The organism is Curtanaerobium respiraculi, from assembly GCF_024609215.1.
Taxonomy (GTDB): domain Bacteria; phylum Actinomycetota; class Coriobacteriia; order Coriobacteriales; family Eggerthellaceae; genus Curtanaerobium; species Curtanaerobium respiraculi.
In genome coordinates this window covers 1-57,671 of record NZ_JANIPD030000043.1, presented here as the reverse complement: position 1 = coordinate 57,671, position 57,671 = coordinate 1, and the positions used below count along the sequence as shown (strand labels likewise).

Genomic DNA, 57,671 nt, shown 5'->3' with positions numbered 1-57,671 from the left:
TCCTCCCGAAAGGCTTCCGTCAAGCTGCTTCTCGAGCGCGACCTCCGCGCCGAGCTGCTGGATGGCGGTGATGCTCCTGCGCACGTCGTCCGAGTCGAGGACGCCGGAGATGCGCGAGGTCCCTTGCGCCATCGCGCTGAAGAGCACGGCGCGATGGGAGATGGATTTGTCGCCCGGGACGCGAATGGACCCGTTCAACGCATGGGGCAGAGGGTTGATCTGTGTACAGGACGAAGTTTCCACGACGTGCTCCTTCGGACGCAGGGGACGGCAGCAAGGCAACGGGGTGATAGGCTGGCCGTCATTGCAACCAGGCTCATTTTATCATGCGGAATGGGGGATGGACGAAGGACGCGCACCGCGGGCCCGCGCTCGGGGATGCGCAGGCTCCCCCGGCGGCGGAACGCGGCAACGCGGCCCGCCCCCGCCACCGTCATCGGGCGATGCCAGCGGCGTCGTGGAGGGCGGATACCTCGCGCTCCGTGAGCATCCGCCATCCCCCCGGCTCCAAATCGCCCAATTCGACCGGGCCGAACCGTATCCTCTGCAGCGCGGTGACCGGATGCCCGATGGTTTTGCACATGTCGCGCACCTGATGGTAATGGCCCTCGTGTATCGTTATCTCGAGCACGGAGGAACGCCGCCCGTGCGAGCGGACCTCCACCTCGGCCGGCGAGGCGATGTAGTCGTGCCGCTCCGTCTCGATGTGGACGCCCCGCCTGAGTATCGAGAGGGCACGCCCGTCGAGTACCCCCTGCACGTGCGCGACGTAGGTCTTGGCAACCTCCTTGCTCGGATGGAGCAGGCCGTTGCACAGGTCGCCATCGGTCGTGAACAGCAGCAGGCCGCTCGTGTTGAGATCCAGACGGCCCACGTGCACCAAGCTGGGGGAGTCGGCGACGGGCACGAGCTCGCTCGCGCAGTGCTTCCGCTCGTCGGACATGGCGGAGAGGAAGCCCGTCGGCTTATGCAGGGCGAGCGTGACGAGCGGGGCGTCCAGCGCGAGGACGATCCCGTCGAGGGCGACCTCATCGACGTCGGGGTCCACCTTGACGCCCATCGCATCGACGATTGCGCCGTTGACCGCCACCCTTCCGGCGGCGATGAGCCGCTCGGCATCGCGCCGGCTGTGGCCCGAACCGGCGCGGGACAGGAAACGCTGCAAGCGCATCGGTTCGGCCATCACTCCTCGAACTCCAAATCGTCGAAGTCGATCTTATCCACCACGCCGGAGGCCGTCGAGAGCGCGTCGGAAAGCGCTCGCTGCATCGGGAGAGCCTCCGCGTCTTCGCCCGCCTCGGCATGCTCGTCCCGAACGGGCGGGATAAACCCCTTTGCCGCGCTGAGCCGCGTCCGGATGATATCGCGCGTCTGATCGTCGGGGGCGAATTCCTCCAGGGGCGGCAGGTCGGCAGTCGAGCGCAGCCCGAATCTCTCCAGGAACGCCTTCGAGGTGGCGTAGAGGATGGGGTTTCCCGGGGAATCGGCTTGCCCCGCCTCCCTGATCAGGCCCTTTTCAAGCAATGAGTTCACCGAGCTATCGGAATTGACGCCGCGGACGTTCGCGATGCCCCCGCGCGTGACAGGCTGGGCATACGCGACGATGGCGAGCACCTCGAGCGCTGCTTGCGAGAGCTTGCGCGTGTCCCACGAAAGCACGTAGCTTTCAAGGAGCCCGTGGTACCGGGGACTCGTCGCCAGCCTCCAGCCGCCGGCGACTTCGGTGAGGATGATGCCGCCATCCTGCTCGAGCAACCGTTCGCGAAGATCGGAGCACGCCTGCAGCACGTCAGCGGGATCGGCATGGAGCATGTCCGCCATGGTAATCGCGCTCACCGGCGCGTCGGTGACGAAGAGCATCGCCTCGATTGCGCCTGCGAGATCCGCTTCGGACAAACCTTCGAACATCCCTACTCCTCCGCGCTCGATATCGCATTGCCGCCCTCGAATGAAAGAGGCCCCGAACCTTCGATATAGTCCAGCTGGATATCCCCGAAGGGTTCCGGCTGGGAAAGCCTTATCATCCCCCGCTTGTATAGCTCAAGTACCGCCAGGAAGGAGACGACCACGAGCGGTGCGGGAGTGCGCGCGCCGACCAGCGAGCTGAAGGCGAGGTGCTTGGCGCTCTGCACCCGGGCGTGGATGCCCCGCACATGCACCTCCACCGGGATGGGCTTCGCCGCGATATGGTCGCTGTCGAGGAGGAACGGGTCCACATGCCCCAGGACCCGGGCGGCGAGGAATCCCATCGAATGCGCAGTCTGGCCTTCGAGGTAGTCGGGAACGAGGGAGAGGAGGCTCGCATCCGGCCCCACCGTGCGGCGATGGAGCCGCGCCTCCGCCTCGCCGCGCACACGGAGGTCGGCCGCCGCGTTCTTGAATTGTTTATAGCGGATCAGGCGTTGGACCAGCTGGTCGCGCGCCTCCGACGGCGAGAGCTCCTCGAGTTCTTCATCCTCCTCGGCATGCTCCCTGCTCGGCAGAAGGCTCGCTGCCTTGATCTCCAGCAATGTGGAGGCCACCAACAGGAAATCGCTCGCAACGTCCAGGTCGAACAGGCGCATCGCCGACATCTCCGCAAGGTACTGGTCGGCGATCTCCGCAATGCTCACCGAGCCGATATCGACCCGTTGCCGCCCGACCAGATAGAGAAGCAGGTCGAAGGGGCCTTCGAAATTCTCTGTGCGAACCCGGAACGACACGCTACTTTCCTGCTGCGAAGCGCTCGGATTGCTCGGCGATCAGCGCCGCGTCGTTGAAGTAGTCGATCCGCATGGCGTGCTTCATCTCGGAGAGCGTCTGCGCGGCGACGCCGCGGGCGGCCTCGCACCCCGCGCCGAGCATGTCGTACAGTGCCGGGATGTCCCGCTCAAGCTCGTGCCGGCGGGCGCGGATGGGCGACAGCGTCTCCTCGAGCACGTTGTTCAGGAACTTCTTGCACTTCACATCCCCCAAGCCGCCGTGGCGGTACCGGTCCTTCAGCTCGGCGAGATTCGCATACTCCGGCCAGTACTCGGCGAAATGCTCCGGCGTGCTGAAGGCGTCCAGGTAGGTGAACACGGCGTTGCCCTCGACCTTGCCCGGATCGCTCACCTTCAGGTGCCCGGGATCGGTGTACATGCTCTTGATTTTGGCGGCGACGTCCTCTGCCGGGTCGGAAAGGTAGATGCCGTTCCCCAGGCTCTTGCTCATCTTGGCCTTGCCGTCGATGCCGGGAAGGCGCTTGGCGGCCTCCCCCTGGGGAATCAGCGCCTCGGGCTCGACCAGCACCTCCCCGTAGATGCGGTTGAAGCTTCGCACGATCTCGCGCGTCTGCTCGAGCATGGGCAGCTGGTCTTCGCCCACCGGCACCGTCGTCGCCTTGAAGGCGGTGATATCGCTCGCCTGGCTGATGGGGTACGTGAAGAACCCGACGGGGATGTCGGCGTTGAACCCGCGCATCTTGATCTCGCTTTTCACCGTGGGGTTGCGCTGCACGCGGGCAACGGTGACGAGGTTCATGAAATACGCGGTCATCTCGTACAGTTCGGGCACCTGGGATTGGATGAAGACCGTGGTCTTCGCAGGGTCGATGCCGCACGAGAGGTAGTCGAGCACGACCTCGATGATGTTCTGCCGCACCTTCTCGGGGTTGTCGGCGTTGTCCGTGAGCGCCTGCGCGTCCGCCACCATGATGAAGATCCGGTCGAAGTCGCCGGAGTCCTGCAGCCTCACGCGCTCGCGCAGACTGCCCACGTAGTGCCCCAGATGAAGGCGGCCCGTGGGGCGGTCGCCGGTGAGGATGATCTTTTCTTGCTGTGCCATGACGCTGCCCTCTTACGAGATCTTGAATGGGAACAGGAGATTCGCGAGATTGCCCGCGAAGAAATTCATGTAAAGGGATATCGGATCGACCGGGAAGATATACGGCACGACGAAAAGCAGGACCAGCAGCATCGGCATCGCGTAGCGCTGGATGCGGTAGTAGCCGGGCAGATGCCTTTCGGGGAGCAGGAACGCGAATATGCTGCTGCCGTCCAGGGGCGGGATGGGAAGCAGGTTGAAAAACATCAAATACAGGTTGATGAGCGTGAAATAAGGAAGGAACAGCAGGTAGAAATACGCGAACGCATCGTTTGAGAACCCCTGCGCCGCCAGAGGGTAGAGCGCATGGGCGAGCCCGGCCCCCACGAGGGCCATCACGAGGTTCGCCGCCGGCCCCGCCAGCCCCACGATCAGATCGCCTTTGCGCTTATCCTTGAAGTAGCGCGGGTTGTAGGGCACCGGTTTCGCGTACCCGAACACGGGGGCATGCGCCATCATCAGAAGCAAAGGCAGCACGATGGTGCCGAACGGATCGACATGCGCCAGCGGGTTGACGGTGAGCCGTCCGGCATCCTTGGCGGTCGGGTCCCCCAGCTTGTACGCGGCGAAGCCGTGGCTCACCTCGTGGAGCACGATGGCGGGAACGAACGCGAAGATGATGCAGAGATAATATGCGATGGTTTGCGTGGTCATAGCTAGCAAGTATACCCGAAGCCCTCAGGCTTCCTCCTGTTGGCGCGCCAACTCCGCCTCAAGCTCCTCATTCAGCCGAAGCCACTCCCCTTCGCCGGCCTCCATGCGGGCCTTCAGCTTCGCATGCTCGGCGATGATGTCGGAGCTTTCCGATTCGTTGGTGTAGAAGGAGGGGTCGGCCAGCAGGGAGAGGATCTCGTCCATGCGATTTTCGTCCGTCTTCATCTGCGCCTCCAACTGGGCGATCCGCCTCCGATGGTCCTTCAGCGTGCTATACGCGCGGTTGCGGGCCTCCGCCTCCCGACGCTTCTGCTCCTTCGATTTCGGGGCGCTGCCTTTCGGCGCGGTCAGGCTCTCGGAGGATTTCCCATGCCTGCGCACCGTGACCTTCGACCCCGACCCCTTGCCCCTTCCCTCCGACTTCGCCTGGGAGGAGGCATGGCTTTCGGACAATTTCGCACCGGTGACGGACGGATCGTCCTCTTGGCCCGTCTTGTAGAGGTAGTAGTCGTAGTCGCCGTCGAATACGGTGAGCTTGCCGGGAAGGACCTCCACGATGCGGTTTGCCACGCCGCGGATCAGGTGCCGGTCGTGCGTGATGAGCAATATCGTCCCCTCGAATGCGGAAAGCGCCTGCTCGAGCACGTCGGCGCTCTGGATGTCCAGATGGTTGGTGGGCTCGTCCAGGCACAGCAACGGCCTGGGTGCGACGAGCATCTTCGCAAGGGCGAGGCGGCTCTTCTCGCCGCCCGAGAGCACTCCCACCTTTTTGTCCACGTCGTCGTTGCGGAAAAGGAAAGCGCCCAGCAGGGTGCGCACCTGGCTGATGGACCATCCGGGGGCCGCATGGTCGAGCTCCTCGAACACCGTGTTGCCCGTATGGAGCTCTTCCAGCTGGTGCTGCGCATAGTAGGTCACGTCGACGTTCGAACCGTAGGAAACCGACCCGTCGTCGGGCGCGAGGACGCCCGCCACCATCTTCAGGAGCGTCGATTTGCCCGAGCCGTTCGGCCCGACCAGGGCGATCTTCTGCCCCCGGTACAACGTCAGGTTCAAATCGTCGTAGACCGTATGCTCGCCGAAGGATTTCCGGACATCGCGCAGATCGACCACCATATCGCCCGTGCGGGGCGGCTGGCGGAAGTTGAAATGGACGGTCTTGCGCTCCTCGGGAACCTGGATACGCTCGATCTTCTCCAGCTTCCGCACCCGGTCCTGGACCTGCTTCGCCTTGGTCGCCTTGTAGCGGAAGCGCTCGATGAATGCCTCCATATGGGCGATCTCGTCCGCCTGCTTTTCGGCCCGAGCGCGCAAAAGCGAGAGCCTCTCCTCCCGCTGCAGCAGATAGGAACTGTAATTGCCCTTGTAGAGGCGCACCGTGCCCAGGTCGATCTCCGCGACCCGATCGACCATGTTGTCCATGAAGGCTCGGTCGTGCGACACGACGATGACGGTACCTGCGTAGCCCCGCAAAAATCCCTCGAGCCATTTGACGCTCTCCAAGTCGAGATGGTTCGTCGGCTCGTCGAGCATGAGCACGTCGGGGTTGCGCACGAGGAGCTTGGCCAGCGCGATGCGCATCTGCCAACCGCCCGAGTAATCCGCGGTGCGCTTCTGCATATCGTCCTCGCCGAACCCGAGGCCGAACAGCACGCTGCGGACCTTTGATTGGAGGGAATATCCGCCCAGCGCCTCGTAGGCGTCGCGTGCGCGGCCCGCCGCGGCGAGCTGCGCATCGGTTGGGGTTTCCCCCAAGCCAGCCTCGAGGCGCGCAAGGCGCCTCTCCGCCTCCAGCACCTCGTGCTGGCTGCTGAGAACCTCCTCGAAGAGCGGGTTATCGCCCATTTCGATGGCCTCCTGCTCGAGGTAGCCCACCGTGGTGCCCTTCGCGAGCAGGACGCGGCCCTCGTCGGGTTCGTCTTCGCCGCTGATGATGTTGAGGAGCGTTGTCTTGCCCGCCCCGTTCGGGCCGACCAGGGCAAGCCGGTCATACGACTCGAGCTTGAACGTCACATCCGAGAACAGCGTGCGCGCGCCGTAGGATTTGGCGATATGCTCGAGCTGGATGATCATCGAAGCCTCCCCGGAATGAGCCCGTACATGAAAACAGCCCGACCGCGCGGTCGGGCTGATCGTTCTGGTGGGCGTTACAGGGTTTGAACCTGTGACCTCTTCCGTGTGAAGGAAGCGCGCTCCCGCTGCGCCAAACGCCCAAAAATGGCTCCCCGGGTAGGATTCGAACCTACAACCCTCCGGTTAACAGCCGGATGCTCTGCCGTTGAGCTACCGAGGAATCTACGCTTTTCAACGCAAGTGGTTAGTATAGCTGAACGGCCCTGTTTGGCAAGGGGACCAAGGTGGATTTTTGATGTTACCTAAATGTGGCGTTACGGTTGGTTGAGGTTGCTTGAATATCCGCCGTTTACTCCACTATCGGCACGGTAAGGTTCTCGATGGCGTGCATGAGCCTCGGATGGCGGATGACAAAGCGCATCACAGGGTCGTTGGTCTTCGTGATGATGAGGCATTTGCCCTCGATGGACTCCAGCTTCATGTTCCTGAACGCGCCCTCTCCCAGCTCCAGGGTCCTTACCGCTGAGTCGTCATCGAGCATCTCCTTGAGGCAAAGCTCGTAGTCTGCCTCTTCGCTTGCCGAGTAGGCCTCCATGAGCGGGGCCGCCTTCCCAAGGATCTCCTGGGCATACTTCTTGAAGAAGGCGAGCTCATCGTTGTTATTGGTCAAATGATAGCGGCCGCTCGGATGCGCGCCCTCGATCGATTCGCCAGACAACGCCGCCGCCCCTGAAATGCGTAGCGAGCGGTTGAAGATGGTGGGTTTGTAACTCTTGAGGTAGTCGGGCGAGACCAGACCCGTCATATAGAGGGGAATCCAGGCTTCCAGCCCGAGCATCATCTCCTGAAGAGGACGGTTGAGGTCGTGGATGATGTTGATGCGCAGGCCCTTCTTCAGGATCACCGCCACACCCATCATCCATTGCTTGGCGAAGTCCTCGTCCTGGGCCTCCTCTTCAATGGGCATGTCGCTGTACATGAAGATGTCATCGGTGCTTTTTGAGGCGACGGTGGCGCGCCCCCAGGAGAGCTCCGCCTCGCGAAAGCCCTCGATGCTGTAGAAGTCCCTGCTCTTGGGCAGTTGGAAAGGAACGCTGGGCACCTTTATGGCGTCGAAATCAATAGCGGAAAGATACTCGTTCAGGTCGAACTCGTCGAGCTGGTAGAGGAAGTGCTCCACTGCATTTTCGCGCGGAACGGCCTCGGAGGCGAGCCACTTCAGAAGGGCGGCTTTCGAGGCGGCTGGGGAAAGGACCTCTTCGGCGCTGCAGCCGATGATATGCGCGAGCGCCTCGGCATTCCTCTCGGTGATCTGGTTCGAGACGTAAGTTGCGACGCCCTCGCAGAACTCATCGCCGCTGCCGGGACGCCTGGCTCCCGACCTGATCTTGGAAAGATGCGATGGGTCGCAGCCGATAGAGCGCGCGAGGCTGGCTGCGTTTAACTCCAAGGCGTCGATCAGGATGTTGAGATTGCCGACCACTTGGTCGCGATCAACGGTATTGCCTTTGAGATCTGCCGACAGCGACCGAAGAGCCTCCTCCTTGCCGACAACCCCGTCGGTGAGCTTTTCCATGGCCGCTGCGATCCGCTCGACCGTGCCGCCATCGGCAGAAGGAACCCTCTTGCCGTTCTTGAACCGGCTGATGCTCGCGCCGGAAAGCCCACTCGCCTCGGCGAGCGCGGACGCCTTGATGTCATAGGCCTCCATGTAGTTATTCAAAGCTTCAGCAAAGAGCATAGATCGCTCCTGACGCAAATGACCGAAATAAACGACGAGTCCATTATCCAGCACTCGTCAATGCGGTCAAAGTCGAGAGCTTGGCAGTTGTTATTCCACCTTGGTCCCGCAATTTGCGCAGAATTTTGATCCATCGGGCAATTGAGTGCCGCAACTGGCGCAATACATGAGAGATCAACTCCTTGCTTGCAGTCGTCCTGGATAATTCCATCGATCCGCTAGTGCGATGCCGCAATACTCCCCGCTTGGAATCCGTCAACGAGAGCCTCTGCGGCATCGAGCTGCTCGGAGTTATCGCTTGCGATCGGGTAGGTTATCTCCATCTGGTCGATGGACCCCGCTCCTACATGCGCGTAATAGAGATGCATGGTGTTGCCTTCCGCCTGAGCGAACAAAATGTAGTTGGAGCCGATTTCCCTGGTTGTCTCGGGAGCGCCCTTCCACCATGTCTCCATCAGCTGCTCGGGTGCCAGGCTGTTGGTGTTGTTTTCGCCGAATACCTCAACCTTCATGTTCAAGGAAGAGTTTTCGAAACTCGCGCCGTCGCCGTTCGCGCTCTCCGATACCTTGGCAAAACCGCTCGGCAGCTTGAGCGAGTAGCCGAAGCGCTTGTTTTCGTATGTGCCCGCACTTGCCGTAGCGCTTGAGCTGTTGCTGCCAGAGCTTGACTTTGAAGAGCTGGAATCTTTACTGGAGCCAGAGGAAGAGCTGCCATCCGAGCGAGGGGCCCGGTCTGTTTGCGTATACCGGAGCCCGCCTTGATCGCCCTGCGTGAGGTTGGAGGCCGCGGAACCTGTTACAACGCATCCTATGAGCATCGCGACGGAAAGGGCTGTTCCTATGATGCCGCATATCTTGCCGGCTTTCGCCTTGCCGTCATCTGCTTGCTTCGCGGCGGAGACGCCCAGCACGATTGCGATAACCCCCGCTATTACGCCTAGTACTACCGTTCCGGAAAGCACGATTGCGGCAATGCCGCACACGAGCGCCGCGATTGCCTTACCGTTGCTTTTCGGAGCACCGGGCTGCGGTGTTGTGCCAGCAGGCGGAACGGGTGCGCCGGCCTGCGGCAGTATGGGCTGGGTTGCCCGATAAACCGTAGGCCCTTGCGGGGGTTCAGGCTGCGCTGCCCGATCGGAAACCGGCGTTTCCTGGATTGCCGGGGTTTGCTTGCCAGCAGACGGAATCCCCTCCGAGGCCTGGGTGGAAGAGCCCAGCGGAGCTCCGCAATTCATGCAGAATCTTGCATTCTCGTCCGTTAAAGCACCGCAGTTTGGACAATTCATCTTTTCCTCCTATGTTTTAGATTAAGGCACTCGAACAAGGGGGACGGTTCAAATTTGTCTAAGGCTTCTGCCTATGCGAAGAGAAGAGGGCGCACTTTGCGCGATCTTGCATCCTGTCGATTGCAGTTAGTTCTTTCTTAACTACATGAACCTACTATGAACTGGGAGAAAAGAGAATAGGCTTTACCCAAGTGCCAATGGCATTTGGGTAAATATAGAGTTTCGATACTATCATCGACCGCACGATCTCACTGCTGAGCCACTCGTCGTCAGGATTTGGCGCCACAACCCTTCAGGATCCCGATACATTCTCCTCAGGCGGAGCCCGTCCCGTCTACCTGCAGAGGAGAGGGACCATCACCGGGCGCTCTATAGCGCCATTTCGTAAGCGTGCATCCGAAAGCTGGATAGCATAGCTGGACCCGCCTGTTCGGCAAGGGTGCCGAGGTGGATTTTCAGCGTTATCGAAAATGTGGTGGGCCCGGCCGGATTCGAACCGACAGCCAAAGGATTATGAGTCCCCTGCTCCACCGTTGAGCTACAGGCCCGTGTGCAGACGAAAGTATAGCGTAAGTTGCCGCAGTATGCGCTAGATATCCATCAGATGATGGTTGATCGCGCAACGGACCAATTCGGCACGCGTTTTGATGCCCAGTTTGGAATAGATCTTCGAGCGGTGGGTCTCGACCGTCTTGACCGAGACGAAGATCTGCTCGGCGATCTCCTTGTTGGTGTAGCCCTGGGCGAGCAGTCTGAACACCTGCAACTCGCGGTTCGAAAGGACTTTGTAGGGGTCGAGGCCGGATTCAGCCGCCTCGTCACGCTGCCCGGCCGAGCCTGCGGACCCGTACCCGTATCTCTCGGACGGTTCGAACGAGCGGACGGAATGCGCGCAGAGCCCCGACGAGACCTCCTGCGCCATCGCGCGGAACATCTTCTCGTGCCCGGGGTTGACGCTGCGGAACGCGCAGAGCAGCACGGCCTTCACCAGCGGTCCCTTCATCAGGGGGAGCGCGCAGAAGCTCAAGAGATCCTCGGCGAAGACGATCGGATAGCTTGAATACTCGCGGGGGTCGATCTCCTCGTCGATGTTGCGCACCATCATCGGGCAGCCGTTCTTCAACGTGATGCCTCCGATTCCGCTCCCCGGCGAGAGGACGATCCTCTTGTACTGCGCATTGGTGGCACCCGACACGTACACCCAGCGCAAGGGTCCGCCCTCTTCGGTAGAGAGTCCGATCGCCGTGAAGTCGAAACCGAAAGCCCGCCGCAATTGCTCGGGCGCCGTCTCCAATGACATGGCCTTCCAGTTGGTTGTCATCATTCCCGTTCTTCCCTAGTGACAATGATTGCAATCATGCGAGTTAGTGAAACCGCACCTTTTAGTATAAGGCCAAATAGGCGCGCGCAGGCATTTTGTTCGTCGGCGATGGCGATTTTAGCGGTCGATGGCAAAGCATCGCCCCAGATAGGACGAAGGCCCGATCCCTGCAGGATGGCGGGCCTTCGCGAATATGGGAGGCGTTCGGACGGTTTACGCGGCGGATTCCGCATGCGGCGAAGCGGCAGGGGCTCCGACGGTGGGTGCGCAGACGCCGAGCGAAAGCGCCTCAGTCGGGCAGATGTCGATGCACTTGCCGCAGAGCATGCAGTCCCCGGCCTCCACGCGGCGCCTGCCCCCATCGAGGACGCCGTCGAGGATATCCGGATCGCAGATGCAGGCGGTGCGGCACTTGTCGCAGTGGATGCATCGATCGGAGTCCATCTTCACCGACACGAACCCGACGCGGCCGAGCGCCTCGTACATGCCGCCGAGCGGGCACAGGCTCCGGCACCACACGCGATGGCCCCAGAACAGCTCCGCTACCACGATGGCCCCCAGCACGACAAGGCCCGTCAGGCTTCCGAAGACGATGCCCTTGTTGATGGCGCTGATGGGGCTGAAGACCTCGAACACGAGGGTGCCCGTCAGCGCGCACAGCACAAGCACCGCCAAGGCGATCCACAGCTTCGCGTGGCGCGGCACGGCGTGCTCGGCGACCTTGATGCCCAGCTTCGCACGAAGGAAATCGACGCCTTCGAGGGCGAAGTTGACCGGGCAGGCCCACCCGCAGAACGCGCGCCCGCGGATGAGCCCGTAGAGCACGAGCACCGGCAGGGCGGCAAGCAGCCAGGCGGGATCGAACGCCTTCGATGCCGCGATGGCCTCGAGCATCGCGAAGGGGTCCATCACCTTCAATCCGAAGATCGTGGTGGAGGAAAGGGACCCGAAGAACGGGAGCGTCGATGCGGTCTGCGCGAGCTCGTCGGAGCCGCTCCCCTGCCCGAACAGGCCCATGCCGACCGCTAGGGGCGGGATGCAGAACAGGGCCAGGATGAGCGCCTGCACGACATGGCGCACCGACGAGATTCGGCCCTTCCTCGCTTTCGGACTTGAATTATCGCTCATATGCCATCTCCGCCTTCTCCGCATCGAGGCGGGCCCATTCCTTCTTCAAATAGGGCTCGTCCTCGAAATTCGCGTACACCAACCCGACGTTGGTGACGCCGGGGATATCCATGAAGCCGCTGGCCGTTCGATGCGACTCCCCGATGGTGCCGACTTCGATCGTCACGACGATCTTATCGGCCTCCTCGTCGACGTTGTGCACTTCGACGCCTTCGATCCGCGCGAGCGCTTCCGCGGCCGCCCGCACGCTGGCGTGCGTCGTTTCGATCACCAAGCTGGATATCACCATGCTGCTCTCCCCTCCTTGACTGCGGCGGGCACCCGCCCCTCGGCGGACGCCCGCGCGATCGTGCCTACCGCTCAGGTTCCGCCACCGGATGGCATTGGATGCACTGGGCCCGGTTGGCATCGAGCTGCCCCGAGCCCTTATCGCCGTTTACGAAGTGATCCTCGGGAACGGCGGTCGCGCTTTCCAGAACCGGCTTGCCTTTGTCGTTCACCCCGTGGCACCCCATGCAACCTTGGGTGCCCAACGCCTCCCACCGGCCGTTATGGTCGTTATAGGGCTGCAGCGGGGGCTGGCTTTCCGCGTAGGATGCCGACTTCGCGAAGTCGGCAGCGGTGGTGTGATCCGCCGTGCTCGGACTGTAGGCGCTGCACGCTGCCAAACCGAGGCAGCCAGCGAGGACGGCGGCGGCCATGGCGGACGCGAATAAATTCTTCTTCATGGCTTGCCCCCTATGCCTTCTCGATCTTGACGCAGGTCTTCTTGAAATCGGGTTCTTTCGACAGTGGGCAGTACACGTCCTCCACCGCCAGGTTCACCAGATGGGAATCGTCGAAGAACGCCGCGAACGTCATGCCCGGGTCGGGATCCACGCGGCCGCCGGTGTCAACGTGGAGCTTCACGGTGCCGTACGTGCTGGTCACGTTCACCTCGTCGCCGGTGGAGACACCCAGCTTCCCGGCGTCGCCCTTGTTCATGTACAGGACGGATTCGGGCAGCGCGCGCTTCAGCTCGGGGATCCGCATTGTCATGCTGCCGGTATGCCAATGCTCCAGCAGGCGTCCCGTGCAGAACCAGAACGGGTACTCGTCGCTGGGCTCCTGTGCGGGAGGCTCGTACGGGCGGAACACCACGCTGGGGCGCTGCTTGGCGCTCTTGTAGAAGCTCACGTCGTTGGCCAAGCCCAATGTGCCGTACTCCTCTATGCCTACCTGATCGTACCCCTCTTCCTGCGGGCCGTAGCCGAAACGCCAGTAGGTGGGCAGCCATTCGCCGTTCACGTCGCGCATGGGCCACACCATATCGCCGCGGCCGAAGTACTCGTCGTACGGGGCCAGCTGCTTGCCGTGCATATGCAGCTTGGCGCCGAACTTCCCGTCCTTGTCCTCGTCGATGGCGAGCGCCTTCTCGTTGAGCTCGGGATTGCTGAAGATACGGTACTCGTCCCACAGGATCCTGTTGGTGGCATGCTGGTCGTCGCCATTGACGAAATCGCCGGCGTTCTTATCGTAGACGTTGCCGAACAGCAGGTCGAATGCGTCGGCTTCGCCGATCTTCTCGCCGTCGAGCACGCGGTGCCAGACCTCCATGAACACCCACAGGTCCCATTTTGCCTCGCCGGGAGCGTCAGCGGCCTTCTCGAAGACCGTGGTGTGTCGCTCGCCGTTGCCGAACTGCCCCTCGCGCTCCATCCACATGGCGACCGGGAACACGACGTCCGCGTACTCGCAGCTCTTGGTCGGATAGACCTCGTTCACCACGGTGAAGCAAGAGTAGACGCCCTGGTATTTCGGGTCGACGCCCAAGAAGCGCGTCAGGTTGGGCATGGAGACGGCCCAGTTGTTGTGCGCGGTCCACAGGAAGTCGAGATTGCCCTTGCTCATCTCGCGGAAGATCTTCGTCGTGTGCATGCCAGGGGTCTTGATGTCCTCGAGCCAGTTCTCAGGGAGGTTCCAGATGGCCTCGCTGTAACGGCGGTGCTGAGGATTCTTCACCACCAGGTCGGCGGGGAGGCGATGGCTGAATGTGCCGACCTCGCGCGCCGTGCCGCACGCGGAGGGCTGGCCGGTCAAGCTGAAGGGGCCGTTGCCCGGCTTGGCAATCTTGCCGGTCAGCAGATGGATGTTGTAGATGCAGTGGTTCATCCACGTGCCGCGGTTGTGCTGGTTCACGCCCATGGTCCACAGGCTCATGATCTTGCGGCTGGGGTCGGCGAATTCCTTCGCCAAGCCCTCGATATCGGCGGCGGGCACGCCGGAGACCTGCGATGCGTATTCCAGCGTGTAGGGCGCCAGGCGGGCGGCGAACTGCTCGAACGTGATGCCCTCCACGTTATCGACCGCCGAGCCGATCTCGCTCTTATCGTAACCGTCCTCGAAGCTGTTGCCGATGTTCTCGGTCCCCTGCTTGAACTGCAGGTGATCCTCGACGAACTTATGGTCGTAGAGGTCGTTCACGATCAGGTAGTTGCAGATCGCGTTCGCGATGGCGATGTCGGAGCCCGGGCGGAACACGAGGACTTTGTCCGCGTTGGCGCTCGTGCGCGTGCGCAGGGTGGTCAGATCCCACTGCTTCACGTTCTCGGAGCTCTCCTTGTGCGCCATGAAGCGCGAGTACAGAACGGGATGGGCTTCCGCCATGTTGGCGCCCCAGGTGACGAACGTGTCGGCCAGATCGAGATCCTGGTAGCACCCGGCGGGCTCGTCGGTCTGGAACACATTCATGAACCCGACGACGGCGCTTGCCATGCACAGGCGGGCGTTGGGGTCGATGTTGTTGCAGCGAAGCCCGGCCTTCCACATCTTGGCGCAGGCGTACGCTTCGGTGATGGGCTGCTGGCCGGAGAGCCATGTGGCCATGCGGCTCTTATCGTTCTTCCAAGTGGTCTTCATCTTCTCGGCGACCAGGTCGAGCGCCTCGTCCCAGCTTGCCTCGCGGAACCCGTCCATACTTCCCTTGGTGGAGCTGTCATCGCGGATCAGGGGCTTGGTCAAACGATCCTCTCCGTACAGGAGGCTGCCGAGGTAGTAGCCCTTCACGCAGTTCAGCCCCTTGTTCGACACGTTGTCGGGATCGCCCTGCACGCTGACGATCTTCCCATTCTTCGCTTTGACGATCACACCGCACCCGGTGCCGCAGAAACGGCACACGCCATGGTACGTGGTCGCGCCGTCCGTGCTGGCGGGCTTTTTATCACCACCGCCCGCGCACCCGGTGAGCGCGGCGCCGCTTGCCCCGGCTGCTGCCAAGGCGAGCGCGACCGCCGTCGACTTCACGAAATTGCGCCTGGTTAGTTCCATGTTTCCCTCTCCTCTTCCCTGTTCGTTGCTTCCTCGTATCGTCCCGCGAGATGCGAACCGCCCCGCGGACTTCGCGCGGCGCTTGTCTAAGGCGCCGCGAAAAGGACTAGTAGTTGCGAACCTTTTCCATGTTGCGATGCTCCTCGCGCATGGCCTCCGCCTCTTCGAGCGTGCGGACGATGGCGATGCTGGGGGTATCGGTCACGCACCGCTCGACGCACCATCCGCAGCCGGTGCAGATGTCATCGTGGATGACCGGCGCGAAGATGAGGTGGATGGCGTCGTCCTCGCGCTCGCGGTAATCGATGGTGATCGCCTGGTCGATGAGGGGGCAGGCGCGGTAGCACACCTCGCAGCGCATGCCGGCGTAGGCGATGCACAGGTCTTCGAGGATGACCGCGTAGCCCATCTTGATCTGCTCGGGTTCCTCGACGTCCCGAAGCGCCCCGGTGGGGCATACGGGCACGCAGGGCACGTCGGCGCACATGCGGCATGCGCGCGAACGCGCTTCGATATACGGGGTTCCCGTAGCCGAATCGAGGAGCGATCGGACTGGCTTGATGGACTCGTACGGACAAGCCTGCACGCATTTGCCGCAGCGAATGCAACGTGCGGAGAAGTCGGCCTCGTCCTTCGCTCCGGGCGGGCGGATGTGCCCCGCGTCTCCCGTGATGCCGAAAGCAACAGCCTGGCCCCCTACCGCGAGCGCGCCGACGCTCGCAGCCGCGACGCCCGCCCCTCCCAGGAATCGGCGGCGTGAGATGTCTTTATCAGCCATCTGGAACTCCCTCTGTCTCAACCCATATGGTCATGGTATGAAGGAAGCATGCAGGTCGGTATCGGGGTTTACCCTCACCTCTTTCAGGAAGTGCGAATCAAGGGCGTAAAACACCAGGTGAGAAGTTTGCCGCTCCTATCCAGTCTCCGATGCCAACCCACTTGAGGCGGGCAGTTTCAAACGCGATGGCAATCGATCCCGCACCACCGTGCGCGCCGTTCGGTACACGGCGGCTCCAAAGCTCAGCACCTAGCAAGATCGCACATTTCGGCTTCTTTCGGATTCCGCCTCGCGGCGGGCGCCCTTGCCATTGGCTGCGCGCTAGGAAAGCACTGATGAATTCCGCCTTGGCCGGGGGCGGCGGGCTGAGTGCCGGAGCGGCGAAAGGCGAGCGTGCGCGCTGACGTGCGCGAACGGGGATCGAGCCGCTCCGGCGCCAGCATGTCGTTCTCGGGCCGGCGGAATAAATCAGCGGCTCCCTAGGGACTTTCGCCCATGAGAGACGCGTGCATGCTCGGCACACAAAGAGCGGGAAGGGCATGCACCCTTCCCGCTCCTTCGCATGCGAGCCGATATGCGCTCCCGCGGTTACGCCCCGAAACGCTCGAGCAGCTTCGCCTTTTGGTTGGCGCCCAGGCCGCCGACCTTGCGGTTTTCGTCGATGCCGATCTCCTCCATGGCGTTTTCGGCAGTGACTTTGCCGACGCCGGGAAGGGACACGAGAATCTGCTTGACCTTGGTCTTCTTCGCAATCTCGTCGGTGCTGGCGAGCACCTCTTTCAGGCTGACCTTTCCAGCTTTGATGTCGGCGCGCAGAGCAGAGCGCTTCGCGCGGGCGGCCTTCGCCTTTTCCAATGCGGCAGCGCGCTGTTCAGGAGTCATCTGAGGAAGTGGCATACTTTTCTCCTTGGTCGTAGAGGCCGCGTGCCAGTCTTCCGGCGCGGACCTTTGCGGATAATCCGCGGGAAACTATAGCACACATTGGAAGAACTCCCGCGTACAGGGATTATTTTTAAGGTATTCCCACTTGGGACGAACGGACATCATCAGATTCTTATGAGGCTTCCGACGCAAATGCGCCCCGTCGAAGGGAGTTCGGAAGCGATCGTCAGCTGGGGGTCCGGGCGCCGTTTAACGCGGTCAAAAGGCTTTTGCCGCGTGACCCCCCTTGAGGATCTCCCGGGCGAAGCGCACGGACGCATAGCAGATGAGGCAGAACGCGATCGCTACCTGCACGATGAAGAGCACCTGGTAGAAGCAGGCGTCTGATGGCGAGCCCAGGGTCGCGAAGGCGATGCTGAGCCACCGCGATGCGCGGGCGCTGATGGTGAAGGGGAAGCTCAGGCACGCGAGCGTCGGCGAGAACTCCCGCGACCGTGCGATGATCCCCGGCACCCGCGAAAGCACGACCACGTAAAAGACCGTGCAGATGACCCCCAGTATGCCGATGAAAAGCTCGTCAGGCGCATCCATACAGCAGATATAGCCCGCGGTGACCAATGAGAACGGGGCGGCGAGCACGCAGAACGCCGGGGCGAGGCGATCTGGAACCCTGCGGCGCCGCAGATAGCGCCATACGAGCAGGGGAACGAAGATGCAAAGCCCGATGCCCGCGAGCGCCAGGACGAGAAGCCCGATGCGCTCTTGATGATGGAGCGGGGCGGTCACCGCCGCTATGGCGATGCCCACGTAAACGATCAGTATCGTCGCATGGAGGTTTTCCATCGTCATACGCGGGAGATGCGTTATCGAGTAATCCGCCATATGGCAAAAATGCGCGCCCAACGCGGCAGTCCATACCGCGAGGGCTATCTGAGGCTGGATATCGACGAGATAGGTGGAGCATACCATGAGAGCCATGTAGATCGTGGCGAATCCGGCCCAGAGAACGGGGTTGCCCTTCGCTGAGGCAAGCGAATGCGGGAACGCCGCCATCTTCGCGAAGACAAGCGCGAGGAACGCGACAGCGATGCAGCCGCAGCACCATCGGAGAACGTCGAATTCGGGACGCGGGAGGAAGTTCCCGAACGCTGCCCATGCGAGGGCAATCCCCCCGCATGTGTAAGGGGCCCGTTCGAGCATTTGGGCTAAGCGCGATCGATTGCTGCGGTCCAATGGCATGCCCCCTCTTCGCCTTGCTTATATCCTATTCGGTACATGGATCAGGATAGACGATTCGACCATGGCATCCATCGAGGATCCGAGCAAAGAGGAATTCACGCAGAAGAAGAATCCCGAATTAGAGGTCTACGCCGATAACGCCGGCAAGGCGCGCTTCCGTCTGAAGGCGCGCAGCGGTGAGATCATCGCGGTCGAGCAGGCCTACAAGTCGCTCGCATCCTGATTGAAAGACATCGAGAGCATCAAAGCGAACGCCTCTGGGGCGGTCGTCGAGTTCTACCGCTAGATCTTGGCCGTGGTTCCTGCCACAACGCCGGACACCTCGATTTTTTGTCCGCTCTACTTCAGGAACCCGGAGAACGCGTAGAATTCCGGCGTGTCGATAACCGCATCGATGGTGAATAGGTCGCGCCAGATGTCGCATTCCTCCTCGGCCGCGCGCAGCTCGCACACCACCTCGCCCGGAACGCCGTGCCTGTGATGGCCGTTGATCTGGTCGCGACCCGCACCATGGGCGATCGTGAACCTGCCATGCGGCGCAAGCAGCTCTGCCACCTTCCGAACGAGCAGCTCCCGCTTGAGGAAATGAGGATAGGCGTTGTAGATCACCGCCGCGTCGAACGTATCCCGCGGCTCCAGGTCGACGGCATCGGATGCGATGAACTCGACCCTCCCTTCGCCGGAGAACTTCTCACGAGCGCGGGCGATCATCTGCGGGGACACATCGACCCCGAGCACGCGCTCGGCGCCTGCTTTAAGGTACTCGGACACCATCACCCCCGTGCCGCATCCGAGATCGAGGACCGACGAACCATCCCCCACCCCGGCGAGGGCGGCGACCGCAGGCTGGATCGGACTTGAGGTATGGGCGCTTGCATCCCAGTTTGACGCTTTCGCATCGAAATACTCGGCTACGTCTATCAACGGAATCTCCTTTGCGTGCTTGGTTTACAGAACGACGATCATGCGACGGCCCCGATGCTCGATGACCTCCGCCTTCAGGCCGTAGACCCTCTCGACTTCATGCTCGTCGACCACGGATGGGCCTCCGTACGCATCCACTCGCCCGTCGCGGATGAACAGGAATCGATCGCAGAACCGCAACGCGAGGTTCACATCGTGCAGGACGGCCGCCGCCGCGACGCCGCGGCCATCGACCTCTTCCCGGACCGTGCGCATGACCTCGTCGCGATTCGAGGGATCGAGGTTGTTCGTCGGTTCGTCGAGCAGGAGCGTCTTCGTGCACTGCACGAACGCGCGGGCGAGCACCACCTTCTGGTACTCCCCGCCCGAGAGCTCGTCCACGTTGCGAAGCGCATAGCCCTCCAGTTTCAAGCGGCCCAGCACCTCCTCCACGATCCGCTTATCCTCCGCCGAGGGCGCGCCGTCCATGAAGGGGCTGCGGCCGAGCAGGACGGCATCGTACACGGCAAGCCGGTTCGCGTGGCTATGCTGCGCGACGAAGGCGACCTTCCTTGCCCGCTGCCGCCGGGAAACGGCGGAGACATCCGTGCCGTCGAGCAGGATCCGCCCGGAATCAGGGCGCTCCATATCCATCAGGCAGCGGAGAAGTGTGGATTTCCCGCATCCGTTCACTCCGAGAATCGCCAGAAAAGAGCCGGGCTCCAGCTGCACGCTCACATCGCGGAGCACGGGAGCCCCGCGCCGATACGAAAACGAGATTCCCTGCGCCTCGAGCATCAGCGTTGCACCCCCCTGAACAGCAGGTAGATGAACAGTGGCGCGCCTACCAGCGAGGTGACCGCGGAAATGGGCAGTATCAGGGGCGCGACGATCGTGCGGCAGAGGATATCCGCAAGGAGGACCAGGCCGGCCCCGCACACCGCCGACGATGGCAGCAGATAGCGGTAATCCGCGCCAAGAACCCGCCGCATGATATGAGGCGCGACCAGACCCACGAAATTCACGATGCCGCAAAACGCGATGACCGACGCAGCGGCAGCCGAGGCGACCACCATACCCGCAAGGCGCGTGCTCGTGACCGCGACGCCGAGGCCATGCGCGAGGCCCTCGCCCGATTCGATCGCGTTGAATTTCCACCGGTTCAGATGGCAGAACACCGCAACGGCGACCATGACCGCCACCATTATGGCGAGCTGGCTCATGTTCACGCGGCTCAGGTCGCCGAACGTCCAGAACACGACAGCGGCAACCTGGGTGTCCTCAGCGAAGTATTGTATGAACGTGGTGCCGGCCGTGAACAGCGCGGAGAGTGCCACGCCCAGAAGCACGATGCTCTCCGGCGTCATCTCGCGCAGACGCGAAAGGCCCAAGATCACCATCGTTGAGAGCATGGCGCCGACGAACGCGCACAGGACGGTGAGAGCGGGGTCGCCGCTGTTGACGCCTTCGAACGCGGCGGCCGCTCCCCCGCCCCCCAGCACGATGATCGCCAGCGAGGCGCCGAAGGCAGCCCCCTGGGAGATGCCGAGCGTGCTTGCAGAGGCGAGAGGGTTGCGCAGTAGGCTCTGGTAGGCGCAGCCGGCCAGGGAAAGCGATGCGCCGGCGACGAGCGCCGTCAGAACGCGGGGCAGGCGCATGTTCCAGATGATCGCGTTGGTGCGCGAGTCAGCTTGCTGCAGAAGGCCTTTGACGATGTCCGGCAGGGAGAGGTCGTATGATCCCATCCCCAACGTCGCCACGGCGAGCGCCGCGACCGCCACGCATAGACCGATCAGCACGGCGACCTTGTGCCGGGCATACGCGGCATACGACCGTCCGATATCGACGGGCGGCTTCGGAGCGCCGCCCGTGACCCTATCCTCATTCACCTACGAAGCCTGCGATTTCAACGATTTTGGTTCGACTACGAGAACGAAAGCGAGGTGAAGTCCATGCCCGCTTCCTTCATCGTGGGATAGAAATCATCGCCGAGCATCGTGGTGAAGATCTCGGAGTACTTCTGCGCGACATCGACGTCCGCGAATTTTTCCGGGTAGATCGTCGCCCCGATGAAGTAGGCATCGCATATGCCCATCTCCACGTTCGTCCCGTTGTAATTGAAGGCAGGCTGGGAGTAGAGCCGATTCGTCTCGAACGCTTTGAGACCGTCGAAGAACGCCTGGTTGTCGGCGTATTCCTTCTTCATCAGCTCCATATTCCCCGCGTTGAGGAACATGTAATCGGGATCCCAGACGCCGATTTGCTCCAGATCGACATCGACGGAGCCCTTCTTATCCAGAGAATCTGCGACGTTCATCCCATGGACGGCATCGAGGGGCGCATAGCCGCAATAGGTGCCGCCGAAGCTTTTCTTGTCTTTGTAGTTCACCGCGCCCACGTAGACGGAGGGCTTTTCGGCGGCGGGAATGTCCTTCGTGCGGGCATCCAGGTCAGCTTCCCACTCCTTGATCTTCGCGACGGTCGCCTGGGCATGATCGGATGTGCCCAGCGCCTCGCCGACGCAGGAGATGGACGTGCACACGTCATCGCTGAACAGCTGGTTCTGATACGAGATCCCCACGACGGGAATGCCCATCGTCTGCTGGAGCTCGTCGCACTCGGCAGCGCTGCGGCTGGAGACGATCACGTCGGGATCGGCTTTGAGCATCTCCTCGGTGTTCACGCTCGTTTCCATCAGATGGTTGCCGTTGCTCGTGACGGGGAGATTCGCGAAGAGATCCTTATGCACGATGGTGTACGGGCGCGAATTGGAGGAGCGCGTCTCCATCTCGGTGACGGCGACCAGCTTGTCTTGGGCGCCGGCATAGACCACGAAGCGCGCGCCGCTGCCGACCGTCGCGACTCTTTGCACGTCGGCGGGGACGTCGACCGTCCGGCCGTAGGCATCGGTGACGGATTTCGTCGCCGGGGCGTTGCTGGCCTGCGTGCCGCCCGCGCACCCGGCGAGCACGAATGCGAGAACCGCCGCTACGAGCGCGGCCAATAGGATACCATGACTGCGTTTCATGACCCCTTCTTTCCTCCGACCCCCTTGGGAATCGGCTCTTCCGGACTGATTCGAGAACATATTACGGATACGATGTTCGTAACATCGCCACTATAGCATGAGTTTCCCAAATCGAAGCGACTTTTCGTGCGGCGGGTGAATCGGAGCCTGGGACGCAGCCCCATGCTTGCAAGGGTCTAACCTCCCGCAGGTCACGAAAAAGGAGAGTTGCATGCCTTGAGTACTTTAACCTCGAAAAGGATCCTGAAAAGCAAAAACTCCCTGTACGGGAGCAATGGGTTTCGATGGTGGACCGGCGGGGACTCGAACCCCGGACCTTGGGATTAAGAGTCCCCTGCTCTACCAACTAAGCTACCGGTCCAAATGGTTTAGCATTCCCAAAAAACGCGAACGCTATTCTATGACAGCCCTTTGCAACATGCAAGGGCTTTTTTCAAAAGCGCGCTGGGGTGGATGGAGAGATTCGAACTCTCGACCTTCAGAGCCACAATCTGACGCCCTAACCAGCTAGGCCACATCCACCATGGCGCGGTTGGTAACTATACGGCACATCAGACCGTTGCGCAAGCGCTCCAATATTTCTGCACGAGGGTTTTCCCGGGCCCGAACTCCGGCACGAACTCCGCCGGAAACGCGGCCCGAGCTGTCGAAACGGCTGGCGGAACCGCAATGCGGATAAACGGGGCGCGCAGGCCCCGAACCGCTTGATCGCTGGTAAAATCAATCATCATGCTGCGATTCCAGGAGGGCGGATGCAGACATTCGAACTGGTGCTGTTTTTGCTTGCGGCCGTTTTGATCTCGGCCGTGCTCGAGCGCGTCATTCCCCGCGTCTCCCTCCCTCTGATCCAGATCGCGCTCGGCGTTGCCATCGGCATGATGGCAACCGATCCCATCCAGATCAATTTCGACCCCTCGTTCTTCCTCGTCGTGTTCATCGCGCCGCTCCTCTTCCGCGACGCGAAGGAATCCGACAAACTGGGCTTGGTCCGCCACCGGCAGGCCATCCTCTCCCTGGCCGTCGGGCTCGTTGTCGCGATCATGCTCGCCGTCGGCTTCAGCGTCCATGTTCTCGAGCCGTCCATCCCGCTCGCAGCCGCCCTCGCCCTCGGCGCGGCCCTCGGGCCCACCGACGCCGTCGCCGTAGCATCCCTCACGAACACGGCAGAGCCGAATCGGAAGGAAAGCGCCCTGCTATCGGGCGAGGCGCTCATCAACGACGCGTCCGGCGTCGTTGCGTTTCAATTCGCCGTCTCGGCGGCGGTCACCGGCACATTCGCGGTTGCCAGCGCCGCAGCCGATTTCGCGTTCGCGTTCGTCGGCGGCATCCTGTTCGGCATCGCCCTGGGGTGGTTCGCCCGCTGGATCATGAAGACCCTCGACCGCATGGGGCTCGATTCGACCACCTTCCACGTCATGTTCGACGTGACGCTCCCCTTCCTCATCTACCTGCTCTCGGAGATTGCGGGGGTTTCGGGCATCCTGGCCGTGGTCGCCGCGGGCATCGTGATCAGCCTGATCGAGGACCGCACCATCGGGCCCAAAGCGGCCCAACTCTCCATCGTTTCCACCAGCGTATGGAACGTGCTCGCCTTCGGGCTCAACGGCATCGTGTTCACGCTGCTGGGAATGGAGCTTCCGCTCGCCATGCAGGGAACCTGGTCGTACGCGGGAATCGACAACTTCACAGTCGTAGGGTACGTGGTTGCCATCACGGCGATACTGGTTGTCACACGGTTCGTATGGGTCTTGGGGCTCGAATACTTCGGGCGCGACCTGTCATCCGGCAAACGGCGTCACAGGCGTCCGGGCATGGCGCGGTCGGCGCTGGTCACCACCATCGGCGGCCCCAAGGGCGCCGTCACGCTCTCCGTCGTGCTGAGCACCCCGTACACGACGGCCTCGGGCGTCGATTTCCCGCAGCGCGATCTCATCATCTTCCTCGCCTCGGGGACGATCCTTCTCACGCTGCTCCTTGCGAATTTCCTGCTCCCCGTCCTCGCCCCCAAGTCGCAGAAAGTCGTCGAAGACGAAGACGATCGCATCCGAAGCGAGATCGACATATTCCGCCGCGTCATCGAGCGTCTGACCGAAGCGCGCACCGAGGAGACCTCGGCCGCCACCCATATGGTCGTCCAATCATACAATGACCGCATCGCACGCGCCCAGAACAAATGGGATCTCGAAACGGTGCCCGAGGCGAAATTGCAAGCCGAGGTGATCACCCATCAAATCGGGTATCTGGAGGCCCTGGTCGACGAGGGGAAAATCGATGATATCGAAACATTTCACCTCGTCAGGCGCCTTCGCCAGATTCGCGGCACGTTGACGTCAAGCGCAGCCGCACCCGATATCCGTCACTTAAAAAAGGTCGTTCGCCGAAGCCGCCGGGCCTTGCACCACTGGCTTGAGACGATCAGGATCGGAAGAAAGCCGAATTCGACCGCCTTGGAGATCAAGATATTGGGGATCAGGGAATCGATCCGCTATCTGAACCATCTGCTGCGGTCGAACGACGACCGCTATCCCGCCGAGCTGATCACCCGCGTCTGCGCATCCCACCGCACGCTCCTCGCGCAGGCGGAGCGCAAGCGCCCCAGCATCACCTCGTACGCCCGCACGGCGGACAAGACGGACGCCATCGAGCGCCTGGCGTACAACATCGAGCTCGAGGAGATCCAAGATGCGCTCGAGGCGCACCGCATCACGAAGGCGACGGCAAAGCACATGAGGGACAACGTCTATCTGATGATGGTCGATTTGGAAGTGCTCGACAGCGATTGATCCCCTTTTGCGCGGGCATGCGCCACGGCGGCAGAAGGATGGGAAGGGAAACGCGATGCGCACCTTCCCGCCTCACCGAGGATCGCAGCCGCTCGCGCTTCCCATGCTACATTTTAATGGGCGCGGAGATCCCCAAAAGCCCGAGCGTGATCTCCAGTACGATGCGCACGCTGTCGATGAGCGCCAGGCGTGCGTTCTGGAGGCCTTTATCATCCGAGAGCACATGGCAGTTAGTGTAGAACACGTGGAACAGCCCCGCCATATCCTGGCTGAAATGCGTCAGCCGGAACGCCGCGCGGTCGCGCGCCGCCAAGGCTATGAACTCCCCCAGCGTCTCCATCTTGCGCATCAGGGCAACCTCGCTCGGCTCGACGAGGACGGACAGATCGACATCGACGGGGATGACCCGGGCGGATAGCTCATCCATGGACACATTGCCCGCCAGCGCGCGGTTGCGCAGGTCCTCCGGCGCGGCATTGCGCAGTATGCTGCAGATGCGCGCATGGGCGTACTGCACATAGTAGACGGGATTGCTCGCGTCCTGCTTCTTAGCCTCCTCGATGTCGAAGTCGATTGCCTGGTCCGCGCTTCGCGACAGCATGAGCCATCGCGTGCTGTCCACGCCAACTTCGTCGATGACCTCCTCGAACGTGATCATCTCGCCCGTGCGCTTGCTCATGCGGACCGGCTTGCCGTTGCGGTACAGGTTCACCAACTGCCCGAGCACGACTTCGAGGATGCCGGGATATCCCCAGGCCGAGAGCATCGCCTCGCATCGCGCGATGTAGCCATGGTGGTCCGCGCCCCAGATGTCGATCAGGCGGTCGAATCCCCGCTGCACCTTGTCATAGTGGTACGCGACGTCGCTCGTGAAGTACGTGTACTCGCCGTTCGCCTTCTTCAGCACGCGATCCTTGTCATCGCCGAAGGCGGTGCTGCGGAACCAGATCGCATCGTCTTTCCCGTACACATAGCCGGCGCCGTCCATCGCTTCGAGCGCGTAGTCGACCTTGCTCTTCCCGTTCTCGTCCTCTTCGTAGAGGGTGCGCTCGCTGAACCACGTGTCGAAATGCGTGCCGAACTCGTCGCAGACGCGATGCTGCTCAGCCAACTCGTAGGCGTAGGCCCGCTCGCGGAAGTTCAGCAGGCGCTCGGCCTCGTCCGCATCCTCCCACGCATCGCCGTCTTGGTCGATGATCGCCTGGGCGATGTCCTTCACGTAGGAACCCGCATAGCTGCTCTCCGGCAGCTCGGCATCATGCCCCAGCAGCTGAAGGTACCGCGCGACGACGCTGGCTGCGAAATTGTCCATCTGGACGCCGTGGTCGTTGACGTAGTTCTCCTCGTACACCTCGTAGCCCGCATGCCGCATCACGCGCGCGGTCGCATCGCCTAGCGCCGCCCAACGGCCGTGTCCGACGTGGAACGGGCCCGTCGGATTGGCCGAGATATATTCGATATCGACTTTGCACGGCTCGGGGAGCGTGCTCTTCGCGTAATCGGGGCCCTCCGCGCGCACCTGCGCGACAACATCCTGGAACACCCGGGGAGCTACGGTGAAGTTGATGAACCCGGGCCCGGCGATGCCCACCTTCTCGATCATGTCGGTGGCCGGAAGATGGTCCACCAGCGTCTGCGCGATGTTCCGCGGATTCATATGCATCTCGCGCGCTAAGTGCAGCGCGTCGGTGCACGCCCAATCGCCATTGGAGGCATCGCGGGGACGCTCCAACGTCACCGCGGGGATCTCCTCCAACGTGAACGATCCGTCTTCGACAGCGCGGGCGAATGCCGCGGCGATCAAATTCTCCAATTCCTCGCGAATATGCATAGAGGCGAAACACCTTTCAGGCAGGGTACATGAACGTTCGCCATTCTAGCATTCGCCCAGCGAGGAGCCCGCTAAGAAAGCGTCGCGTACATAATTGCCTTGATGGTGTGCATGCGGTTCTCGGCCTCGTCGAACACGCGGCTCTGCGGGCCCTCGAACACCTCGTCGGTCACTTCCATCTCGGTGATGCCGAATTGCCTCGCCTTAGCCGCGCCGATGACGGTGTTCGTGTCGTGGAACGCGGGCAGGCAGTGCAAGAAGATCGCGTTCGGGTCCGCCATCGCCATGACATCGCTGTTCACACGATAGGGCTGAAGGCTTGCGATGCGCGGCTCCCACACCTCGTCGGGCTCGCCCAGCGACACCCACACGTCGGTGTAGATCGCGTGCGCCCCGGCGACGCCCTCCGCCACGTCCTGGGTCAGCTTGCATGTGCAGCCATACTCTTCGAAGAACGGGCGGGTCGCATCGATCACATCCCGGCCGGGCATGCAGTCCACAGGTCCGCAGGCGACGAAATTCAGCCCGAGCTTCGCGCAGGCCACCATGAGGCTGCGCGCCACATTGTTCTTTGCATCGCCCATGAAGACCATCGTCTTCCCGCGGATATCGTCGAAATTCTCCTTCATGGTGAGCATATTGGCGATCATCTGCGTCGGATGCCATTCGTTGGTGAGGCCGTTCCACACCGGCACCTCCGCGTTGGCGGCGAGCTCCTCGACGTCGGCGTGCGCGAACCCGCGGAACTCGATGCCGTCGTAGAAGCGATCGAGCACGCGTGCGGTGTCCTCGATGGACTCCTTCGTCCCCAGCTGGCAGCTGGCGGGCTCCAGGTTGGTGACGCCCATGCCCAGATCCTTGGCGCCCACCTCGAAGGAGCACCGGGTGCGCGTGGACGTCTTCTGGAACATCAGCACGATGTTCTTCCCCTCCAGGTACCGATGCGGCGTGCCCTCGTGCTTCAGCTTCTTGAACTTGGCAGCCAGATCGACAAGGTAGGCGATCTCCTCGCCCGTGAAATCAAGAAGCTTCAGAAAATCGCGACCGCTTAGGCTCGTAGGCATGGCAACCCCCTCGAATGAATGCGAAAAAAATGGCGCGCCCGGCAGGACTCGAACCTGCAACCGTCGGATTAGAAGTCCTGCCGGCTTGAGTTCTGCGAACGTCTGACCTGGGATAGTGTATCACTGTAATACGTCTATGCGCTTAGAGCCTTCGAGAAACTTCGCCGCTTAAAATCAGCAACGGGGCGCCCGTCACGCCAACGCGGCTTCCCGTCGCTCCACTTCCGCAAGGTAGCCGTCGCAGGCGAACTTGATGACGGCCTGCCGGTTGACACCGAGCCTCGCGGCCTCGCGATCGAGGCGCGACACCATCCCAGGCGGCATGTCCATGCTTATACGCTTGGCGGGTTCGCCGATGCGCCTGGCGCGGCTCATGTCGGCATAGTCGAGGATGCTCTCATCGCCCGCGTCGAACACGCGCTCCATCTCTTCCGAGCTGCTAAACCTCTTCATCGTAAGCCCTTTCCTCGTTGGGGTGCGACCGCCTGAGCGATATGATCCGCACAGCATCGCCCCTGCGCGTCGCAATTGCCGTCCAGTGCTTGCTGCCGATCATGCCGATGACGGCGAAGCGCTCCTCGGCCTCGTAGCGGAGCGGGGGCTTCGAGCGCTATCGGGTCGTCCCACAGCGCCTTGCCGTCCTCGAAGTCGATTCCGTGTTTGAGCTTGTTGGACGCACTCTTCGCGGGGTCGTACTCGAATTCCATATCGTTCCTTTCGATAAGCTTATATTAAGCTTATGAGGCGTATAATGCAAGCTAGAAAAACAGCAAAAGCCCCGCGATATCTGCTGTGGGATAACGGATACAACAATGGGAGGGTTTTCGCCCTCCCTTTTTTCGTGCTATAGGTTTTTCTTATAAGCCAGCGTAAGCCAGCAAACGAAAGCAGGCCATCCGTAACATCGTCGAATGGCCTGCGATTATGCTGGCGCGCCCGGCAGGACTCGAACCTGCAACCGTCGGATTAGAAGTCCGATGCTCTATCCATTGAGCCACGAGCGCACAACTCCGCATTGTAGCGCACGAAAAGCACCGCGGCATCATCCGCCGCGACGCCTCTTCGAATTACATACCTCCGAACCAGAGCGCCAACTTGGGGATGTAGCCGCCGATCCAGATGGCGAGGATCAAAACCGGCACGCCGTATTTCAGCCATCCATGCGCCCAGGCGGGGAACTTGACGCCGGCGCCCTCGTCGGCCTCCGCCAGGAACCCGTCCCAGCCCCAGCCCTTCTTCGTGACGCAGAACAGCACATACAGCAAGCTGCCCAAGGGAAGCAGGTTGTTGGACACGATGAAGTCCTCGATGCCCTGGATGTCCCCGATGCCGGGCACGGTGAAGCCTGCCCACACATTGAACCCGAGCGCGCACGGGATGCTGAGCACCGTGACGAGGATGGCGATCGACGCGACCGCCTTGTTGCGGTTCCAGCCCCAATAATCCATCGCGAAGGACACGAGGTTCTCGAACACGGCGATGATGGTCGAGAGCGCGGCGAAGCTCATGAACACGAAGAACAACGCGCCCCACAGCTGCCCGAGGGGCATCTGGTTGAACACGCTCGGCAGCGTGACGAAGACCAGCGAGGGCCCCTCGCCCGGGTTCACCCCGAAGGCGAAGCACGCCGGGAAGATGATGAGGCCGGCGGTGATGGCGACGAAGGTGTCCAGGGCGACGATGCGGATCGCCTCGCCGGTCAGCGAATTGTCCTTCCCTATATAGCTGCCGAAGACCTCCATGGCGGAGATGCCCAGCGACAGCGTGAAAAACGCTTGGCCCATGGCGGCGAACAGCGCGTCGGCGAACGTCGAAGGGTCGGCGAACAGCTTTCCGAAATCGGGCAGCAGGTAGAATTCCAAGCCGGCTTCCGCCCCGGGAAGCGTGATGGAGCGCACGGCCAGCACCACCATGATGGCGAGCAGGAACACCATCATCCATTTCGTGATGCGCTCGACGCCCTTCTGCACGCCCATGCTCACCACGAAGAAGCCGATGAACGTCGCGACGAGCATCCATCCGATCTGCTGGACGGGATCGGCAAGCGATCCCGAGAACGCGGCGCCCACCGCCTCGGCCGACAGGCCGTCGAACTCGCCCACTCCGAGCTTCACGATATAGGAGAGCATCCATCCGCCCACGGTGGTGTAGAACATCATCAGCACCAAGCAGCCGATGAAGCCCCACCAGCCGAACCAATGCCATCGGCGACTGGGCTGGAGCACGTCGAACGCCTTCGCCGCGCTCTTCTGGCTCGCCCGCCCGACCGCGAACTCCATGACCATGACCGGGAGGCCGAGGATAACCAAAAAGATCAGATAGAGCAGGACGAACGCCGCGCCGCCGTACTCGCCGGTGATGTAGGGGAAGCGCCACACGTTCCCCAGGCCGATCGCGCAGCCGGCCGATATCAATATGAATCCCAGACGCGTTGAAAAACGCTCACGTCCAGCCGTGGTCTGCATCTCTTCTGCCATTGCCCCGATCCTCGTTTCCTATGCTAGTTCGTCCATGGCGCGGTTCGCGAGTTCGTCGGCTTTGTTGTTGCCCTCGTTGTCCGCATGGCCTTTCACCTTGTTGAAGGTGATGTCGGTGAACTTCTCCTTCTCCGCCAGCAGCTCGATCCATTGGTCCTTGTTCAAAACGGGCTTCTTGTCCGCCTTGACCCATCCTCTTCTCTTCCAGCCGTTCACCCAGGAGGTGATGCCGTTGTACACATAGGCGCTGTCCATGAAGACATCCACTCCGACGCCCTTGTTCTTAATGGCGCGCAGCCCCTCGATGGCGGCCTGCAGCTCCATCTTGTTGTTGGTCGTGTCGGCCTCGCCGCCCCACAGCTCCTTGGTGTGCTCTCCCCAGATCAGGTACACGCCCCAGCCTCCGATGTTGGCGCGCTGCTGGTTGCCGCGGCAGCCGCCATCGCAATAGATCTGGCAGCGCATCATCGGCCCTCGCGTGCGGAAACCGTTCCATCGGCCCGGTACGCGGCACCGTTGAGCGGGGTCTCGTACACCTCGACGCTCGCCACGGGCAAGCCCTCGGCGGAAAGCCGGTCGAAGAAGTGGCGTGCGAGGTTCTCGGCCGTCGTGCGAAACGGGAGCACCTTGAGCACGAACCCTTCGGATTCGAGCGCCCGTACGGTCGCCGGCTGCAGCGTTCCCGCCTCGACGAGGAATGTATGGTCGAATTCCCCCGCCAACGCGCGCACCCGCCGCTTGAACGCGCCGAAATCGATCACCATGTCGCGCTCGGTGCCTTCCTCTCCCAAGGTATCCTGGGCGATGCGGACCACCATGCGCCAACGATGACCGTGCAGATTCTCGCACTTGCCGTGGTAATCAGCGAGGAAATGGGCGCTGTCGAAGCACGCCTCTGTTCTCAGCTCGTACAATGGACTTCCTTCTTCGGTCGGTTTCAACCTGAGAATGGTAGCATAGCCGGTGCGGGCAGCCTCCCCTATTTTGCCCTGGAGCGCATATGCGCGCATATAAACAAGTTTTTCGGACAATGATTCCCTTGGGGTCTTGCCCGTTTCATCTTTGCGAGGAGCTTTTTCGACCATGGCGGTTTTGTTGACGGCAAAGGACCTGCACCACGAATGGCCCGCCAAGACGGTGTTCGACGGCGTGACGCTCGGAGTGAACGCCGGGGACCGTATCGGCATCGTCGGCCGTAACGGAGACGGGAAATCGACCCTCCTCCGCGTGCTTGCGGGCAGGGTCGCTCCCGATGGCGGCGCCGTGGTCACGGCGGGAAGTCCCTCCATCGGCATGCTCGATCAGCGCGTGCCCTTCGCGCAAACTGACATCGTGGGCAACATCATCGCGAGGACGACGACCGACGCCTACACCTGGGAGGCCGATCGTGCGGCGCGCGAGGTCGTGAACCGTCTCATCGGCGACGTCCCGCTGGACGTCCAGGTGGGAAACCTTTCCGGCGGGCAGCAGCGCCGGGTGGATCTCGCACGCCTGCTGATCGGCCGATGGGACCTGATGCTGATGGACGAACCCACGAACCACCTCGACATCGCCACGATCACCTGGCTCGCCGGGCATCTGGGCGATCGATGGCCGGCGGGCCAGGGAGCCCTTCTGGTGGTCACCCACGACCGATGGTTCCTCGACGAGGTATGCGACCGCATGTGGGAGGTCCACGACGGCGCAGTCGAACCGTTCGAGGGCGGGTATTCCGCCTATATCATGAAGCGCGTGGAACGCGACCGCCTCGCCGCGCTCCAGAAGCAGAAGCGCGAGAACCAGCTTCGCAAGGAGCTTGCCTTCCTCGCGCGCGGCGCCCAGGCGCGCAGGAGCAAACCGAAGTTCCACGTGGAGGCGGCGCAAGCGCTCATCGCAGACGTGCCGCCCGTCCGGAACCCCATCGAGCTCAAGCGTCTGGCCATCGGCCGCCTGGGCAAGCAGGTCCTGGAATTGGACGACGTGTGCGTCGATCTCGGCGGAGAGCGCGTGCTGTCGGACATAACGTGGAATATAGGCCCCGGGGACCGCATCGGCATCCTCGGCGAAAACGGCGCCGGCAAGACGACGCTGCTCAAGCTGCTGGGCGGGGCGATCCGCCCTACGTTGGGCCACATCAAGATCGGGCGCACCGTGCAGTGCGCAATGCTCACGCAGAACCTCGACGAGCTGGAGCCCATTGCCGGCGACATCGTTCGCGTCGTGCTCTCACGCTACAAGACGTATTACGAGGTGGAGGGCCGCAAGCTCTCCCCCGCCAAGATGCTCGAGCGGCTCGGATTCTCCCGCGACGAGCTCAACTCGCGCGTGAAGGACCTATCGGGAGGCCAGCGCAGGCGCCTCCAATTGCTGCTCATACTGCTTGAGGAACCCAACGTGCTGATCCTGGACGAACCCGGCAACGACCTGGACACGGACATGCTTGCGGTGACGGAGGACCTTCTCGACGGGTGGCCGGGCACCCTGATCGTGGTGAGCCACGACCGCTATTTCATCGAGCGCGTGACCGACGACCAATATGCGATCATCAACAAGCATGTCGAGCACGTCCCCGGCGGGGTGGATGAATATCTCGATCTACTTTCCGCAGAAATGGATGCGAAGCCGAAACGGCGGAAAGCGGTTCCAGCCCCAACGTCAGCCGCCCCCGCCCCCGGCCTTTCGAACAGCGATCTCAGAGAATTGAAGAAACGGGTCCGCAGCACGGAGCGGAAGATGGGCACCGCCCGCAGGCGCGTCGAAGAACGGCAGGAGGAGCTTGCTGCATGCGATCCGTATAATTTCGAAGCTCTCGCAGACGCGCAGGCGAGAATCGACGAGGCCAGGCGGGAGCTTGCCGCGCTTGAAGACGACTGGCTTGAGCTTTCCGCCGCCCTCGAGGGGGAGTAACGGCTGTCGGGCTGCCGGGCTTTCCCGGATAACCTTCCCTAACAACGCGCAGCTCACCGGCATCTGCGGCGGGGTGGCCGTCGGCCACCCCGCAACGTGCCGAGAGCCCTCAAGCGGCACCGCTCATATCGACTCGGGGATCGCCTGGGAATCCACCAGATGGCAGTACTTCTTCAAGACGGGGTCGATCGATCGCATGATGAGGTCCGTGGCGGCCGCGGCGGACATCGCATCGCGCCGCACATAGGCGTTCACCGTGGCGGAGAGCCCTCCGACCGTCATGCCCTTCAGCTGCACGCCGGTGGGAAGATCGCCCACCTTCCCGGCAAGCGGCTCATCGAGCGCCCGCAGGATCTCGGAGGTGAACGCCTCCACATCGCTTTCGGGTGCGATGAGCACCGGGACGGACACCCAGCCAGCGTCCCCGGATCCGACGAGCATCTCCGTGTACATCAGCGAGTTCGGCACGGTATACGTCGTCCCGCCCGCATCCAAGAGCTTGGTATGGCGCCAGGTGACGTCGGTCACCTTTGCGGGCATGCCGTTCATCTCGAAATAGTCGCCCGGCTCGACGATGTGCGCAAGCGAGATCTGCAATCCGCCGAACAGGTTGGCGATCGTGTCCTTCAGGCCGAGCGAAAGCGCGATGCCCCCGACGCCCAGAGCGGTGACGAGGCCGGTGACATCGTAGTTGAAGCAGTTCTTCGCCGCGATCCCGATGCCCGCGAGCCAGATGGCCACCCGTGCGATGTTGGCGAATATGCTGCTCGACGGCAGGTCGGTGTTGTCGCTCGACCCGATGCGGCGTATCACGCGCACCACGAAGTGCTCGACCGCCCCCGTGATCGCGAGAATGATCCCCGCCTGGATGAGATCCCACAGCAGCGGATACGCGGTTTGAAATTCGGAGAGAAGAGTCATAACGCCCCTGAAATAATCTGGAGCCAGTGACAGGACTTGAACCTGCAACCCACTGATTACAAATCAGTTGCGCTACCATTGCGCCACACTGGCCTATCCAGCCCGCATATTATGCCATAACTTGCACGGGCTTTCGCACACTACTTTCTTCCGTACAGGCGGTACGCCTCGATCACCGCGAGCTCGTAATTCTTCCGGTTGTTCTTCACGACCGTGTCGAGGATGAGCCCGCACACGAAGCTGAGCATGCCCGCCCCTACGAAGGCAACGGCCACGATGGCGCTCGGAAGGCGCGGCACCAAACCGGTGGTGTGGAACTCGCCGATGATCGGGATGCCGAAGCACAGCCCGATGATGATGAGGATCAACGCCAGCCAGCCGAACAGCGCCATGGGGCGGTAGTCCTTGAACAGGCTGCCGATGCACTTGAGCACCTTCCATCCGTCGCCGAAGGTGGAGAGCTTCGAATAGCTTCCCTCGGGACGGTCGCGGTATTCGATGGGGATCTCCACGATGCGCCACCGCTTGTCCACCGCATGGATGGACAGCTCGGTTTCGATCTCGAAGGCGGGTCCCACGACCGGCATCGTCTTGGCGAAGACGTTGCTGTACGCGCGGTACCCGGTCATCACATCATGGAATTCGAACCCGTAGATGATCTTGATGAGCCAGCGCACCAGGTCGTTGCCCAGCCCATGGAACGCGCGCTTGTTCTCCTCGCCGTAGGTGCCGTTGGAAAGGCGGTCGCCGACGGTCATGTCCGCCTCGTCGTTCACCAGGGGCATGATCAGATCGACGGCCGCCTCCGCCGGGTAGGTGTCGTCGCCGTCGACCATAAGGTAGTAGTCCGCGTCGATATCGCGCATCATCTGGCGGACGACGTTGCCCTTGCCCTGGCGGATCTCGCGTCGCACGATGGCGCCGTGCTCGCGGGCGATGTCGCTCGTGCCGTCCGACGAGTTGTTGTCGTACACGTAGATGTCGGCATTGGGAAGGGCGCGCTTGAAGTCGTCGACGACTTTCGCGATGGTGACTGCCTCGTTGTAGCATGGGATAAGGACCGCAACGGAGCCGTCGATATCACGCCAGGAATATTCGGACACGATAGCCTCTCTTGTCGTACGCCTGAACGCTCGGATTATAGCCAGAAGTTGTGAAGCATTGAAGAATGCGCGAAATTCGCGGAACCACCCGCAACTGCAGCGGACGAGGCGGCGCGCGGGCGCTTGGAGCTGCTCGCATCCCGCTGGGGAAGCACCGATGAATTCCGCCAGCCCAAGAATGACATGCTGGCGCCGGAGCGGCTCAACCCTCGTTCACGCACATCAGCGCGCCCGCTCGGCTTTCGCCGCTCTGGCACTCGGCCCGCCGTCCCTGTCCAAGGCGGAATTCATCGGTGCTTCCCCAGCGGGAGAAGATCGCCGGATGCAGGCTCGGGAGCGGACGGCCGGGTCGAGGCGGGCTTGAAGCTACCGTTCCAACAAGTGGGATAACGCCGCCACGGCCTCGCACGCCTGCTCGTTCGCATCGGAGAGCGCAGACTTCAGCGCTTCGTAATCGAAGTCGAGAAGCTCCTTCATCGCCATGGCCGACTCCCTCGATGCCGCAGACGCCTCCGCCTGCGCAGAGGCGAGCGCATCCCGCGTTGCCGCATCGGGCGATTTCTGACTCTTGAACTGAGCGAGGATCAGGCCTGCGAAAACAAGGGCGGCGGCGAGGGCGATGATGCTGCTCGCCGCACCAGGAAGGTTCAGCCCGAGAAGCTCATTCAGACGGCCCGGCCGGAAGCTCAGCTGCCCGCAATACAGCACGCCCAGCGCGCAGATGGCCGTGAGGACGTTGGGGGAGAATTTCGCAGCGGCGTTCTCGGCCTGCGCTTGGGCGAGCGTATCGCGGGACTCCGCTTCCCGCTGCTCGGCGGCGCCCTTCTTCTCCTGCAGCACCGTGAATTCACCCATCAGATCCCGCGCGCGGGCACATGAGGCAAGAGCGGCTTCGACACGCTGCTCCGCCGCGCCGACCGATGCCTCGCGGCCGGCAGCTGCGGCGCGGACGGCATCGGTAAACTCGTCCCCCGCGTTCGAGGCAAGCGCCCGCATCGCAGACGCTTGGAGCACCGGCGCGTCCTTCGCCGATGCGCGAATCGCGCGGTTCTCCTCCTCGATCTGCGCCCTCGCAGCCTCCTCCGAGAAGGCGGGAACCGCGTCTCCCCCGGCCCCGTCCGCCCGCGGATCGGCGGGATCGGCGAAACGCGAGAGGAACGCGTGGATCACGTCTTCGAATTCCTGGGTTCGGGGCATAGGGTAATCACAACCTTCCGGTGGGAACATCAGCATCTGTCGCATGGGGATCGGGATAGCTCGCAATCGCCTGCACCAGCATATCGCACCTTCGGCGCAAAGGAACCCCCCAGTGGCAACCTCTCGTCCGGAATCCGCTCCCGGACGCCCGATTTCATCACAAAGAAAGGAGCCCGAAGGCCCCTTTCCCGAAGATATCATTCCCGTTCCGGCGCTTAGAGCTGCACGTACCGATTCAGATTGCGCGTAAGGCTGTCCACGAAGACCTTGCTCTGGCCCTCCAGCACCTCGTTCTTGCGCGCCACGTACCCCAGCTTCAGCGTGACGTCGGTGATCAGGGGGATCGTCAGCAGCAGGCTGCCGTCGGTGATGCCCACCAATATGCCGCTCGTGATGGTGTAGCCGTTCAGCGCGCAGATGAGCTCCGTCAGGCTGGCGCGGTCGGTGGTCGCCACCAGGCGCTCGCGCGGGACGCTCGCCAGGGCCTCCTCGTAAAACGCGAACGAGTCGCCCTTCTCCTGCTCGAAGTACACATAGGGGTAGTCCGCCAAATCCTCGATATGCAGGCTCTTCGCATTGCTCAGCGGATGGCTGTTCGGCAGCGCCACATACGGTTTGCTGCTGATGATGGGCGTGAACTCCAGCCCTGCGTCATCGAGCGCCTTGTTGAGCTCGACGGCGTTCTCGGTGGTCTGGAACAGCACGCCGATGTTGCTGCGCCCGCTGTACACGTCCTCGATCACGCTGCGCGTGGTGCCGTTGCGGAAGCCGTAGCTGTACTCGATGCCCCCGCCGGCGAGCACGGTATGCGCGAACGCCTGAACGCTGAACAGGTAATGCTGGCCGGATACTGCGAATTTCTTTGCCATGTTCCTCAAATCTCCTTTGCGTCCGCGCGCTTACTGCTCGGGTTCGGGCTGGGTGCGCTCGTCGATGAAGCGCTTGGCCTTGTGTTCGGCCGCAACGCCCAGCTTGTCCGTCTCGTAGACTATCACCTTCGCGGGGCGCACGCCCGTATGAGTCTTGCAGGCTTCCTCGATGCGCTTCGCCACCTGGTCGAACGGTTCGTCGCTACCCAGGGCGCGCTCGACGCTGACCTCGTATTTCGTTGTGTAGTTCTCATCGTACACCCGGATGCGGTACTCGCCGGTGACACCGGGTTCATTGCGCACCACGTATTCGATGTCGCTGGGGAACACGTTGACGGCGGACACGATGAACATCTCGTCCTTGCGGCCTTGGATGTAGATGCGCGTGTGGGTGCGCCCGCACTCGCACGGGGTCCGGTCGATCCACCCGATGTCGCCGCTGCGGAAGCGTATGTTCGGGCGCGCGCGTTTGCACAGCGTGGTATAGGTGATCTCACCGCGCTCGCCGTCGGGCACCGGCTTGCCGGTCGTCGGGTCAAGGCATTCGACGAATATCTGGTCCTCGATGATGTGCAGGCCGTCCTTGCGCTCGCACATGCCCGCGCATGCGCCGTATATGTCGGACAGGCCGAAGAAGTCGTACACCGACACGCCCCACAGATCCTCGATCGCCTTGCGCGTGGTCTCGATGGAACCGCCCGGCTCGCCGCTGATGATGAACGTCTTCAGGCTGGCGAAGTCCTTCTTGGGATCGTAGCCCTGCTCGATCGCCTTCTGGCCCAGAAGCCACGCATAGCTGGGACTCGACCACATGAAGGTGGGCTGGTAATGCTTCATCGCCCACAGCAGGCGGGCGCTTGGAACGGCCCCCACCCAGATGCCCAGCGCGCCCAGCTGCTGGGCGCCGATGACATCCGGCCCGCCCACGTACAGGGCGAAGTTCATGCCGTGCAGGTAGCGGTCGTTCGGACGCATCCCGGTCATCCAGAACAGCCGGCTCTGCGCGTTCTGGAAATCGTCGAAGTCCTGCTGCGTGAACGGGCTCATGGTGGGCACGCCCGTGCTGCCCGAGCTGGTGGCCATGTACACCACATCATCTTCGGGCACGCCGCTCATCTCGCCGAAGAAACTCCCCACGCCCTGCGTGTCGCGCTCCGTCTGCTTGTTGGTGAACGGAAACTTCTCCTGGAACTCCTCCAACGATCCCACATGCGGCGCGAGGCCGAGTTTCTTCCACTCGCGCCGGTAGTACGGGACGTTTTCGTAGCAGAATGCCAATTCCTCGTTCAGCCGATCAAGCTGGAGCTTCTCCAACTCCGGGCGCGGCATGGTCTCGATCTCCCGATCGTAGTACTTCTCATCATATGGAAGCTGCTTCAGTGCCATACCTTACTCCTTATCGGTATCCCATAATACGTTCGACTGCCTTCAAGCGGCCTAGAAGCATGAAACCATGCCTTCAGCGTCGGTTCAAGGGGGTGGGTTATTCCACTTTTTGCCATCTTGTTATCGCTAGAAGGTATAGCGGATTTCGCATATTACGTTACACTGTCCGATAGGCATAGACGGGAGGACGGACCATGACGCTGCAGCAGCTTCGCTATCTCATCGCCATCGCCGAATACGGCTCCATCAACGCGGCGGCGACGCACATGTACGCTTCGCAGAGCAACCTCTCCACGGCGATCAAGGACCTGGAATCCGAACTGGGCATCTCCATCTTCCGACGAAGCAACCGGGGCGTCACGCTCACCAACGACGGGACCGAGCTGCTCAACTACGCGCGCCAGGTAGTCGAGCAGGCTGACCTCTTGGAGGCGCGCTACAAGCAAGCGGAATCGGACGGGGCGCGCCTGGCCGTCTCAACCCAGCATTACTCGTTCTCCGTCGAGGCGTTCATCAGAACCGCCGAGGAGTGCAAGAGCGCCGAATTCGAGTTCATATTGAGGGAGACCGCGACGGCCCAGATCATCCGCGACGTGAAGGAATTCCGCAGCGAGATCGGCATCGTCTACACGGACGGGTTCAACAGCCGCGCGATGTGGCGGGCCTTCGATGACGCCCGCCTGATGTTCCATCCGCTGTTCGAGGCGCCCATCCACGTGTTCGTGAACGAGAGACACCCCCTGGCCAAGCGGAAATCCGTCTCCCCCGGCGATCTGGCGGACTACCCCCGCTACTCGTTCGAACAGGGCGCGGACAACAGCTTCTTCTTCTCGGAGGAACCCCTGGCCTACCTGCCCCATAAGCGCAACATCCGCATCACCGACCGCGGCACGCTGACCAACCTGCTGCAGTCGTACGACGGGTACACGCTTTCCACCGGGTTGCTCTCCCCCGAGATGCGCAGCGGAGTCGCAGCTCTTCCGCTCGACACCGACGAGACCATGAAGGTGGGCTACCTGGTGCACCAGGGGCGGCAACCCGATTGGCTGTTGCACTCCTACATCGCAAACCTGAAGAAGATCGTGAACGCGAGCGATCACATCACCAGCTACGTCGACTGACCGGCGTCCGCGCCCATCGGCTACAGGAGGCTGACCGGATCAATGTCCACGGCGACGTTCACCGTCTTTCTCGTCTTGCGCGTGCGGAACACCGGAGCGATGATGCGGGCGATGTCCGTGCCCGCCGGGGCTTTCATGACGATGTGGTAGCGGAAATTTCCGCGCAGCCGCGCAAGAACGCAGGGGGACGCGGGAAACAGCGTCCACGAGTCGACCACCTGCTCGCCCACGTGCTTCGATAGCGCCTCGAACAGCGAATCCGCCTCGCCGCGCACCTCCTCTTCCGACTTCCCCCAGATGCGGACGTCGGCGAGGCGCACATAGGGGGGGTAGCCGAGCAGCTTGCGCTTGGGCAGCTCGTCGCGCAGGAAGAACGCGCGATCGTAGTGAGCGGCCGCCTGTATGGGCGCGGCGCCCGCGCTGTAGGTCTGCACGATCACGCGCCCGGGAAGGCCGGCGCGCCCCGCGCGGCCGGCGACCTGCTCGATCAAGTCGAACGTGCGCTCCCCCGCGCGGAAATCGGGAAGCCGCAGCTGCGTGTCGGCGTTGACGACCCCGACCAGGGTGACGTCGTCGAAATCGAGTCCCTTGGCGATCATCTGGGTGCCGAGGAGGATCGCGGGGCCGGGTGCCGCGAATCGCTCGAGTAGCCTCTGGTGCGCCCCCTTGCGCGACGTGGTGTCGGCATCCATGCGGATGACGCGCACGGGAAACGTTCCGCCGGAGGGGCCCCCTTGCATCCCGCCGCAGGTGCCGGCACTGTCGCCGCCACGGGGCGGAGCCCCCTCTGGGACCCTCGGCGCCGCATATTTTCCTTCAGTGAAAGGTTGCCGCGGCGCAGCGCACGACGTCGACCTCATAGAAGTCGACGGAGCAGTGGAACGGGGCGTCCCCGAGGGGGTCGGAGAGGGGGCTCCGCCCGCAGCCCTGCCCCATTCCGAGAGGATGCCGCTGAGCTCGGCCTCCACCCGCTGGGTGCCGGCGCCGAAGCGCTTGAGGTAGGGACTGCCGCACACGGGGCACCGCGCAGGCGCGGGCACGGTGTAACCGCAATGATGGCAGACGAGCTTCGAGCCCCTCTCATGGTAGGTGAGGCTGGTGGAGCAGCTCGGGCACGTGGGAACGAAGCCGCAGCTCCGGCACAGCAGGAAGCTGGCGAATCCCCGCTGATTCAGCATGAGGACCGCCTTCTGCCCCTTCGAAAGCGTGTCGCGCAGCGCCTCCGCGAGCTTCTTCGAGAACATCGACCGGCTGCCGCCGCCGAACTCGCGGGCCATGTCGACCACCTCGATGCGCGGCATCGGGGCGCGGTTCGCGCGCTCGGGAAGGACCGCCCGCTCCCATGCGGGGTCCGTCTTCGCTGCATAGAGCGATTCAATGCTGGGGGTGGCGCTGCCCAGCACCAGGGCTCCCCCCGTGCGGTCGACCATCCATCGCGCCACATCGCGGCTCACGTAGCGCGGGGCCTGATCCTGCTTGTAGGATGTCTCGTGCTCCTCGTCGATGACGATCAGCCCCAGATTGCCGACGGGGGCGAACAGGGCGCTGCGCGCCCCCACCACCACATGCGCGCCGCCGCTGCGGATGAAATCCCATTGGTCGTAGCGTTCGCCGTCGCTCATGCGCGAATGCAGCACGGCCACCATGTCTCCGAAACGGCCGCGGAACCGCGCCACCGTCTGGGGCGTGAGGGAGATCTCGGGCACGAGCACGATGGCGCTCTGACCGCGCCGCAGCACATGTTCGATCGCCTGCAGATAGACCTCGGTCTTCCCCGATCCGGTCACCCCGTCGACCAGGACCACGCGCCCCTCGGGGGAGTCGCACGCCCTCTGTATGGCGGCCACGGCGTCCGCCTGGCCCGGCGTCAAGGCGGGTTTCGCCGTGGGCTCGAACCCCACCTGCGCATAGGCGACATCCGCTCCGGCGGCCGGATGGGCCCACTGGGTTCCGCGGAGCCGCCTGCGCGATTCCATCTTCACCACGCCCTTCGATTCGAGGTTCTTCAGGACGGGCCCGATCCCGGAGTACTCAAGGGAAAGCTCGGCGACGCGCAGCTCGCCCGCCTGGAGCGCTTTCAGCACTGCCTCCTGCTTGATGGCGCCCTTGCGCGGCTTGAAGTCCTCCGCCGCCTCCGTCAGGCGGACCCAGCGGTCGTCGACCTCCCCCACGGCGGGCTCCTCCAAGCGCCAGTATCCGTTGGCCCGGACCATGCGGGGCACGCCGCCCGGCGGCGTGAACAATCGGACGCAGCTTGAAAGCGGCGCAAGATATCGCTCGGACAGAAACGCCGCGCAGGCCGCCCCCTCGTCGTTGAAGTACGACCTGCTGAGCACCCGGGCAATCGGCTTGAGCTTTTCGAGCGGGACCCCGGAATCGCGCGCCGCCGCTTGGAGGCCCGCCGCGTCATCGGGGTATGCTCGCACATCGACGATGAACCCGACGGCCTGCCTCCCGCCGAAGGGCACCAAAACGGCGCATCCGACCTGGGCATCGTCCATGTCGGGTGGAACCGTGTACGTATAGGCGGCATCAAGCGCCTGGGCGGGTATGTCGAGGACGACGTGCGCAGCGCGCATTTACGCTAATCCGCAGGCCGCGCGCAGCTCGTCCGCTTTGTCCGTCTTCTCCCAGGTGAATTCGGGCAGCTCGCGTCCGAAATGGCCGTAGTTGGTGGTCAGGTGGAAGATGGGGCGGCGGAGCTGCAACGCGTCGATGATGGCGGCGGGGCGCAGGTCGAAAACCTCGGACACCGCATGCTCGATCTTCCGCACGTCCACATGCTCGGTGCCGAAGGTGTCCACGTAGACGGACAGCGGCCGCGCCACGCCGATGGCGTAGGCGAGCTCGATCTCGCACTTGTCAGCCAAGCCGGCCGCCACGATGTTTTTGGCCACCCAACGCGCAGCGTAGGCAGCTGAACGGTCAACCTTCGTGGCATCCTTGCCGCTGAAGCAGCCGCCGCCGTGGCGGCCCATGCCGCCGTAGCTGTCGACGATGATCTTCCGGCCGGTGAGGCCGGTATCGCCCATGGGGCCGCCGATGACGAAGCGCCCCGTGGGGTTCACGAAGACGTCGGCGCCCTCCCAGTTCACGTCTTCCGCCGCGAACACGGGGGAGATCACATGCTCGATCATGTCCGCCTTGATTTGGGCGACATCGACCTCGGGGGCGTGCTGGGTGCTGATGAGCACCTTCTCCACCCCCACGGGCTTATCGTCCACGTAGCGGACGGTCACCTGCGTCTTGCCATCGGGGCGCAGATACGGCAGCGTGCCGTTCTTGCGCACCTCGGTCAGACGCTCGGCGAGGCGGTGCGCCAGATAGATGGGGGCGGGCATGAGGGTGCGCGTGTCGTTGCATGCGTACCCGAACATAACGCCCTGGTCACCCGCGCCGTTGCGATCGTACGGATCATCGCCCGCGACCTCGCCGGTCTGGACCTCGTAGCTCTCGTCGACGCCCTGGGCGATGTCGGCGCTCTGCGGATGCACGTAGTTGGCCACCGCGCAGGTTTCCGCATCGAAGCCCATGTCGCTTCCCGTGTAGCCGATGCTGCGGACGACCTCGCGCACGATGCGGTCGAGGTCGACGTAGCCTTGCGTGCGGACCTCGCCCATGACCGTGATGATACCGGTGGTGGTGAAGGTCTCGATCGCGGTGCGCACCTCGTTGATGTCGGCGGCCACGCCGGTGTTGGGGGAAACGTACCCCTGCTCCTGCAGGTAGGCCTCGCGCTTCAGCATCTCATCCAAGACGGTATCCGACACCAGATCGCACAGCTTGTCGGGATGGCCCTCGGTAACCGACTCGCTGGTGAACAGGTACGAACGTCCTGCATTTTCTGGGATTTCGCTCATTATGCCGCTCCTTACAGAATCGGGCGCCCCGCGGGCGCCGGGATGGCGATCAATCGTTCGGGCGTAATGATACACTTACTTCCCATTCGCCGAACTTACATTCTGGAGACTCTGCACAATGCCCGAGATAGAACGAAACGCCGCACCTGGAGCGCACCCGGGGCTTTCACGCGCAATCGCCGCGGTGCTCAGCATCGCGCTCGCCTGCACCCTTCTGATGGCAGGGTTGGCGGTTGACTGCGCCCCCGCCACCACCCGGGCGCTCTCATCCGCGACCAGCGATTTCGACCGCAGCCCCTACGCTGCCGACAGCTTGGTCGACCTGGCCGCAGCCACACGCGACTTCACCGTCGAGCCTTTTTGGGACGGCGAAGACGCCGCGGCACGGCGGCTCGCGGGGAAGGTGGTCTCCGCCGCCAGCATCGCGCAGGCAAGCGGGACGGCAACGGGAGGTCGCTGGTCCCATGTCAACGTCAATCTGGCGAACCCCGACGTCCTGCAGGCCATGTACGATCTGGCAGCCGTGTCCGATGCGTACGGATTGGACGAGGAGGCCATGGACCACCTGGTCGATTGCAACGCCCTGATAAACCGCGCGCTCGTCGCTGCGGCGGCCGTCGCAGCGCTCGCCGTCGGCTGCACCCTGGCCCTGCGGGGCAACCGCAGGCTATTGGGAGGCGCCCTCGTCGCCGCCCCCGCGCTGCTGCTCGCCGCCATGGCGCTGTGCGGGATATGGGCGGCGCTCGACTTCTACGGGTTCTTCAGCATGTTCCATGCGATCCTGTTCCCCCAGGGGAATTGGACGTTCAGCCGGGATAGCCTGCTCATATGCATGCTCCCGGAGGGATTTTGGATGGGCATGGGCGCGATTTGGTTGGCGGTCACCACGACCGCGGCTATCATATGCGTCGCATTTGGAAACCACCTTCGGCGCACGGGGTCGCGCGGATGACGACGCCCCTGCAGCCTGCATAAGCAAAGAGGGAAGCACTATGGCACAACAGGAAGTCCGCGTGCGCTTCGCACCCTCCCCCACGGGGAAGCTGCATATCGGCGGAGCGCGCACCGCAATCTACAACTGGGCGTTCGCGCGCGCGAACGGCGGGAAGTTCGTGCTGCGCATCGAAGATACCGACCCCGAGCGCTCCACGGACGAGAACGTGCAGATCATCCTCCGCGCGCTACGGTGGATGGGCCTCGATTGGGACGAAGGGCCCGAGGTGGGCGGTTCCTTCGGGCCGTACACGCAGATGCAACGCATGGACACCTACGCCGCCGCGCTCGAGGCCCTCAAGGCGGCGGACGCGGTCTATCCCTGCTTCTGCACGAGGGAAGAGCTCGACGCCAAGCGCGCCGCCGCCGATAAGACGGGCGTCGCCTACTCGGGCTACGACCGAACCTGCCGCTCCCTCGACCTCGCCGAAGCGGAAGCGCGCATCGAGGCGGGCGAACCCCACGTCTGGCGCCTGAAGGTGCCCGATGGGCATGCGCCCATCGAGTTCGATGACGCGGTGTACGGCCATATGTCCTTCCCCGCCGACGTGATGGACGACATGATCCTCGTCCGCAGCGACGGGAGCCCCACGTACAACTTCGCCGCCGTCTGCGACGATTCCAGCATGCGCATCACGCACGTCATCCGAGGCGACGACCATCTGTCCAACACACCGCGGCAGATCCTGATCTACGAGGCGCTCGGCCTGCCCGTGCCCACGTTCGCGCATCTGTCCATGATCCTCGGCGCCGACGGGAGGAAGCTCTCCAAGCGCCACGGGGCGACGAGCGTGGAAGAGTACCGCGAAGCGGGCATCCTCCCCGACTGTCTTGTCAACTTCCTCGCGCTGCTCGGCTGGAGTCTCGACGGCGAGACAACGATCATCCCGCGCGACGTGCTCTGCCGCGAATTCAGCTTGGAACGGATCACGAAAAAGGACGCCATCTTCGACGAGACCAAGCTCGATTGGATGAACGGCCAGTACATCCAGCGAATGGGGGCGCCCGCGTGGGTGCAGGCGGCGATGCCATGGCTGGTGCAGGCCGGAGCGGACGAATCCGACATACGCGAGAACCCCGGATGGTACGAGAAGATCTACCCGCTCATCGCGGAGAGGCTTCCCCGCCTCAGCCAGATCCCCGAGAAGCTGGGGTACCTGTTCTGGGGCCCGGAGGTGCGCCTCGACGAGAAGAGCGTGAAGAAGGTGCTGCAGAAGGAAGGCGCCCGCGCCGAGGAGGCGTTGCGGGCCGTGCGCGGCGTGCTCGCCGATCCGGAGATGCCGTGGGAGTGCGACGCGTTGCAAGATGCCTGCCGCGCACTGTGCGAACCCATGGGGCTGAAGCCGAAATCCCTGTTCCAGCCCGTCCGCGTGGCCGTGTGCGGCAACATGGTCTCGCCGCCTCTGTTCGAGAGCATCGAGCTTCTCCCGCGAAAGGACGTGCTCGCTCGCATCGACGCCGCATTGGAGGCAGCCTTCTAGATGAAGCGGAAGCTGGTCGTCGTCGAAGAATACTGCACGCGCGCTGCGGGATCGGACTGCGCGCGGTGCGCATCCGCATGCCCTCAGGGTGCAATCACCGTGCCCGATGGACATGAGGCTCCCACCGTCGATCACGATCTCTGCAACGGCTGCGGCATCTGCTTCGGCGTCTGCGACGCTTTCGCGAGCACGCACCTGACGATGGCGGACCTGCATGCCCGCATACGCCGCATCGCAACCGACGGCAGGCGTGCGTATATCACCTGCAAGGAGAACGTGTTCCCCGGGCTGGACGTCGACACGAACGTGGTGGTGCTCCCCTGCATCAGCATGATTCCCCCGGAGATGTGGACGCTGTTGCTTTCGGAGAACATCCGCCTCTCGGTCGCGTGCGATTTCAACTACTGCGACGGCTGCGAGCGGGGCGGCGAGCTCGGCGGCATGCTCTTCCCCCGCGCCATCGAGATCGCCCAGGAGCGCACGGGCGGCGAGGTGAAGTTCAGCTACCGCATCCCCGAGAAGCAAACGCTCGTAGGCAAGTACACCGACAACTCCGAATCCGCCGATCGGCGCGCCGTATTCACGGGTGCCGCCAGCGACGTCCTCGAGATCGCCAGCGGAAAGCGGCGCCTGCGCAACAGCGAGGTGCTCTCCGACTATTACGCCCGCAAGGAGCGGATGCGCGCCACGCTGCGCCTGAACCTGGCGGAACGGGACGTGTTCCAGGATTTCTCCCCCGAAGGCGTGCACAAGCATACGATGTTCCCCAAGCAGAAGATGCTGCTGGAGGCCATCGAGCGCCAGCATGAGATCGCCCCGAAGATCATGGTGGCAACGACTACGACAGACTTCGAGCTCTGCACAGGCGAGGCCGCATGCTGCGAGCACTGCCCCACCGGTGCCCGCGAGATGAAGGATGGCACGCCGACCATCGACCACCTGTACTGTATCGGGTGCGGAATCTGCGTCGACGTATGCCCGCACGGGGCCGTCGCCCTTGAAAGCACGACGGCGGAGATCTACCTCGACGCCATCGAGCGGGCGGAGGAGCAGCGCAAGAAGGATGAAGCGGACGGCAAGAAATCGCCGCTCAGCTTCCTCAACGCAAGGAAGTAGGAGTCGCTCGCTCTTCGCTCCCCACTCCAAGCAGCTCGAACATCTCCGCACGGGAGTGGATATCGAGCTTTTGGTAAATGTGCTTCATGTGGGTCTTGACGGTGCTGTTCGCCACAAAGAGTTCTTTCTCGATCTGAGCGGGCTTCTTCCCTTGGGCGAGCAGCAGCATGATCTCCTCTTCGCGCGGGGTAAGCCCGTACTGCCCTCCCAACTCGTAGCACTTGGTGCCCAAGCGGTTCTTCCCTGCCAGCTCTTCCCGCTCCTCGGGAATCTTCTCTCTGAGAACAGCACCCCATGGGGCGGTCAGCTGTTTTTCCGACAGCAGAAGCATCGTCGCGACGACGACCGATGCCCCCATCGCGGCGATGACGGAAACCTGGAGAGGCGTTATCTCAGCGGTCACCTCGGCGAGGTCTGCAACGGTTATTCCCAATTGAACAGCCAAGAGACGGACGGCACGCTCGATTCCGAACAGCCACAGCGCGTTGACACCATATTTGTAGACGATTCCGCTAAGTATCACCATGATGACGATAAGGCACAGCGTATAGCTTGCAAGGGCGCAGAAACCGGCAACAGCCGACCCGATCCCGCCGACCCAGCGGAACGGCAGCAAGGACACAAGCAAAAGCGGAAGGGCGATCTTGTACAGAATCGAGAACTCGAACGTCCCGCGCTTGAAGCAGACCGCCGAGTAGACCAAAACCGCCGCCGCTAAGGCGCCAAACCCCGAATGGATCCCCGTGATGCCGCTCACGGTTTTCACGGAAAGACCGTATGCAAGCGAGTAGAGGGCGATCACCGCGATGGGCTTCCAAGGGAACGAGAACGACCCCCATCCAACATGCGGGCGTTCGTTATCGGGAAGAACCGCGTAGGCGCGTTTCAGGCACGCGAGCGAGACAATCGGAACGCAGCAGGTGCACGCCCAAAGCCAAGGAATGGCCAAACCTTTGAACAGCCAAAGGATCAAAGACCCGACAACAAGGCCACCCGCATAGTAAAGACCTACGCGAAGCGGATTGAGGCAACCGAACAATTCCGACCACAGCAATATGATCAGGGCAATCCCCACCGCCCCTGCAACCATGGCAGGAACTCCGATCAGGGCAGCGTGCTCCGGATAATAGAGGGAGTAGAAGTTCAGGCAGCAGGAAGCGATCAGGCACGCACCCGATAGGGGAACTGGTGCCTTCTTGCCATAGAAGGGGGCAATGCGTTTCGCGGTAAACGCGATGGCAAGCAACACAACTGCAAGGGTCACGTTGAATGCGGCAAATCCAGAAAGCAGGCTCTGCTGGGCGGGAAATGACAACGATCCGTTCGCATACACCGTTTCGGTCCACGCGCGGAAAATACCCATTCCCGTAAAGCAGAACGGCATTTCGATGAACATCCCTTTGAATCGGTTAGCCAATTCCCTCTCCCGCCGATTCCCTTTCCACGGTTCGAGATTATATCCGCTCCCTTTGACGAAATCCCCCGTCATCGGGGATATCCCCCTGTTTTTAGGTCGAAGGGGGAGAAGGAAATGCGGCATTTCATCCAAGTTCCCCCTATCCCGGATGATTCAGAACTTGCCTATTTTCCGTATTCTCCAATCAGCGCAGTCATAGGAACTGCAAGGAAAAGCGGAGGAGAGGAATTTTCACCATGACACAGGGAATTTCGCGCAGGGGCTTTATCACTGCAGCCGCAACGGCAGCTGCAGGAGCCGCTCTCGCAGGAATGGCGGGCTGCGGTTCGCCGAAGAGCGCAACCGAGAAGAAGGCCGGGGAGGCAGCCGCCGGAACGCGCTGGAGCTGGGAGACCAAGCCCGAAGCTGTCCCCGATAGCAAGATCTCCCAGATGAAGGACTGCGATGTCTGCGTCGTGGGACTTGGTTCGGCAGGCACCACGGCAACTTTGGCTGCCGCGCAAAGCGGTGCGAAGGTTATCACGCTGCAGAAGATGCCTTCCATCCAGACCAATGGCTGGTGCGTCGCAGCATATAACTCTAAAATGTTCCTCGAGGCCGGTCAAACGTACGACCTCGCCCAGATTTATGCGAACTTCGCCGATCTTTCGAACGGCCGCGACAACCCGAAGGTCGTGAAGCTCTTCCTGAAGCGCAGCGGCGAAGTTGTCGACTATCTCATTCGCCAGACCCCGGACTTCACGCCGGTCATGCAGAAGAGCGGCCACACCTACGGCTGGTATATCAACAACGACATGGCAACCCGCTACGAGCAATTCCGCCTGCTGCTAACCGCAATGGTCGACAAAGCTGTTGCCGCCGGTGCCGAAATTCTCTACGAAACCCCCGCTCAGCAGCTGGTCCAGGATTCCAACGGCTGGATTACCGGTGTTATCGCGAAGCAGAAGGACGGCTCTTACATCAAGGTGAACGCCTCAAAGGGCGTCATCATGGCAACGGGCGACATCTCCGATGACGACGAGATGCTCGAATGCTATGCCCCCCAGCTTCTGGACGTCCAGTCCATGCACGGCGCCCCGTGCAATACGGGCGACGGCCACAAGATGGGAATGTGGGCAGGCGCTGCCATGGACAAGGCTCCGCATTGCATCATGATGCACTTCGACCCCACCTGGATGCCCGAAGGCAACTCCCCCTACTCTGGAATCCCCTGGCTGCGCGTGAACCTGAAGGGGGATCGTTTCGCCAACGAGAACTTGGGCTATCAGAGCGTGGTCACCTCCGTGCATGAGCAACCCGACCAGACCGCTTTTCAAATCACCGATGCCAACTGGGCCGTCCATGCTACCGCGGGCGACTATCCACATCCCAACAGCCATAGCCGAGCAACCGCCGATCCCGCGAAAGACTGGCAGGCGGCTTTGGATCGCGGCGCTATCGTGCAGGCGAACACTCTGGAGGAGCTTGCCGATAAGATCGGCGTCGAAAAGGCAACCTTCCTGAAGACCGTCGAACGCTACAACGAGCTCTCCGACAGGGGCGTTGACGAGGACTTCGGCGTACCCGGAGATTTCATCTCCTACAACGCCATCAAAGTTGCGCCGTTTTTCGCAATCAAGCGCATGCCCGGCCGTCTTTCGACCGTCAGCGGATTGAAGGTCAACGAGAAGCTTGAGGTCATCAATGAGAAGGGCGAGCCCCTCGGTGGACTCTATGCTGCCGGCAACTGCTCCGGCTCATACTACGGCGACGACTATCCGCTGTTTATCACCGGAGGCTCGCACGGACGCGCCTGGACGTTCGGCGTGCTCTCCGCTCGTTCCGCCCTCGGCAAGCTCGATGAATCGGTCGAGACCCTGGGCAACTAACAGGCAATCCCCATTCCCTCTGGAACGGCTCCATCCCTCCCAAGCCGTTCCAAGATGCCGGGCACATCACGTGTCCGGCGTTTTTTATTGGAAAGCAAGCGATGTAAGCAGAGCAGAACTGGAAAAATTCGGACATGAGCACGTCTGAATAGAATCAATCACCGATCAGGCGAAAGGCAGTGCACCGAACCGTCCACAGAAAACAATAAGCGAGTCATCAAATCGATGCGATGCAGAAGTCGCGAAACGCCTCCATCTCGGGGGTGGGCTTGCGCGACGAGAGCTGCGCGATGCCGAACCGCCAGGTCACCGTGCCCAGCGGGATGGCGACCACCGTCGGATCCTTCTCGAAGAGCGGCATTTCGGCCAGGTGCTTCGCCGAAAACCCCAAGCCCTTCCCTTCGCGGGCGAAGTCGAACATGCGGAATATCTCGGCGGTGGCATGCACCTCGCCCAAGCGCACGCCCGCGTCGCGCGCCATGTTCCTCAACGTCGCGAAGCACTTGAAGTCCTCGCCGGGCAAGGCGACGCGCCGATCTTGGAAATCCTCGATCGAAAGGGATTCCCGCTGGGCACGGGGATCGTTAGCGGAGACCCAAAAGCACATCGGCGTGGAATACAGCTCCGTGACGATGAAATCCGGGGCGTAGGGCGCAACCGTAAGCGCGATGTCGAGACGCCCGCACCGCAACCCCTCGTCGCACGAACGGTCGCTGAGCTCTTCGTAGCGAACCACGACCCCTGGATGTTTCCTCTGGAACCGCTTGATGAAGTCGGGGCCGAGGTACCCGAGGATGCCGAGGCCGATCCCCACGTTCAGCTCGTGATTCTCGCGGGCGCGCAGCGCGGCGAATTCGCCTTGCAGCTTGGCATAGCCTCGCTCGCAGTCGTTGGCGAAGTCAAGCAGCAGGTCCGCCTGCGGGGTCGCGTGCAATTTGCCGGACGGATCGGCGACGAAAAGGGGCACGCCCAGCTCGGACTCGAGAAGGCGCACCGCTTTGGCCAACCCTTGAGAGGACATCGGCACCCGTTTCGCAGCAGCGGAAAAACTCCCCAGATGGTAGGTGAGCGCGAAATAGTGAAGCTGATCCCAATACAAACTGTTCCCTCCCCGGAACAGCACCGCGAAGCGGCCTCATTGCGAACTTTTCCATTGTACCCCGATTGGCCGGGAAGGGAACCCAAACCGAAACTTTCAAGCGGGAACCTTTTAGTTGGCGCCCTGCTCATTGCCCTAGCGAATCAATGGGGGCATCATCGGGAGAGGATCGGGGTTCCCCCGAGAGGGATCGAGCATAGGAGGAAATATGCAAAAAGGCAATTCTGGGATTTCACGCCGCAGCTTCATGACCGGCACGGGAGTCGCCCTTGCGGGCCTGGCAGGCGCCGCCATGGCCGGCTGCTCACCGAGTAGCGCAGGCTCGAAGCCGAAGGAAGCGGCCAAGGGCGCGGCCGATGATCTCAACCCCACCGGCTTGGACAATTCCGTTTGGAAGCTCGACGATGTGGGAGAGCCGAAGAAGACCCTCGACGCCGACGTGTGCGTCATCGGCGGCGGCGGCTGCGGCATGGCAGCGACCATCCAGGCGAGCGAGCAGGGCATGAGCGTCGTGCTCATCGAAAAGGGCGGAGAGTTGGGCGGCGCTTTCTCCGCCACGGAAGGCATGTTCGGCGTGGGTTCGCACTGGCAGAAGGAAGCCGGCGACACGGGCACGGTCGGGGAGGCGGTGCGCCGTTGCGTGAACTACCACCACTACATTCCCAGCACCCAGCTGTACTACAACTTCTTCTCGCAGACCGCCGAGACCATCGAATGGTGCGAAGCCCACGACTGCAAGTTCCGCGCCGTGGTTGACTACGGCGGAAACCTCGCCTGGCACGTGTACTATTACGACGCCGAGGCCAAGAGCCCTGGAGCGTACTTCACGGATAGCCTGATCAAGGCCACCCGTGCGACCGGCGCCGAGATCATCACCAGCTGCTCCGCGAAGAAGATCCTCATCGAGGACGGCAAAGCGAAGGGCGTCATCGCCAAAGCGGACAACGGCACGGTCTACCAGATCAATGCGCCCGTTGTCATGCTCTCGACGGGCGGATACCCCAGCAACATGGACTTCCTGCACGCCATTTCCCCGTACACGGTCAACAAGAACCTGGTCTCGCTCGGCGCCCCCGGTCGCGATGGCGACGGTCTGCGCATGGGCGTGAACGCCGGCGCGATGCTCTCCGAGGGCTACGGCACCGTCATGTGGTGCGGCCCCGCAGCCATCGGCGCCCAATGGGCGACCGACGCCTACTCGGCTTCGGTGCAGCCCACGCTCTGGGTGAACCAGGACGGCAAGCGCTTCATCGTCGAGGATCTGTGGATCGGCAACTTCGCCGCCGGCGGCATCGCCTGCCGCGACCAGGAGCTCACCTATGTGATCTTCCGCGAGAAAGACCTGGCGGCGTGGGAGCAGAACGGCCCGTACGGCACCGTGTTCACGTTCGGCACCCCGGGCGTCCCCATGGCGGAGGCGCGCGAGCAGCTCGAGAAGCTAGGTTCCGTGCATAAAGCGGACACCATCGAGAAGCTCGCCGAAAGCGTCGGCATTGATGCCGCGGCCCTCAAGGCGACCGTTGACGAATACAACGGCTACTGCACGCAGGGCGAAGACCCGATCTTCGGCAAGGCCGCCCAATACCTGTCCCCCATCGACGAGGGCCCGTTCTGGATCCTCGAGGTCGCCGACGGCTACTACACCACGGTCGGCGGCCTGGAGATCAACGAGAAGATCGAGGCGGTTGACAAGGACCGCAAGCCTATCAAGGGCCTCTACGTCGGCGGATGCGACACCGGCAGCCTCTACGCTGACTCCTACGACGTCGCGACCGCACCCGGCTCGCAAGCTTCGTGGGCCATCAACTCCGGTCGCCTGGCGATGAAAAACGCCAAGGACTACCTCGGCAAATAAGCTACATACTCGATGCGGCTCCGGGACGGGTGGTCCCCTGCAGCTTAGTGCCACCCGCCCCGTTGCAAACCCGCGCCATGACCCTCCCCGTGGCGCGGGTTCCTCGCCATCTGCCGCCGCGATGCCGATCTCCTGGCATGCGGCAAGACTGCGCGGAAAGCGAGTAACGCGATGGCGATGGGCCTGCAGGTCACGCGCGCCCATGTGCGCGGCATCTGGCGAATCGAATGTCCGCAGCCGAAGCGAGCCCGACACGGCGGCGGACGAGGAGCGTGGCAGGCGGCTACTTCCCGCGCTGGGCGTTCAAGTCCTGAAGAAGCGCGTACACCGCGCCGAGCAGGTCGCCGTCCTCGGGGAGGGCGAAGTACTTCAGCGGGACCTGCAGTTTCTGGCTTTGCGGGATCCAACGGCTCCGAGCGCGCTTCAGCTGCAAGCGCAGATCGCCTTCGGGTTTGCGCGCGGGCTCGATGTTCAGCTTCCCGCCCACCACGTTCACGGTATCCACGTGCATCTTGCCCGCCAGCACGCGGATGCGCGCCTTCGTGAAGAAATTCCGTGTCGCTTGCGGCATTCCCCCGTGACGTTGTCCCATTTCGTCCTCGAGGGCATCCACCTCTCCCAATTCCGTCGCAGCGGCGATCTTGCGATACGCCAGCACACGCTCGTCGGCATCGGGCACGTATTCCTCGGGAATGTACGTGTGGGCGGGTACGTTGACCGTGATGTCTGACAGCGCGGGGGGCAACCCGTCGCCACCGTCCACCCCCTCGCGCGTGTTGTTCACGGCGGTTGCGAGCATCTGCGCGAACAGATCGAAGCCCACGGCGCTCATGTTGCCGCTCTGCTCGGCACCCAGAAGGCTGCCGGCGCCGCGGATCTCCAGGTCGCGCATCGCCACGCGCATGCCGCTTCCCAGCTCCTGATGCTCGTCGATGGCCTCCAGGCGGGCCATCGCCTCCTCGGTCAGGGCCATGTTTTCGGGGAACATGAAGTACGCGTAAGCCTGCAGGTTGCTGCGGCCCACACGGCCCTTCAGCTGGTACATCTGCGCCAGTCCCAATCGTTGCGCATCCTCGATGATCAATGTGTTGGTATGGGGGTTGTCAATCCCGCTCTCGATGATGGTGGTGGCGACCAAAACGTCAATCTCGCCCGCCGCGAAATCCTCCATGGTGATCTCGAGCTCTTCCTTGCTCATCTGACCGTGCGCGATCGCCACGCGCGCCTCGGGGGCTGCCTCCTGCACGCGCGCTACGGCGTCGTCGATGCTGCGCACCCGGTTGCTCACGTAGTACACCTGTCCGCCTCGTTCGAGTTCTCGTCGCACCGCGTCGCTCACCACATCGGGATCCCACTCCCCCACGTGCACCTCTACCGGACGACGCTCGTCGGGCGGCGTCAGGATCAGGCTCATGTCGCGCACACCGGACAGGCTCATCTGCATGGTGCGGGGAATGGGCGTCGCCGAGAGCGTGAGCACGTCGATGCTCTCGCGCAGGTTCTTCATCTGCTCCTTATGGCCTACGCCGAAACGCTGCTCCTCGTCGATGATAACCAGCCCCAGATCGTGCGGATTCACATCGCGGGAGAGCAGCCGGTGCGTGCCCACGAGCACCGCCACGCTGCCGTCGGCGAACCCCTCGAGCGCCGCCTTCTGCTGCACAGGCGTGCGGAACCGGCTGAGCACCTGCACCTCCACCCCGTAGGGCTCGAATCGGTCGTTGAAGGTGGTGTAGTGCTGCTGCGCGAGAATGGTGGTGGGGCAGAGCACCATCACCTGCTTGCCGTCCTGCGTGGCTTTGAAAGCGGCGCGCAGCGCAACTTCCGTCTTTCCGAAGCCGACGTCTCCGCACACGAGCCGGTCCATCGGCTTGGCGGACTGCATGTCCGCCTTCACGTCGGCGATGGCGGCAAGCTGGTCGGGTGTTTCCTGGTAGGGGAAGTCCTCTTCCATCTGGCGCATCCACGGCGTGTCCGCCGAGTAGCGGAACCCTTGGGTCGCCGCCCGGCGGGTGTACACATCCACCAAATCGAACGCAAGCTGCTTGCTCGCCTTGCGGGCTCGGTTGAGCGCGCGGGACCAGTCGCTCGTGTTCAAGCGCGTGAGCCGCGGGCTGCTCCCCTCGGGCCCCACATAGCGCGTCACGCGGTCGAGCTGCTCCACCGGGACGTACAGCTTGTCGCCCTCAGAATATTCCAACAGCAGATAGTCGCGGGCCACGCCGCCCACCTCTTGACGGACCATCTCCTTGAACAGCGCGACGCCATGGGCCGCATGCACCACGTAATCGCCCACGTTGAAGGGGAAGGTGATCTCGGTGACGTCCACGCGGCGGTGCGAACGCAGGCCGCCCGACCCTTGAGTGTCCGCGATGCTCACCAAGGCGAGCTTGGCCGCGGGAATGATGAGTCCGAGCGGGATGTCGACATCGACGACGTTGACGACGCCCCGTTTCAGGCGATCGGGCGCATCGCCGCGCTCGTCGAGCACCTCGACGATGGGCAGCCCATGGTCCACGAAGGCCAACTTCATGTCCTCGCGAGCGCGGTAATTGGAAACGCTGAACACCACCAGGTAACCGTCGCGCGTCAGGCTGTACAGCTTGCCGAACAGCTTGTCGGGATTGCCGGCGACGTCCGTGCGCTTGACGGGGATCTGGGCGTCCACGTTGCCGCCGCGCGTCATGATGCTCTGGTACACGCAGCGCTGGTTGCTTCCGAAATCCAACTGGGCGGGCGCGCAATACAGCCCCTCCAGGGGGATGGACGTCCCCTTCGCGCGGCTTTCAAGATCGTCGTGCACGCGCAAGGTATCGTCGATCAGGCTGTGCGGCTCGATGAGCACCGTCAGGCACTCCCGCCCCAGATACGCGCCCAACGTGACCGTTTTCTCGTACAAATACGGAAGCAGGGCATCCGCCTTGGCATCCATCACGCCGCTTTCGATTTTCTCGAGAAGCTCTCTCATCACCGGGTTCGTCTTCGAGGTGGTCAGAAGCGTCTGCCTTGCCCGCGCAAGCGACCGTTTGCTCGGAGCGAACTCGCGCACGGGGTAGATGGCCACCTCGTCAAGGTTGGCGATAGTCTGCCCCGTCGACGGGACGATGCGGCGGATCTCGTCCACTTCGTCGCCGAAGCAGTCGATCCTCACGGGGAAGCTCAGATTCCCCGGGAACACGTCTACCGTGCCGCCGCGCACGCAGAAGGTGCCGGGGCCCTCCAACTCTGCCGTATCCTCGTAGCCCGCCGCCACGAGCGCGCGAGAAATGCTTTCGAAATCGACAAGGTCGGATCGGGAAGACGAGCCGATCTCGCTTCCCACGGCGAAGTCGAGGGGCTGGAAGAACGTCCCGCCGGGAGGTAGCATGCGGACGAGCGCACGGGCGCTTGCGACCACGATCGCGTCCCTCCCGTCGACGAGCGCATCGAGCGCCTCCATGCGGCAGGCGACCTCGTGCGTGTTGGACGGCTTCTCCCCAAAGGGTGTATCAGCACGCTCGAAGAATCGGAGGACCTTCTCCTCCCCCACGTACGCTCCCACGTTGCGAGCGAAATCCCCCGCAGCTTCTTCACCGGCGACCACGACCAGCGTGGGCTGCGGAGTCCGCGCGAACCGGGATGCGACCATGAAGGGACGCGCCGATGCGGCGATCCCCAAACCGGCATCCTGCCCGCTATCCAGCTTCTCCCAAAACGCGCGCATCTCCTCGCACGTTTCAAGCGGCTGCACCAATGCATCGACCAGCATGCATTCCCCTTTTCACGCCAACGCCGAAAGCCGCGGAAAGCGGCGCGCCCCAGTATAGCAAACGCGGGACGGGCCGAAGCGCCCGGCCTGCGGTCCGCGCAGACCCGGCGGCATGCACTTCGGCGGGCAGAGCGGAAAGGGCGGCGCCCCCGGGCGGTCCGCTGAGAGAGGACGAACGCCTTTGCGGGAATGACGCGCTCGACCCCGCAATCGGGAGATGGACCGTAGGGAGGGGCGCGGATACGAAGATGACCTTCATGCCGCGCATCCCGACGGGAACGCTATACCCTGACTTTTGCAGCAGCAGAAGGCCGATTCCCCCTCCTGACATGGGGAATCGGCCTTCTTTCCGGTGACATTTCCTGTGGCGGAACCGCTCAGCTCCTCGGTTTCCTCACGTCTGCCATGACCTGG

The 57,671-nt window shown here is 62.8% G+C and carries 48 protein-coding genes, 7 tRNA genes and 1 pseudogene (1 of these 56 running past the window's edge); 9 read left to right on the top strand and 47 right to left on the bottom strand.

Annotation, left to right across the window (positions count from 1 at the left end):
• From aroA to NOV21_RS10510, 22 genes and pseudogenes are all read right to left on the bottom strand, one after another.
• Positions 1–243: the beginning of a 3-phosphoshikimate 1-carboxyvinyltransferase gene (gene aroA / locus NOV21_RS10605; RefSeq protein WP_283171020.1), read on the bottom strand. Its footprint begins 1,083 nt before the window's first position; only the first 243 of its 1,326 coding nucleotides appear in the window; the start codon lies at positions 241–243; its stop codon lies off the left edge, out of view.
• 190 nt (positions 244–433) lie between these two features.
• Complete coding sequence (locus tag NOV21_RS10600) at positions 434–1,183, bottom strand: pseudouridine synthase (RefSeq protein WP_283171021.1); 750 nt, start codon at positions 1,181–1,183, stop codon at positions 434–436.
• Complete coding sequence (gene scpB, locus NOV21_RS10595) at positions 1,183–1,908, bottom strand: SMC-Scp complex subunit ScpB (RefSeq protein WP_283171022.1); 726 nt, start codon at positions 1,906–1,908, stop codon at positions 1,183–1,185. The genes NOV21_RS10600 and scpB overlap by 1 nt, the downstream gene beginning before the upstream one ends.
• A 2-nt stretch (positions 1,909–1,910) precedes the next feature.
• Positions 1,911–2,702 carry a segregation and condensation protein A gene (locus NOV21_RS10590; protein ID WP_283171023.1) on the bottom strand — a complete coding sequence of 264 codons (792 nt, stop codon included), beginning with the start codon at positions 2,700–2,702 and terminating at the stop codon, positions 1,911–1,913.
• Between the two features lies 1 nt (position 2,703).
• Entirely contained in the window at positions 2,704–3,804 is a 1,101-nt protein-coding gene (gene trpS, locus NOV21_RS10585) for a tryptophan--tRNA ligase (protein WP_283171024.1), read from the bottom strand.
• A 12-nt stretch (positions 3,805–3,816) separates the two neighbouring features.
• On the bottom strand, positions 3,817–4,497 hold the full coding sequence (locus NOV21_RS10580; protein ID WP_283171066.1) for a site-2 protease family protein: 681 nt from the start codon (positions 4,495–4,497) through the stop codon (positions 3,817–3,819).
• A 24-nt stretch (positions 4,498–4,521) separates the two neighbouring features.
• Positions 4,522–6,570: an ABC-F family ATP-binding cassette domain-containing protein gene (locus NOV21_RS10575; RefSeq protein ID WP_283171025.1), complete on the bottom strand. Its 2,049-nt coding sequence runs from the start codon at positions 6,568–6,570 to the stop codon at positions 4,522–4,524.
• A gap of 65 nt (positions 6,571–6,635) precedes the next feature.
• Positions 6,636–6,710 (bottom strand) — tRNA-Val (locus NOV21_RS10570).
• A 5-nt stretch (positions 6,711–6,715) separates the two neighbouring features.
• A tRNA-Asn gene (locus NOV21_RS10565) sits at positions 6,716–6,790 on the bottom strand.
• A gap of 129 nt (positions 6,791–6,919) precedes the next feature.
• Positions 6,920–8,311: a helix-turn-helix domain-containing protein gene (locus NOV21_RS10560; RefSeq protein WP_283171026.1), complete on the bottom strand. Its 1,392-nt coding sequence runs from the start codon at positions 8,309–8,311 to the stop codon at positions 6,920–6,922.
• 90 nt (positions 8,312–8,401) lie between these two features.
• Positions 8,402–8,479 (bottom strand): zinc-ribbon domain-containing protein, encoded by a 78-nt coding sequence (locus NOV21_RS11410; RefSeq protein WP_428978397.1) that lies wholly within the window; start codon positions 8,477–8,479, stop codon positions 8,402–8,404.
• Between the two features lie 50 nt (positions 8,480–8,529).
• Positions 8,530–9,294 (bottom strand): DUF4190 domain-containing protein, encoded by a 765-nt coding sequence (locus NOV21_RS10555; protein ID WP_283171027.1) that lies wholly within the window; start codon positions 9,292–9,294, stop codon positions 8,530–8,532.
• Positions 9,295–9,531: 237 nt separating this feature from the next.
• Positions 9,532–9,597, bottom strand: a pseudogene (locus NOV21_RS11405) (zinc-ribbon domain-containing protein); the annotation flags it as partial.
• Between the two features lie 473 nt (positions 9,598–10,070).
• A tRNA-Ile gene (locus NOV21_RS10550) sits at positions 10,071–10,145 on the bottom strand.
• 41 nt (positions 10,146–10,186) lie between these two features.
• Positions 10,187–10,921: a LuxR C-terminal-related transcriptional regulator gene (locus NOV21_RS10545; protein ID WP_283171028.1), complete on the bottom strand. Its 735-nt coding sequence runs from the start codon at positions 10,919–10,921 to the stop codon at positions 10,187–10,189.
• A 210-nt stretch (positions 10,922–11,131) separates the two neighbouring features.
• A complete protein-coding gene (locus NOV21_RS10540) occupies positions 11,132–12,046 on the bottom strand; it encodes a 4Fe-4S binding protein (RefSeq protein WP_283171029.1) in 915 nt (304 codons plus the stop codon).
• Positions 12,036–12,335: a chaperone NapD gene (locus tag NOV21_RS10535; protein ID WP_283171030.1), complete on the bottom strand. Its 300-nt coding sequence runs from the start codon at positions 12,333–12,335 to the stop codon at positions 12,036–12,038. Before NOV21_RS10535 ends, NOV21_RS10540 begins: the two co-directional genes overlap by 11 nt.
• A gap of 64 nt (positions 12,336–12,399) precedes the next feature.
• Positions 12,400–12,774: a nitrate reductase cytochrome c-type subunit gene (locus NOV21_RS10530; protein WP_283171031.1), complete on the bottom strand. Its 375-nt coding sequence runs from the start codon at positions 12,772–12,774 to the stop codon at positions 12,400–12,402.
• Positions 12,775–12,784: 10 nt separating this feature from the next.
• A complete protein-coding gene (locus NOV21_RS10525; RefSeq protein ID WP_283171032.1) occupies positions 12,785–15,352 on the bottom strand; it encodes a molybdopterin-dependent oxidoreductase in 2,568 nt (855 codons plus the stop codon).
• A gap of 106 nt (positions 15,353–15,458) precedes the next feature.
• Positions 15,459–16,130, bottom strand: a complete 672-nt coding sequence (locus NOV21_RS10520; protein ID WP_283171033.1) for a 4Fe-4S dicluster domain-containing protein — start codon at positions 16,128–16,130, stop codon at positions 15,459–15,461.
• A 588-nt stretch (positions 16,131–16,718) separates the two neighbouring features.
• Positions 16,719–17,027, bottom strand: coding sequence for an integration host factor, actinobacterial type (mihF, locus tag NOV21_RS10515; protein WP_283171034.1), 309 nt, complete (start codon positions 17,025–17,027; stop codon positions 16,719–16,721).
• A gap of 243 nt (positions 17,028–17,270) precedes the next feature.
• Positions 17,271–18,251 carry an SLAC1 family transporter gene (locus NOV21_RS10510; protein WP_283171035.1) on the bottom strand — a complete coding sequence of 327 codons (981 nt, stop codon included), beginning with the start codon at positions 18,249–18,251 and terminating at the stop codon, positions 17,271–17,273.
• A gap of 61 nt (positions 18,252–18,312) precedes the next feature.
• Here NOV21_RS10510 and NOV21_RS10505 point away from each other — a divergent pair, with 61 nt between their 5' ends.
• On the top strand, positions 18,313–18,474 hold the full coding sequence (locus NOV21_RS10505) for a DUF1508 domain-containing protein (RefSeq protein ID WP_283171036.1): 162 nt from the start codon (positions 18,313–18,315) through the stop codon (positions 18,472–18,474).
• A gap of 116 nt (positions 18,475–18,590) precedes the next feature.
• Here the strand turns inward: NOV21_RS10505 and NOV21_RS10500 are convergent, their stop codons facing one another.
• The 6 genes from NOV21_RS10500 to NOV21_RS10475 all read right to left on the bottom strand — a co-directional run bounded on the left by NOV21_RS10500 (position 18,591) and on the right by NOV21_RS10475 (position 22,704).
• Positions 18,591–19,175, bottom strand: coding sequence for a class I SAM-dependent methyltransferase (locus NOV21_RS10500; RefSeq protein ID WP_283171037.1), 585 nt, complete (start codon positions 19,173–19,175; stop codon positions 18,591–18,593).
• A gap of 24 nt (positions 19,176–19,199) precedes the next feature.
• Positions 19,200–19,952: an ABC transporter ATP-binding protein gene (locus tag NOV21_RS10495; RefSeq protein ID WP_283171038.1), complete on the bottom strand. Its 753-nt coding sequence runs from the start codon at positions 19,950–19,952 to the stop codon at positions 19,200–19,202.
• Positions 19,952–21,043, bottom strand: a complete 1,092-nt coding sequence (locus NOV21_RS10490) for a FecCD family ABC transporter permease (protein ID WP_283171039.1) — start codon at positions 21,041–21,043, stop codon at positions 19,952–19,954. Before NOV21_RS10490 ends, NOV21_RS10495 begins: the two co-directional genes overlap by 1 nt.
• Before the next feature lie 35 nt (positions 21,044–21,078).
• Entirely contained in the window at positions 21,079–22,182 is a 1,104-nt protein-coding gene (locus tag NOV21_RS10485; protein WP_283171040.1) for an ABC transporter substrate-binding protein, read from the bottom strand.
• 285 nt (positions 22,183–22,467) lie between these two features.
• A tRNA-Lys gene (locus NOV21_RS10480) sits at positions 22,468–22,543 on the bottom strand.
• Positions 22,544–22,627: 84 nt separating this feature from the next.
• Positions 22,628–22,704: transfer RNA gene (locus NOV21_RS10475), tRNA-His, on the bottom strand.
• Between the two features lie 230 nt (positions 22,705–22,934).
• Between NOV21_RS10475 and NOV21_RS10470 the strand changes: the two genes are divergently transcribed.
• Entirely contained in the window at positions 22,935–24,965 is a 2,031-nt protein-coding gene (locus NOV21_RS10470; protein WP_283171041.1) for a cation:proton antiporter, read from the top strand.
• 106 nt (positions 24,966–25,071) lie between these two features.
• Here the strand turns inward: NOV21_RS10470 and argS are convergent, their stop codons facing one another.
• The 8 genes from argS to NOV21_RS10430 form a co-directional block, all read right to left on the bottom strand.
• A complete protein-coding gene (gene argS, locus NOV21_RS10465) occupies positions 25,072–26,796 on the bottom strand; it encodes an arginine--tRNA ligase (protein WP_283171042.1) in 1,725 nt (574 codons plus the stop codon).
• Between the two features lie 71 nt (positions 26,797–26,867).
• Entirely contained in the window at positions 26,868–27,860 is a 993-nt protein-coding gene (gene argF, locus NOV21_RS10460) for an ornithine carbamoyltransferase (protein ID WP_283171043.1), read from the bottom strand.
• A gap of 192 nt (positions 27,861–28,052) precedes the next feature.
• A complete protein-coding gene (brnA, locus tag NOV21_RS10455; RefSeq protein ID WP_283171044.1) occupies positions 28,053–28,313 on the bottom strand; it encodes a type II toxin-antitoxin system BrnA family antitoxin in 261 nt (86 codons plus the stop codon).
• Positions 28,300–28,416 carry a BrnT family toxin gene (locus tag NOV21_RS10450; protein WP_283171801.1) on the bottom strand — a complete coding sequence of 39 codons (117 nt, stop codon included), beginning with the start codon at positions 28,414–28,416 and terminating at the stop codon, positions 28,300–28,302. Before NOV21_RS10450 ends, brnA begins: the two co-directional genes overlap by 14 nt.
• Before the next feature lie 372 nt (positions 28,417–28,788).
• Positions 28,789–28,864, bottom strand: a tRNA-Arg gene (locus tag NOV21_RS10445).
• A 63-nt stretch (positions 28,865–28,927) separates the two neighbouring features.
• The gene (locus NOV21_RS10440; protein WP_283171046.1) at positions 28,928–30,337 is read right to left on the bottom strand and encodes a sodium-dependent transporter; all 1,410 of its coding nucleotides are present in this window, start codon (positions 30,335–30,337) and stop codon (positions 28,928–28,930) included.
• A gap of 18 nt (positions 30,338–30,355) precedes the next feature.
• A complete protein-coding gene (gene rnhA, locus NOV21_RS10435) occupies positions 30,356–30,805 on the bottom strand; it encodes a ribonuclease HI (protein WP_283171047.1) in 450 nt (149 codons plus the stop codon).
• A complete protein-coding gene (locus NOV21_RS10430; protein WP_283171048.1) occupies positions 30,802–31,251 on the bottom strand; it encodes a 6-pyruvoyl trahydropterin synthase family protein in 450 nt (149 codons plus the stop codon). Before NOV21_RS10430 ends, rnhA begins: the two co-directional genes overlap by 4 nt.
• A 169-nt stretch (positions 31,252–31,420) precedes the next feature.
• Here NOV21_RS10430 and NOV21_RS10425 point away from each other — a divergent pair, with 169 nt between their 5' ends.
• Positions 31,421–33,223, top strand: coding sequence for an ABC-F family ATP-binding cassette domain-containing protein (locus tag NOV21_RS10425; RefSeq protein ID WP_283171049.1), 1,803 nt, complete (start codon positions 31,421–31,423; stop codon positions 33,221–33,223).
• Positions 33,224–33,346: 123 nt separating this feature from the next.
• Here the strand turns inward: NOV21_RS10425 and NOV21_RS10420 are convergent, their stop codons facing one another.
• The 6 genes from NOV21_RS10420 to NOV21_RS10395 form a co-directional block, all read right to left on the bottom strand.
• Positions 33,347–34,144: a mechanosensitive ion channel family protein gene (locus tag NOV21_RS10420; RefSeq protein ID WP_283171050.1), complete on the bottom strand. Its 798-nt coding sequence runs from the start codon at positions 34,142–34,144 to the stop codon at positions 33,347–33,349.
• Between the two features lie 18 nt (positions 34,145–34,162).
• Positions 34,163–34,237 (bottom strand) — tRNA-Thr (locus tag NOV21_RS10415).
• Positions 34,238–34,284: 47 nt separating this feature from the next.
• Positions 34,285–35,247: a glycosyltransferase family 2 protein gene (locus NOV21_RS10410; protein ID WP_283171051.1), complete on the bottom strand. Its 963-nt coding sequence runs from the start codon at positions 35,245–35,247 to the stop codon at positions 34,285–34,287.
• Positions 35,248–35,613: 366 nt separating this feature from the next.
• Positions 35,614–36,444, bottom strand: a complete 831-nt coding sequence (locus NOV21_RS10405) for a hypothetical protein (RefSeq protein WP_283171052.1) — start codon at positions 36,442–36,444, stop codon at positions 35,614–35,616.
• Positions 36,445–36,659: 215 nt separating this feature from the next.
• Positions 36,660–37,313, bottom strand: a complete 654-nt coding sequence (locus NOV21_RS10400; RefSeq protein WP_283171053.1) for a LysR substrate-binding domain-containing protein — start codon at positions 37,311–37,313, stop codon at positions 36,660–36,662.
• A gap of 30 nt (positions 37,314–37,343) precedes the next feature.
• Entirely contained in the window at positions 37,344–38,699 is a 1,356-nt protein-coding gene (locus NOV21_RS10395) for a phenylacetate--CoA ligase family protein (RefSeq protein ID WP_283171054.1), read from the bottom strand.
• Positions 38,700–38,893: 194 nt separating this feature from the next.
• On the opposite strand from NOV21_RS10395, the gene NOV21_RS10390 reads away from it, so the two are divergent.
• On the top strand, positions 38,894–39,820 hold the full coding sequence (locus NOV21_RS10390) for a LysR family transcriptional regulator (protein ID WP_283171055.1): 927 nt from the start codon (positions 38,894–38,896) through the stop codon (positions 39,818–39,820).
• A gap of 20 nt (positions 39,821–39,840) precedes the next feature.
• On the opposite strand, the gene priA is transcribed toward NOV21_RS10390, so the two are convergent.
• Positions 39,841–42,399: a replication restart helicase PriA gene (priA, locus tag NOV21_RS10385; protein WP_283171056.1), complete on the bottom strand. Its 2,559-nt coding sequence runs from the start codon at positions 42,397–42,399 to the stop codon at positions 39,841–39,843.
• A complete protein-coding gene (gene metK / locus NOV21_RS10380; protein ID WP_283171057.1) occupies positions 42,400–43,680 on the bottom strand; it encodes a methionine adenosyltransferase in 1,281 nt (426 codons plus the stop codon).
• Between the two features lie 118 nt (positions 43,681–43,798).
• Between metK and NOV21_RS10375 the strand changes: the two genes are divergently transcribed.
• Genes NOV21_RS10375 through NOV21_RS10365 form a run of 3 tightly spaced genes read left to right on the top strand, consistent with a single transcriptional unit; the run spans position 43,799 to position 47,270 of the window.
• Complete coding sequence (locus NOV21_RS10375) at positions 43,799–44,632, top strand: lipoprotein intramolecular transacylase Lit (protein WP_283171058.1); 834 nt, start codon at positions 43,799–43,801, stop codon at positions 44,630–44,632.
• A 40-nt stretch (positions 44,633–44,672) separates the two neighbouring features.
• A complete protein-coding gene (gene gltX / locus NOV21_RS10370) occupies positions 44,673–46,154 on the top strand; it encodes a glutamate--tRNA ligase (RefSeq protein WP_283171059.1) in 1,482 nt (493 codons plus the stop codon).
• Positions 46,155–47,270: a 4Fe-4S dicluster domain-containing protein gene (locus NOV21_RS10365; protein WP_283171060.1), complete on the top strand. Its 1,116-nt coding sequence runs from the start codon at positions 46,155–46,157 to the stop codon at positions 47,268–47,270.
• Here the strand turns inward: NOV21_RS10365 and NOV21_RS10360 are convergent.
• Positions 47,254–48,654, bottom strand: coding sequence for a helix-turn-helix transcriptional regulator (locus NOV21_RS10360; protein ID WP_283171061.1), 1,401 nt, complete (start codon positions 48,652–48,654; stop codon positions 47,254–47,256). The genes NOV21_RS10365 and NOV21_RS10360 overlap by 17 nt on opposite strands.
• A gap of 269 nt (positions 48,655–48,923) precedes the next feature.
• Between NOV21_RS10360 and NOV21_RS10355 the strand changes: the two genes are divergently transcribed.
• Positions 48,924–50,555, top strand: a complete 1,632-nt coding sequence (locus NOV21_RS10355; RefSeq protein WP_283171062.1) for an FAD-dependent oxidoreductase — start codon at positions 48,924–48,926, stop codon at positions 50,553–50,555.
• Between the two features lie 217 nt (positions 50,556–50,772).
• On the opposite strand, the gene NOV21_RS10350 is transcribed toward NOV21_RS10355, so the two are convergent.
• A complete protein-coding gene (locus tag NOV21_RS10350) occupies positions 50,773–51,654 on the bottom strand; it encodes a LysR family transcriptional regulator (protein WP_283171063.1) in 882 nt (293 codons plus the stop codon).
• Between the two features lie 208 nt (positions 51,655–51,862).
• Here NOV21_RS10350 and NOV21_RS10345 point away from each other — a divergent pair, with 208 nt between their 5' ends.
• Entirely contained in the window at positions 51,863–53,509 is a 1,647-nt protein-coding gene (locus NOV21_RS10345; RefSeq protein ID WP_283171064.1) for an FAD-dependent oxidoreductase, read from the top strand.
• 283 nt (positions 53,510–53,792) lie between these two features.
• On the opposite strand, the gene mfd is transcribed toward NOV21_RS10345, so the two are convergent.
• Positions 53,793–57,257, bottom strand: coding sequence for a transcription-repair coupling factor (gene mfd, locus NOV21_RS10340; RefSeq protein ID WP_283171065.1), 3,465 nt, complete (start codon positions 57,255–57,257; stop codon positions 53,793–53,795).
• Positions 57,258–57,671 lie beyond the last annotated feature (414 nt).

Bases quoted from the DNA above. Each gene is read 5' to 3' on its own strand.
- trpS (WP_283171024.1), bottom strand. From the start codon at position 3,804: ATGGCACAGCAAGAAAAGATCATCCTCACCGGCGACCGCCCCACGGGC.
- NOV21_RS10375 (WP_283171058.1), top strand. From the start codon at position 43,799: ATGCCCGAGATAGAACGAAACGCCGCACCTGGAGCGCACCCGGGGCTT.
- NOV21_RS10420 (WP_283171050.1), bottom strand. From the start codon at position 34,144: ATGACTCTTCTCTCCGAATTTCAAACCGCGTATCCGCTGCTGTGGGAT.
- NOV21_RS10485 (WP_283171040.1), bottom strand. From the start codon at position 22,182: ATGAAACGCAGTCATGGTATCCTATTGGCCGCGCTCGTAGCGGCGGTT.
- NOV21_RS10345 (WP_283171064.1), top strand. From the start codon at position 51,863: ATGCAAAAAGGCAATTCTGGGATTTCACGCCGCAGCTTCATGACCGGC.
- argS (WP_283171042.1), bottom strand. From the start codon at position 26,796: ATGCATATTCGCGAGGAATTGGAGAATTTGATCGCCGCGGCATTCGCC.
- rnhA (WP_283171047.1), bottom strand. From the start codon at position 30,805: ATGATGCGCTGCCAGATCTATTGCGATGGCGGCTGCCGCGGCAACCAG.
- NOV21_RS10540 (WP_283171029.1), bottom strand. From the start codon at position 12,046: ATGAGCGATAATTCAAGTCCGAAAGCGAGGAAGGGCCGAATCTCGTCG.
- NOV21_RS10440 (WP_283171046.1), bottom strand. From the start codon at position 30,337: ATGGCAGAAGAGATGCAGACCACGGCTGGACGTGAGCGTTTTTCAACG.
- NOV21_RS10520 (WP_283171033.1), bottom strand. From the start codon at position 16,130: ATGGCTGATAAAGACATCTCACGCCGCCGATTCCTGGGAGGGGCGGGC.
- NOV21_RS10575 (WP_283171025.1), bottom strand. From the start codon at position 6,570: ATGATCATCCAGCTCGAGCATATCGCCAAATCCTACGGCGCGCGCACG.
- NOV21_RS10535 (WP_283171030.1), bottom strand. From the start codon at position 12,335: ATGGTGATATCCAGCTTGGTGATCGAAACGACGCACGCCAGCGTGCGG.
- argF (WP_283171043.1), bottom strand. From the start codon at position 27,860: ATGCCTACGAGCCTAAGCGGTCGCGATTTTCTGAAGCTTCTTGATTTC.
- metK (WP_283171057.1), bottom strand. From the start codon at position 43,680: ATGAGCGAAATCCCAGAAAATGCAGGACGTTCGTACCTGTTCACCAGC.
- NOV21_RS10365 (WP_283171060.1), top strand. From the start codon at position 46,155: ATGAAGCGGAAGCTGGTCGTCGTCGAAGAATACTGCACGCGCGCTGCG.
- NOV21_RS10510 (WP_283171035.1), bottom strand. From the start codon at position 18,251: ATGCCATTGGACCGCAGCAATCGATCGCGCTTAGCCCAAATGCTCGAA.
- NOV21_RS10600 (WP_283171021.1), bottom strand. From the start codon at position 1,183: ATGGCCGAACCGATGCGCTTGCAGCGTTTCCTGTCCCGCGCCGGTTCG.
- brnA (WP_283171044.1), bottom strand. From the start codon at position 28,313: ATGAAGAGGTTTAGCAGCTCGGAAGAGATGGAGCGCGTGTTCGACGCG.
- NOV21_RS10470 (WP_283171041.1), top strand. From the start codon at position 22,935: ATGCAGACATTCGAACTGGTGCTGTTTTTGCTTGCGGCCGTTTTGATC.
- scpB (WP_283171022.1), bottom strand. From the start codon at position 1,908: ATGTTCGAAGGTTTGTCCGAAGCGGATCTCGCAGGCGCAATCGAGGCG.
- NOV21_RS10525 (WP_283171032.1), bottom strand. From the start codon at position 15,352: ATGGAACTAACCAGGCGCAATTTCGTGAAGTCGACGGCGGTCGCGCTC.
- NOV21_RS10355 (WP_283171062.1), top strand. From the start codon at position 48,924: ATGACACAGGGAATTTCGCGCAGGGGCTTTATCACTGCAGCCGCAACG.
- NOV21_RS10405 (WP_283171052.1), bottom strand. From the start codon at position 36,444: ATGCCCCGAACCCAGGAATTCGAAGACGTGATCCACGCGTTCCTCTCG.
- NOV21_RS10360 (WP_283171061.1), bottom strand. From the start codon at position 48,654: ATGCCGTTCTGCTTTACGGGAATGGGTATTTTCCGCGCGTGGACCGAA.
- NOV21_RS10395 (WP_283171054.1), bottom strand. From the start codon at position 38,699: ATGGCACTGAAGCAGCTTCCATATGATGAGAAGTACTACGATCGGGAG.
- NOV21_RS10400 (WP_283171053.1), bottom strand. From the start codon at position 37,313: ATGGCAAAGAAATTCGCAGTATCCGGCCAGCATTACCTGTTCAGCGTT.
- NOV21_RS10580 (WP_283171066.1), bottom strand. From the start codon at position 4,497: ATGACCACGCAAACCATCGCATATTATCTCTGCATCATCTTCGCGTTC.
- NOV21_RS10425 (WP_283171049.1), top strand. From the start codon at position 31,421: ATGGCGGTTTTGTTGACGGCAAAGGACCTGCACCACGAATGGCCCGCC.
- mihF (WP_283171034.1), bottom strand. From the start codon at position 17,027: ATGCCACTTCCTCAGATGACTCCTGAACAGCGCGCTGCCGCATTGGAA.
- NOV21_RS10495 (WP_283171038.1), bottom strand. From the start codon at position 19,952: ATGCTCGAGGCGCAGGGAATCTCGTTTTCGTATCGGCGCGGGGCTCCC.
- priA (WP_283171056.1), bottom strand. From the start codon at position 42,399: ATGCGCGCTGCGCACGTCGTCCTCGACATACCCGCCCAGGCGCTTGAT.
- NOV21_RS10390 (WP_283171055.1), top strand. From the start codon at position 38,894: ATGACGCTGCAGCAGCTTCGCTATCTCATCGCCATCGCCGAATACGGC.
- NOV21_RS10560 (WP_283171026.1), bottom strand. From the start codon at position 8,311: ATGCTCTTTGCTGAAGCTTTGAATAACTACATGGAGGCCTATGACATC.
- NOV21_RS10505 (WP_283171036.1), top strand. From the start codon at position 18,313: ATGGCATCCATCGAGGATCCGAGCAAAGAGGAATTCACGCAGAAGAAG.
- mfd (WP_283171065.1), bottom strand. From the start codon at position 57,257: ATGCTGGTCGATGCATTGGTGCAGCCGCTTGAAACGTGCGAGGAGATG.
- NOV21_RS11410 (WP_428978397.1), bottom strand. From the start codon at position 8,479: ATGTATTGCGCCAGTTGCGGCACTCAATTGCCCGATGGATCAAAATTC.
- NOV21_RS10450 (WP_283171801.1), bottom strand. From the start codon at position 28,416: ATGATCGGCAGCAAGCACTGGACGGCAATTGCGACGCGCAGGGGCGAT.
- NOV21_RS10530 (WP_283171031.1), bottom strand. From the start codon at position 12,774: ATGAAGAAGAATTTATTCGCGTCCGCCATGGCCGCCGCCGTCCTCGCT.
- NOV21_RS10545 (WP_283171028.1), bottom strand. From the start codon at position 10,921: ATGATGACAACCAACTGGAAGGCCATGTCATTGGAGACGGCGCCCGAG.
- gltX (WP_283171059.1), top strand. From the start codon at position 44,673: ATGGCACAACAGGAAGTCCGCGTGCGCTTCGCACCCTCCCCCACGGGG.